This is a genomic window from Streptomyces sp. URMC 127, assembly GCF_051386535.1.
Taxonomy (GTDB): Bacteria; Actinomycetota; Actinomycetes; order Streptomycetales; family Streptomycetaceae; genus Streptomyces.
On the sequence record NZ_JBPQTW010000036.1, the window covers coordinates 1 to 44,493 of the forward strand.

Sequence of the window (44,493 nt, forward strand, 5' to 3'; positions counted from 1 at the left end):
GCCCCCGCCCCCACTGCCGCACCGGCGTCCCCCATCGCGTGGCAGCCGTGCGCCAATGCCCCTGCTGGACGCCCCGTCGAGTGCGGAACGGTACGCGTACCGCTCGACTGGGCGCATCCGTCCGGAGAACAGCTCGACGTCAAAGTCGCCCGCGTACCGGCCCGCGACCGGGAACACCGCATCGGCGCGCTGTTCTTCAACCCCGGCGGCCCCGGCGGGCAGGGAGCCTCCATGCTCTCCTACGGCTTCGCCGACGCGCTGTTCACAGGCCCGCTGAGGGACCGGTTCGACATCGTCAGCCTCGACCCGCGGGGCACCGGCGGCAGCCGTGCGCTCGATTGCGGACCCGTGCTCGACCCCGGCCAGGTCGTCCTGCCCCGCAGCGCCCGTGAGTTCGAGGAGATGAAGCGGAACAGCCGGGCCCGGGGCGAGCGCTGCCTGGCCCGCCACGGCGACCTCGTCCGCAACGTCGGCACCGCCTCCGTCGCCCGCGACATGGACGCCTTCCGGGCCGCGCTCGGCGAGCGGCGCCTCACCTACCTGGGCGTCTCGTACGGCACCTACCTCGGTGCGACCTACGCCCAGCTCTTCCCGCACCGCGTCCGGGCCATGGTGCTGGACGGCCCGCTCGACCACGCCTCGGGCCCCACCCGCCTGATGCTCGAAGAAGCCGCCGTCATGGAGGGCGAGTTCGACCGGTTCGCCGCCTGGTGCGCCCGGGACGCCGCGTGCGCCCTGCACGGCGAGGACGCGGGCAAGGTCTACGACCGGGTCGTGGCCCGCGCCGACCGCACCCCGATCCCGGCGCCCGGCGCGAAGGGGCAGCCCGCCGTCAACGGCGACTGGATCCGCATGGCCCTGCCCAGCCAGCTCGTGCGCGTCCGCCTGCTGGAGGACACCCTCGGCTACGACGCGTGGGCGAAGCTGGCCGAACGGCTGGCCGCCGCGGACCGGCGCAACGACGCCACGGGCCTCGTCGAAGGCGGCAGCTACGTCGGCAGCCAGGACAGCGCCTACACCGTCGTCTCCTGCCTGGACTTCCCGCCGCAGTTCACCGGCTACGCCGACGCGGCCGCGCGCCTTGCGCGGGCCCGTGAGACAGCCCCGCGCACGGGCGCGGCCACCGAGGCCTGGGTCATCTCCGCCAGCTGCGCGGACTGGCCCGTCAAGGCGACCAGCCCGTGGCAGCCGACCCCCGTGCGCGGGACGCCGCCCGTCCTGATCGCCGCCAACACCCACGACCCGTCCACGCCCCTGGCCGGCGGCCGCCGCCTCCAACGGCAGATCGCCGGCAGCAAGCTGCTGATCACCGACGTGAACGGCCACGTCTCCTACTACAACTCCGCCTGCGCCCGGGAACGCGAGACCGCGTACCTGCTCAGCACGAGGATCCCGGAGCGGCTCACCTGCCCGGCCGCGGGGACGGCGGCCGGCACCGGCGCCGGTTCGGGTTCCGGCACCGGTTCCGGCACGGGTTCCGGCGGGAGAGAATGAACGGATGTCCGACCACTGCTGTGAAACGATGACGCGCCAGGTGCACTGGCATTGCGACACCCATGCCGACCGGTACGCCTGTCCCGACGCGCTCGTGGTCTTCAGCGAGAAGTTCCGGGAGTACGGGCTCGTCATCCACGACGGCGGGACGGCGAGCTCGGGCATCGCGTACTGCCCGTGGTGCGGCGTGCGCCTTCCCGAGTCCCAGCGGGACCGGTGGTTCGAGGAGCTGGAAGCCCGCGGCATCGACCCCTGGGAGGACGAGGTTCCCGCGGAGTTCGAGGACGGCCGCTGGCTCGCGGCAACCTCCTGAAACCCCTGCGCAACGGCATCCGGCTCGTCAGTCGCCGAGGGCGAGCCGGACGCCGAAGGCGGCGATGACGGTGCCGGTGACCCGGTCGAGGACCCGGCGCGCCGAGGCCTTCTGCAGGGTGGTGCGGAGCGCCCGGGCGAAGGCGATCAGGACGGCCGCCCAGACCGTGGCGAAGACGATGTGTACGCAGGCGAGCAGGGTGCCGGTCGCCACGTGCGGGGCGCCCGCCGGGATGAACTGCGGCAGGACGGCCACGTAGAAGGCGCCCATCTTGGGGTTGAGCAGGTTGGTCACGAGGCCCCGGCGCCAGCCGGCCCGGAAGCCGCCGGTCTCCGGGGCGTCCTCCGGGGCGTCCGCGGAGCCGGACTCCGCACCGCCCCGCCGGCGCAGGGCCGGTATGAGGATCCGGCACCCCATCCACACCAGGTACGCGGCGCCCGCCCAGCGCAGGGCCGTGTAGGCGAGGTGGGAGGCGGTCAGCAGGGCCGTGATGCCCAGGGAACTGAGCACGCCCCAGACGAGGGTGCCGGTCTGTATCCCGGCCACCACGCCCCAGGCGCGCCGGCGGTGGCCGACGGCTGCGGTACGCAGGATGAGGGCAGTGTCGAGGCCGGGCGTGAGGGTGAGGAGCCCCACGATCAGTGCGAAGGACCCCAGGGCGGAGAGAGTGATCATGGATGGTCACTGTACCGCCGGAACCATCAACTCCCCATTTTCTGCCCGGATTCGGGCAGGGAGTGTGCAGTATCGTCCCTCGAATGACAGCAGTGATAGGAACGATCAGGATGATCTGGCGCTATCCGGTCAAATCCACCGGTGGTGAGCGGCTGGACTGCGCAGACGTCGGCGCTCGCGGTCTCGAAGGCGACCGCCTGTTCGCCGTGCGGGACGCCGGCGGCAAGCTCGGCTCGGGAAAGAACACCCGCCGCTTCCGCCGCATGCCCGGCCTGCTGCACCTGCGCTCTTGCTACCCGGACGGTCCCGCGGGCCCGCCCGCGCTGCTGGACCCGCACGGCGAGGCCGTACCGGACCCGGACGCGTACCTGCGGCGCTACCTCGGCCGGGCCGACGTCGCACTGGCCCGCGAGGAGACCGTCTCCCACTTCGACCAGCTGCCCCTCAGCGTCCTCACCACCGCCACCCTCGACTGGGTGCGCTCGGCCGTCCCCGGCGTCCCGGTCGACGAGCGGCGCTTCCGCCCGAACCTCGTCGTGCGCACCCCGCCGGGCACCCGCCCCTTCGCCGAGGACGACTGGCTCGGGCGCACCGCCCGGATCGGGGACACCCTGCGCGTCGCGTTCGTCCGCTCCAGCGAGCGCTGCGCCATGACCAACGAGGCCCAGCAGGACCTCCCGCACTCACCGCTGATCCTGCGAGCCGTCGCGCGGGCGCACGACACCCGGCTGGACGCGCTGGCCACGGTGGTGACGCCCGGGCGGGTGAGGCTGGGGGACAGCCTTCAGCTTCTCCGCTGACGAGACGGAGCCGCTCAGCAGGTGTGCGGGGCCTGCCCTCTTGAGGGCGGGGTTGTGCAGCCGGGACAGTCTGCCGGGGCGCTTCGGTGAGGTCACCGAGGGGCGCCCCCGGGCCGGCGCCGGGCCGGAGCGGGGGCGCTCGACGGCGCGGGGCCCCGCGGGGCCCGCCGGCCGGAGCGTTAGGACGCTATCGACCACTTCAGCGGCGCCGGTGCCGACGCCGGGCTGTCCGTGTACTTCGTCGTGTACGCGGGCGCCTTGCCGTAGTCGTCGCCCCCGCTGCCCAGGTACCAGCCGTTCCCCTCGTTCTTGATGAGCTTCGTGGCGGCGTCGTAGGACCACTTCAGCTGCGGGGGAGCGGCGGCCGGGTCGCCGGTGTACTTCGTCGTGTACGCGGGGGCCTTGTCGGACGACGCGTCGCCGCCGCTGCCGAGGTACCAGCCCTTGGCCTCGTTCTTGATGAGCTTGGTCGAGGCGTCGTAGGACCACTTCAGGTTGCCGGGCGCGGACGCCGGCTCGCCCGTGTACTTGGAGGTGTACGAGGGTGCCTTCGCGGCCGAGGTGTCGCCGCCGCTGTCGAGGTACCAGCCCTTCGCCTCGTTCTTGAGCGGCGCCGGGGACGGGGAATCGGCCCGGCCCGTGCCGGGGGCCAGGGCCACCAGGGTGGCGGCGGCCACGAGGATCGCGGACCGCCGGGCGAGCGGGAGCGGGTGCACTGGCATGGTCGTCCTGCCGTTTCTGCGCGTGGCGTCGGGGAGGCGAACGGTTCGCCCCTGAGAACCGCGCTGTCCGCACATGAGCATGGCCCGGAGGCCGTTCCACCCCCTACCGGAACCGCCCCCCACCACCGGTTCGTGCATGGGCATACGGCTCCGCCGCGTGCGCGGCGCCGGTGCCGCGCGTCCGGGGGCGCCCGGCGTACGGCGGGGTGCCGGTGCGGGCCGGAGGCGGTGCACCCGGAGGTTCCTGAGTGATTGTCAGCCGGACGTGGACAATGGGTTCGATGCTGTTCGGTGACGAGAAGGGACGTATGCCCGGTGACTTCGATCGCAGCGGACTCGGCCGGAGGCTCCATGAACCGGCGGACGGGCCCGGAACGGCCCTACGACCTCGTGCTCTTCGGCGCGACGGGGTTCGTCGGGCAGCTCACGGCCGCCTACCTGCTGGAGCACGCGCCCGAGGGCTTCCGGTGGGCGCTCGCCGGGCGCAGCCGGACGAAGCTGGAGGAGCTCCGCGCGCGGCTGGCCGCGCTCGACCCCGTACGGGCCGCCGAGCCGGCCCTCGTGACCGCGGACGCGGCTGATCCCGCGGACATGCGGGACCTCGCCCGGTCCGCGCACGTCGTCGCCTCCACCGTCGGCCCGTACATCCGCCACGGCCGCGAGCTGGTCGCGGCCTGCGCCGAAGCGGGCACGGACTACACCGACCTCACGGGCGAGCCGGAGTTCGTGGACCTCACGTACGTGCGCCACGACGCCGAGGCCCGCAGGACCGGCGCGCGCCTCGTGCACGCCTGCGGCTTCGACTCGGTGCCGCACGACCTCCTCGCGTACTTCACCGTCCAGCAGCTGCCGGAAGGGGTGCCGCTGACGGTCGACGGCTTCGTCCGGGCGTCGGGGCTCATCTCCGGCGGGACGCTGGCCACCTCGATGCTGATCGCCGCGCGGCAGCGCCAGGCGAAGGCCGCGGCGGAGGAGCGCAGCCGGTACGAGCCGCGCCCGGCCGGGCGCCGGGTCCGGGCCCCGCTGGGCGCGCCGCGCTTCAGCAAGGAGACGGGCACGTGGGCGCTGCCCCTGCCCACGCTCGACCCGCAGGTCGTGCGCCGGTCGGCCGCCGCCCTGGAGCGGTACGGCCCCGACTTCCGCTACCGGCACTACGCGTCGGTGAAGACGCTGCCCATGGCCCTGGCCGGGCCGGTGGCCCTGGGCGTGCTGGCGGCCGCCGCGCAGGCGGCCCCCGTCCGGTCCTGGATCTCCCGCCGCTACGAGCCGGGCAGGGGGCCGGACGAGGAGCAGCGGGCCCGCGCCTGGTTCCAGGTGCGTGCCGTGGGCGAAGGGGGCGGGCGGCGCGTCTTCACCGAGGTCACGGGCGGTGACCCGGGCTACGGCGAGACGGCGAAGATCCTCGCGGAGGCGTCGCTGTGCCTCGCCCTGGACGACCTGCCGAAGACGGCGGGACAGGTCACGCCCGCCACGGCGATGGGGGACGCGCTGATCGGCCGCTTGCAGGCGGCCGGCATCCGCTTCCGCGTCCGCCACAGGGGCTGACGCGCCGCGCCGCCCTCAGTGCCGGTGACTCAGCACTGAGGGCGCCTGCCGTGGTTGGCGGCCTTGCGGCGGGAGCGGGCCTTCTTCTTACGGCGTCGCTTCGAGGACATGCGGGGTCTCCTCTCGTGGACCTCCGCCAAATCTAACCCCTTACGAGAGGGTCTGCCCGTTCTGTTACCACCGGCCTGAGTTGTTCGCGAGGCCGCCTAGATAACTCCTATATCCTGAAAAGAACATTCTGGATCGCGGGAACTGCGGGATCTGGAGGAACGGAGCCTTTCTGCCATGCCCGGCCCTGACGTCACGGTCATCATCGCCGCCTACAACGCCATGCCGTACGTGACGCGCAGCGTCGGCTCCGTTCTCCGGCAGTCCCTGGGGGCGGAGCGGATCGAGCTCATAGCCGTCGACGACGGTTCCACCGACGGCACGGCCGCCGAGCTGGACCGCCTGGCGGAGCGGGCGCCGCTGATGCGCGTGATCCACCAGCCCAACTCCGGCGGGCCGGCCGGGCCGCGCAACCTCGGGCTGGACCGCGCGACCGGGCGCTACGTCTTCTTCCTCGACGCCGACGACCACCTCGGCCCCGAGGCCCTGGAGCGCATGGTCGCGGCCGCGGACGAGAACGGCTCCGACGTCGTCCTCGGGCGGATCGTGGGGGAGGGCGGCCGCCGCGCGCCCGGGTCGATGTTCCGGCGCAACCAGCCCCGTACGGACGTCTTCTCCTCTCGCGTCTACTGGACGCTCAACCCCATGAAGCTCTTCCGCCGCGAGCTGATCGACCGGCTCGGGCTCCGCTTCGATGCCGGCCTGTCCATCGGCGAGGACCAGCCGTTCGTCGCCACCGCCTACCTGGAGGCCGCCGCGATCTCCGTCGTCGCCGACTACGACTGCCTCTACTGGGTCGCGCGCGAGGACGGCAACAACATCACCGCGCAGGAGCACGGCGCGCGGATGCGCATCGGCCTCTTCCGGAAGATGACCGAGCTCGTCGCCGGGCACACCCCGGCCGGCCCCGGCCGCGACGCGCTCCTGCACCGGCACTACGCCGTCGAACTGCGCGACGCCGTCCTGCAGCTGAGCCGCGAACCGCAGCGCGAGACGCAGGAGAAGCTCCTCTGCGAACTGGCCGACCTGGTCGCACTGCACTGGAGCGAGGGCCTGGCAGCCCGGCTGCCCGCCGTGGTGCGCCTGCGGTGCCACCTCGTCCGCCACCGGCTCCTGGACGAACTCCTCACTCTCGTCCACTGGGAGCTCGACCGGGGCGCGGCAAGCTACGGCATAACCACCCTCGCCGCCACCGCCGCCGCGGGCCCGGAGATACAGGTCGAGGACGGCCGGGCCTACGCCCTCTACCCGTACTTCCGCGACTCCACGCTCAGCATCCCGGACGACTGCTACGACATCACCGCCGAGCTGCCCGTCCGCCACCGCGTCGAGGCCGCCGGCATCAACGCCACCGGCCTCCGTCTCGCCGGCCACGCCCGCATCCACCGCATATCCACGCGCGACGTCACCACCGAACTCGTCCTCCGCAAGCGCGGATCGGACACCGAGCGCCGCCTCCCCGTCCACCACACCCCGACCCCGGGCCTGGGCGCCGACGAGGACGGCGGGCGCTACGACTACGGCACGGCGGGGTTCGACGTGACGGTCGGCCTGGCGTCGCTGACGCCCGGCATCTGGGACCTCTCGCTCGCCGTGGGCGCCCAGGGCATCGTCAAGGAGGCCCGCCTCGGCAGCAGCCGCGCGGAGTCCGTGACCACGGCGACGACCACGCTCGTCACCGGCGCGGGCACGGCGGCCGCCCTCTTCACCACCAAGCCCTACGGCAACCTCAGCCTGGACGTCGGCGAGACCCGCCACCGCGTACGGCCGCACCTGCGCGTGACCGGCGCGGCCTGGTCCGCCGAGTCCCCCGGCACCCTGATCGTCAAGGGCCGCTGCAGCCTGGCGGACTGGCCCGCAGGTACGTTGACGATCACCGCCGAGGGCCCGGACGGCGCGCCGGAGCACACCCCGGTCGAACCCTCGCCCTCCGACGGCACGTTCACGGCGCGCATCCCTTGCACGACCCCCGGCGAACGGGAACTGACCCTCCGCCTCACCACGGCCACCGGAAAGTGGTCCGTCCCCGTACCGCCCCAGCCGTCCCTGAAGCCCGCCCGCTGGCGGCGCCTCGGCCTGCCCTGGTACGCCAAGCCCGTCCCGGGGCGGGAGGCACTGACCCTGCGGACCGGCCGCGTGGACCTGCTGAAGGCGGCACGCAGGCGGCTGACGCAGCGTTAGCCGCGTCGCTGTCGCTCAACGTCAGCCTTCGCGGGTCACCACGAGGCTCACGTTGTGCCCGCCGAAGCCGAACGAGTTCACCAGCCCCGCGGACCACTCCCCGGCACGGCTCTCGCCGTGGACCACGTCCAGGTCGATCCCCGGCCCGGGCACATCGAAGTTGCGGGTCGCGGGCAGGACGCCGTCCCGGAGGGTGAGGAGCGCGGCGACCGCCGCCACAGCCCCGGACGCGCCCAGCATGTGGCCGGTCATCGACTTCGTGGCCGTGACCGCGACGTGGCCGCCGAGCGCGCTCGCAATGGCCTGCGCCTCGGCCAGGTCCCCGGACTCCGTGGACGTGGCGTGCGCGTGGACGTTGTCGATGTCCCGCGCCGCGAGGCCCGCGTCGCGGAGGGCCGTGCGGATGGCGTGCACCTGGCCTTCCGTGTCCGAGGCGGTGATGTGGTGCGCGCTGGAGGACACGGCGGCCCCGGCCAGCCTCCCGTACGCACGCGCCGAGCGGGCCCGCGCGAAGCCGGCGCGCTCCAGGACGACCACGCCCGACCCCTCGGCCATGACGAAGCCGCTGCGGCCGGCGTCGAAGGGGCGGGAGACGGCCGCCGGGTCGCCGTCGTCCGTGGAGAGGGCCTTCATCTGGGCGAACGCGGCGATGCAGAACGGGTGCAGGGACGCCTCCACTCCGCCCGCGACCACCACGTCGGCGCGCCCGGCCCGTATCAGATCGAGACCCATGGCGATCGCCTCCGCGCCCGAGGCACAGGCGCTCACCGGCGTCCTCGCGCCGCCCCGCGCGCCCAGCTCCATGCTGACCCAGGCGGCCGGGCCGTTGGGCATGAGCATCGGCACGGCGTACGGGGAGAGCTTGCGGGCCCCCGAGCGCTCGTAGACGTCGTCCTGGCCGAGGGTGGTGAGGATGCCGCCGGTGCCCGTGCCGATGACGACGGCGAGCCGCTCCGGCTCCACACCGGGCTGCCCGGCGTCCTGCCACGCCTCACGCGCACCGATCATCGCGAGCTGCTCGCACCGGTCCCACTTGCGGGCCTCCACGCGCCCGAGCAGCGACAGCGGGTCCACGGGCAGCGCCCCCGCCACGCGGACCGGAAGGTCCGCCGGCCACTCCTCGCCCAGCCCCGTCACACCGGACTCGCCGGCGACCATGCCCTTCCACGACTGCGCCATGCCGGCGCCCAGCGGGGTGATCCCGCCGACGCCCGTCACGAGCACCTCGGTGTTGCTGCTCATCCTCGCCCCTCCGTGCACAAGTAGGAAATCAACAAGCCGCTGCGGTGTTTCGCGCGGCTGATCCGTACTGCATGAAGACGAGACTGCCAGCATGCCGGGGGTAACCCTGCTTGATCCGGTCCACCGAATCGGAGACAGGAATCTGTAAGGTGATCACAAGAGGGGGGTAGGCGGAATGCAGGCGGTCCTGGATGCGGTCCTGCACGCGCTGTCCATCGCCGGGTCCATGACGTGGGAGATCGCCTGGGCCCTGGTCCTGGGATTCGCCCTGTCCGCGGTGGTGCAGGCGGTGGTGCGCAGGGCGACCGTCGTCGCCCTGCTCGGCGACGCGCGCCCCCGTACGCTGGCGCTCGCCGCGGGGCTGGGCGCGGCCTCGTCGTCGTGCTCTTACGCGGCTGTGGCGCTGGCCCGCGCCCTGTTCCGCAAGGGGGCGGACTTCACGGCGGCGATGGCCTTCGAGATCGCCTCCACCAACCTGGTGGCCGAGCTCGGGGTGATCATGGCGCTGCTGCTGGGGTGGCAGTTCACGCTCGCGGAGTTCGTGGGCGGGCCCCTCATGATCATCGCGTTGGCGGTGCTCTTCCGGCTGTTCCTCCGGCCCGCGCTGCTGCGCGAGGCCCGTGCGCAGGCCGCGCGCGGCGTGGCCGGCTCCATGGAGGGCCACGCGGCCATGGACATGTCCGTACGGCGCGAGGGGACGTTCGCCCGGCGGCTGTTCTCCGGCGAGGGCTTCACGTTCACGGCGCACGTCTTCGTCATGGAGTGGGCCGCGGTCCTGCGCGACCTCGTGGCCGGCCTGCTGATCGCGGGGGCCGTCGCCGCGTGGGTCCCCGGCTCGTTCTGGCAGGCGTTCTTCCTCACCGACGACCCCGGGGCGGCGAAGTGGTGGGGCCCGTTCGTGGGACCGCTGGTCGCGATCGTCTCGTTCGTGTGCTCCATCGGGAACGTGCCGCTGGCCGTCGTCCTGTGGAAGGGCGGCATCAGCTTCGGCGGCGTGGTCGCGTTCGTCTTCGCCGACCTGCTGATCCTGCCGATCCTGAACATCTACCGGAAGTACTACGGCGCGCGGACGGCGCTCTTCCTGCTGGTCACCTTCTACGCGGCCACGGCCGCCGCCGGGTACGCCGTCGAACTCGCCTTCGGCGCCCTCGGACTCGTCCCCGGCCGCGCGTCCGCGACGATCCCCGACGAGGGGGTGACCTGGAACTACACGACCTGGCTCAACATCGCCTTCCTCGGCCTGGCCGCCGTACTCGTCCTGCGCTTCCTCCGGACGGGCGGGAGGGCCGTGCTGGGGACGATGGGCGGCGGCCCGCGCTGAGGACCGGAGGCCGGTCGGCCGACCGATCAGCCGGTCAGGGGAGCTGCACCGTCTTCTTGGCGAGTTCGTACGCCGGGAGCATCTCCTTGTGCTCGTCGCCGTCGAGCCCGCCGAGATGCACGACGGTCACGCCCTTCGGCGACGCCACCGCGAAGGCGTGCTCCTGCTTCGGCTCGTCCAGCAGAGGGCTCTTCCGCTCGTAGACGACCTCCGCGCCCGGGAGGTCACCGGCCTTGAAGTCGCCGAACTCCTTACCGGTGACGTTCTTCTCCTCGGACACGAACGTCTCCAGGGCCTGACGCGGCGACACGCCCGCCTGCTCCGCCGTCCACACGCGAATGTAGCCGATCATGCCCGCGGGCTTGGCGTCGATCTCGCAGGCGCCCTTGAACGACGGGTGGCCCAGCCACTTGCTGAGGAACTTCGCGCCCTCGGCGTCGAGCCCCTTCGGCTGCCACGCCTTCGCCACCTCGAACGACGCCGGGAACTCGCAGACCGCCCCGGGGCTGCCGACCCGTCCGCCGTCCTTCCACTCCGCGGCCTTGCCCGGCGTGCCCGCCTTGCCGGCCTTCTCCTCCGGCTTCCCGCTCCCGCTCGCCGGCGCGGCCGAAGCGGAGGCCGTGGTCTCCTCGGCGGCGTCACGGTCCTTCCCGGCGGCGGACGAGCAGCCGGTGAGCCCGGTGAGCAGGCCGATCGAGACGACGGCGGCCACCGCGCCCGGCATGAGCTTGTGCATGAAGTTTCTTTCCTCGCTAATCGAACTAACGAGGCGAAACCTAGCTCTGCGGGCGCGGTCCGCTCAAACCGAATACTGCCGGGACCTCACATACCGCCGTCACTCGCTGATGCGCGGGCCCAGCTCCTTCGCCAGGGCCAGGGCCAGCGCACGGAAGATCTGGACCTCGGGGTTGCGGTCCCCGGCGCGGACCGCCAGGTAGCTGCTCTCGCGCGGAGCGTCCAGGACGGGGACGAAGACCGCGCCGGGCCAGGCGTAGTAGCGGGCGAAGGACTTGAGGCCCGATCCGGCCAGGCGGCCCGTGACCACCCCGGTGAGCACCTCCTGCGGCGTCAGCGCGAAGTCCGTGCCGCGGCGCCGTGCCGCGCAGCCGAAGTACAGGTACTCGGTGAACGGCCGGGGCGTGTGGCCGGGCACGCGGAAGAACGGCAGGTCGGCGATGTCGGCGAGCCGGGCGCCGGTGTCACGGGCGTCCGCGAGGGCGAACGACTCGGGGACCACCACGATGCGCTGCTCCGTGGTCATGACGTCGGCGACGACACGGTCGTCCGCCGGCGTCGGGCGGACGAACGCGACGTCGACACGGTCCTCGACGAGCGCCGAGACGTGCTCCGTGAAGTCGAGCTGCCGCAGCTCGACGGCGACGTGCGGGCGGGCCCGGCGGAAGGCGTTGACCGAGGCCGGCGTCAGCTCCGCCGAGCCGTGGCCCATGATGCCGACGCGCAGGGGCCGGCCGGCGGCGGCCGGTGCCAGGTCGGCCTCGGCCACGTCGTCCAGCGCGGCGTTGGCGGCCGCGAGCAGGGTGCGGGCGTGGCGGGCCAGCCGTTCGCCGGCGGGGGTGGGCGACACGGGGTTGCGGTGGAGCAGGCGGGTGCCGAGGTCCGTCTCCAGCCGCCGCACGTGCTGGGTGACGGCGGGCGGGGAGAGGAACAGCCGTGCGGCGGCCCGCCCGAAGTGCCCTTCCTCGACGACCGCCAGGAAGGACGACAGCAGGCGCAGATCCATGACGGCCACGATAGACACGGCACCCGGGTCGTTCGTACGCGTATTCACAAGTCGTGAACGCGGGCGGCGGAGCGCGGCCCGCGGACCGTAGGACTGGGTGGCGTGAGTACCTCTGCGATATCCGAGACCGCCTCCGCACGTGAGCCCGCTTCCACACGCGAGACCGCCTCCGCATGCGAGACCTCTTCCCGCCCGCACCGGCCCGGCCCGCGCCCGGCCGGCGGGAACCGCCCCTGGCTGCGCACCGGCTGGATGATGACCGCTTCCGGCTGGAGCGCGAACCAGTTCTCCGCGCTCCTGGGCGCCTACCGGTCCGAGCTCGGGCTGTCCGAGTCCACCGTCACCGGCCTGTTCGCGGTGTACGTCGTGGGCCTGATCCCCGGCCTGCTGCTCGGCGGGCCGCTGGCCGACCGGCGCGGGCGCCGCCCGGTGGCGCTGACCGCCCTCGCCGTCAACCTCTTCTCGTCCTGCCTCCTCATCGCGGGTTCGGCCGCCACGGGATGGCTCCTGCCCGGCCGGTTCCTGACGGGCCTGAGCGCGGGCGCGCTCCTGGCCGCCGGCAGCGCCTGGGTCAAGGAGCTGTCCTGCCCGCCGTACGCGCCGGACGGGGCGGCGGGCACGGCCGCCCGGCGGCCCGGGCTGTTCGTCTCGGCGGGTTTCGCCTCCGGCGGCCTGGTGGCCGCGCTCATCGCCCAGTGGCTGCCGCACCCCATGGCGACCGCCTACCTCCCGCATGTGGCGCTGTCCGCGGTCGCCTGGGCGGTCGCGTACGGCGCGCCGGAGACGAGCGGCCGCGCGGGTGCGCACGCGGTGCGTCCTGCTACCGCCCCCGACTGGCGCCGCTTCCGCCGCGCCGTGCTGCCCCTGGCGCCGTGGGTCTTCGCCGCCCCGGCCATCGGCTTCGCGACCCTGCCCGGCCTCGTGGACGGCGGCCTGAGCGGGTGGCGCACCGTCTACGCCGGCATCGCGACCGCCGTCGTCCCCGGCAGCGGGCTGCTCGTGCAACCGCTGGCCCGGCGCCTGGCCGCCCGGCACCGCCTGGCCGGCGGCGCGGCGGGCCTCGGCGTGATAGCGGCCGGGCTGGCGCTCGCCGTGCCCGCGGCGGCGGGAGCCCGCCCGGGCCTCGCGCTGGCCGCGGCGGCCCTCCTGGGCGCCGGCTACGGCCTCGCCCTCAGCTTCGGTCTGACCGAGGCCGCCGCGGCGGCACCGCCGGAGCGGCTGGCCATGGTGACGTCCCTGTTCTGGACGGCGGCCTACCTGGGCATGCTCACGCCGTACGCGCTGGCCCTGCTGTCCCGCTGGTGGAGCATGCCCGTCATGCTCGGCGCGGCGGCGATCCTGGCGGTCCTGACCTGCGGCGCGCTCGCCGCCCTCCACCGCCCGGCGGAGGCGGACCGTACCCGGGCATGATCCTTTCGCGGCGCCCGGCCGGGACAGTCGTCACATGGCGATCAGCACGACGACATCAGCGACGGTGGACACGGGGACCGAGCGGCCCGTGCCGCTCTGGGCGGAGCGGACCGCGCGCCTCCTGCCCCTGCTCGGCCTGCCCGTGTGCCTATGGAGGCTGCCCATCGGGTTCGGATTCATGATGGGCATGGACATGGAGCCCGACCCGTGGCCGCGGTGGGCCGCGGTGGTCTACGTCATCTCGCTCAGCCTCCTGTCGGAGGCGGCCGCGTTGCTCTGCCGCGGCCTCGTGCGCCCGTGGGGCGAGGTCGTGCCGCGCCGGATCCCGCTGCTGGGCGGCCGCCGCGTCCCGCCGTTCGCGGCGATCGTGCCGGCGGCGCTCGGCGGTCTGTTCCTCACGGTCCTGCTGGCCGACTGGCTGCTCTGCGTGTTCGGCATCGCGGGGTTCTCCGACGTCGCCTACACCCATGCGGGGTGGAAGGTGCTGGCCGACGCGGTCAGCGGCCTGTTCGCCCTGTGGGGCCCGCTGGTGCTGGCCTTGACGTACGCGTACTACCGGCGCCGTTGCCGTGAGGGCCGCTCGGTCGGCTGACGGCGTACGCGAGGGCCCCGATGACGCCGGACGGTGCGGCTGACGCCCCTCAGCGCCGCGCCGGGCGCTGTCACGCTGACGGAGCAGCCGTCAGGTCGCGTTCCCCGTCGGGGTGGATCGTTCCGGCGGGCGGCCGGGACGTGCGCCGGGCCCACGGGAGGTAGAGCGCCGCGGTGAGGACCAGGCCGACGATCCAGGAGACGTCCGCGCCGCCGAGCCGCTCCGTCAGCGGGCCGGTGTACAGCTTCTGGGCCAGGAACGGGATCTGGGCGAGGACGCCGGCGGCGTAGCAGGTCAGCGCCGGGACGTTCCAGCGCCCGTAGCGGCCGTCCGGGTCGTACAGCGCCGGGATGTCGACGCGCTCGCGCGAGACCAGGTAGTAGTCGGTGAGGTTGATGGCGCTCCACGGCGTGAACACCATGAGCAGCAGCAGGACGAAGTTCTTGAAGTTGTCGAGGAAGTCCGCGCTGGCCGCGACGGCGACGGCCGTGGCCGCCGCCGTGAACGCGGTGATGTATGCCGCGCGGGCCGCCGGGCTGATGCGGGAGCGGCCGTCGAAGGCGGTCACGGTCGTCAGGACGGACATGAATCCGCCGTACGCGTTGAGGCAGTTGACGGTCAGCTTGCCCACCAGCACCACCAGGTAGACGAGGAGCGCGGCGGCCTCCGGCCCGGCCAGCCCGCCCACGAAGCCGACCTGGTCGGACAGGAAGCGCTTGCCGGCGACGGCGGCGATCAGGGCGCCCAGCGTCATGGCCCACTGGGCACCGGTGACGCTGCCGGCGAAGGTCGCCCAGAAGGCGGCCCGCGGGCTGGTGTTCCGCGGCAGGTAACGGGAGTAGTCGGCCACGTACGGACCGAAGGTGAGCTGCCAGCCGGCGCCGAGGGAGACGGCGAGCAGGAACGCGGCGGCGTCGAACGGCCGGTTGCCGACGTGGGCGCCGACGTCGTAGCGGGAGAACAGGGCGACGAGGAGGTAGCCGAGCCCGAGGCTGCCGGCCACGGTGGCCACCCGTCCCGCGAGGTGGATGAGGCGGTAGCCGGCGAGGGCGACCGCGGCGGTGAGCGCCCCGAAGACCAGGATGCCGGGCGTCGTGCCGGGCAGGTGGAGGAGCCGGCGGACGGCCTGGCCAGCCAGCACGCTGCCGGTCGCGGCGAACCCGAGGTACATGAGGATCACCATCACCAGCGGCACCACCGCACCGTGCACACCGAACTGCGCCCGGCTGGAAATCATCTGCGGCACCCCGAGCCGCGGGCCCTGGGCCGAGTGCAGCGCCATCACGACCCCGCCGAGCACGTTCCCGGCGAGCAGCGCGGGGACCGCCCACAGCGCGTCGGCGCCGGAGACGACGGCGAGGGCGCCGTCGACGACCGCGGTGATCTGCATGCTCGCCCCGAACCACAGCGTGAACTGGCTGTGCGGCGCCCCGTGCCGCTCGGCGTCCGGGATCACCTCGATGGTCCGGCGCTCGGCGGCGAGCGGGGACGGGGAGGGCGGCTCGGGCGACGGCATCGGTGTCACACTCCCTGGCTCGCGCGGTGGTGCGCAGAATCTGGCACGGTGCGAAAACCGGCGTCAATGGCACTGCTGCCGTCGTGTAATATTGTCTTCGTCGCCGGGGAAACCGGGCGGAAAGCAAAACAGCTGAACAAGGGGCTATAGCTCAGTTGGTAGAGCGCCTGCATGGCATGCAGGAGGTCAGGAGTTCAATTCTCCTTAGCTCCACACGTAAGAAGAAGGGGTCGTCCGTAACGGGCGGCCCCTTCTTCGTCATGCCTAGCCATGCCTCGTCGTGCGCCCCGCGCCGTCCCCCCTTGTGCCTCGTCCGGGTGACGGGTGTTTCTCCGATCATCGGACGGTGCAGATCTCGGGTGGCACCGCACGCTGCCCCCGTCCAGCCCTACCAGCCGCGGACTGGGCGGGGGCGAGGACGGGCGTGTCTCCCGTGACCGGGCATCTGACGGGCGATCTGCGAAGCTTGCCCCTATGAATGACCGGTTCCGCTTGCTTGCCGCACGCTGGCCCGCCCTGGTGCCGGTGCTCGCCGCCCTCGTGCTGGCCCTCACCTGGGGACGGTCGCTGTCCCCCGTAGTGGTGGCCCTGGTGAGCTGCTGCCTGGCCGGAGCGGTGCTCTCCGCGGTGCACCACGCGGAGGTGATCGCCCACCGGGTCGGCGAGCCGTTCGGCTCGCTCGTCCTCGCCGTCGCGGTGACGATCATCGAGGTGGCTCTCATCGTGACGCTGATGGCCGACGGCGGCGAGAAGGCCGGCTCGCTGGCGCGCGACACCGTCTTCGCCGCCGTCATGATCACCTGCAACGGCATCGTCGGCCTGTCCCTCCTGGTGGGCGCGCTCCGGCGGCGGGTCGCCGTCTTCAACGCGGAGGGCACCGGCGCCGCCTTCGGCACCGTGGCGACCCTGGCCGGGCTGAGCCTGGCCCTGCCCACCTTCACCACCAGCACGCCCGGCCCGCAGTTCTCCCCGGCCCAGCTCGTCTTCGCCGCGGCCGCCTCCCTCATCCTCTACGGCCTCTTCGTCGCGACGCAGACCGTGCGGCACCGCGACTACTTCCTGCCGGTGACCGCCGAGGGCGAGGTCATCGACGGCGACGACCACCACGCCGCACCACCCTCCGCCCGGACCGCCCTGACCAGTCTCGGCCTGCTCGGCGTCGCCCTGGTGTCGGTGGTCGGCCTCGCCAAGGGCGTGTCGCCGGCCATCGAGTCCGCCGTGGCCGCCGCCGGCCTGCCGGCCTCCGTCGTCGGCGTCGTCATCGCGCTGCTGGTCCTCCTCCCCGAGACCATCGCGGCCCTGCGCGCCGCCCGCCGCGACCGCGTCCAGACCAGCCTCAACCTCGGCCTCGGCTCGGCCATGGCCAGCATCGGCCTGACCATCCCCGCGGTCGCGGTCGCCTCCGTCTGGCTGGACGGCCCGCTCGTCCTCGGCCTCGGCGCCACGCACATGGTGCTCCTCGCCCTCACGGTCGCCGTCGGCACCCTGACGGTGATCCCGGGCCGCGCCACCCCGCTCCAGGGCGGGCTGCACCTCTCCCTCCTCGCGGCCTACGTCGTCCTGGCGGTCAGCCCCTGACACGCCCGCCGCCGCGTACGGCGCGGGGGCGCTACGCGGCGATCCAGGCAGCGGTGTGCCGGCCGACGGGAAGAGGCCGCTCCTCGTAGCGCGGCGAGACGAGGTGGTACTCGATGTTGCCGCTCATCCAGGAGCGCAGCCCCCGGGTCAGGTGGCCGATGCACTCCCGCTCAGCGGGGGTGGCACCGAGACCGGCGCACAGGTCGGGCAGCGCCCGCTCCAGGGCCAGGAAGGCGTGCATGCGCTGGTCGGCCATGGCGACGGCGTGCCGGACGGCCTCCTCCTGGGTGCACCGGTACTGCCGCTGGATGAGCGGGACGACATTGATGTGGTCGTTCCAGGCGGCCTCGCGGTGCAGGCTCGTGACATCGTTGACCAGGGCTATGTGGTCGGCCGTGGCGCGCTGCATGGCGTGCAGGACGGGGTGCGTGACGACGGCGTCGCCGTGCTCGCAGCGGTGTGCGAGGTCGTTGAAGCACATGTTGGCCAGGGCAGCCGTCGACCACATGCGGTTGTCCAGGTAGTGCTCGACCGAGGGCCAGAAGCCGTCCCGGCGGTAGGCCGCGTCGCGCAGGTAGGAGTCCAGGAAGCGGCTGAACCGGTCGGCGGTGCGGCGCTGCCAGCGCAGCGACATGCCCTGTTCCCGGGTGCGCCGCCAGAGATCGGAGAGGGCCACCGTGAACGGGCCGGCGTCGTCCTCCAGCGCGCCGGGGTCGTTGTGCTCGAAGATCTGGTTCAGCTCGTCGACGGCACCACGGATGAGGGCGGGGTCGTTGACCTCGAGGACGTCGTCGAGCATGACGCCCCACGTCCCCCAGTCGGTGACCAGGTCCAGCAGTTCCCCGGTGCAGTACCACCACACGCACGAGCTCCACAGGTCCAGGCGGTAGGTGTCCCAGAGTTCCGCGGCCCCTTCGGTCGGTGCCATTCCCATCTCCTGGCACCACGCCCTGGTATGGGCACGCGCCCTTTCGGCATCGGGGCTCATCCGCAGGGGAAACGGGCAGAAGAACCTGTTCGGTCGCCGCATCTCCGTTGCCTCCGTATCACCGGTGGGTCAGGGGGTCGTCTCGCTGTAGAACTGACCGGCCCAGCGGCGGTACTCCATGATGGGCCCGTCGCCCTTGGCCAGTTTGGGGTGCTCGACGAAGGTCTTGTGCTGCCAGATCGGGAAGTCCTTGGAGCCGTCGCGACCGATCAGCGGAGCACACGCCTTGCTGAGCAGCCGGGCCGCCCAGCGCGGCAGGGCGATTCCGCCCGCCTCCTCCACGTCCACGGCCAGCCGCAGTTCGATGCGCCGCGGGTCGACGGGAACCGGCAGGGTCCAGAAACGCATGCGGGTGCGCAGACCGGGGACGCACGCCCTGACGGCCAGCCACCCCAGGCCGTGCACCCGCAGGTCGTAGTGGACCTGGTTGGCCACCAGGTAGCCGTTGCCGCGGCCTTGGGCGGGCCGCGTCGACAGGTCGACCTCCATCACCGTTCCCGTGCAGCGCATGCGCCGGATTTCCGTGTCCATGCGGTGGACGGGCGGCCCGTGCCCCGTGTCGATGGCGTTCTCCATGACGTCCTGGGGATGGGCGACCACGGTCTGCACGACATGGCCGCCCGGGCTGAACGCCGCGGGCATCGAAGCAGGTATCTCCCAGGCCGGCGGCGTGCCACGGGCGTGGTGCCAGACGACGACGGCGCCGTCGACTTCGCGTACGTGCCGCAGCGTCAGCCTGGCCCGCGGCGGCGGTGCGCCGTAATCCGTACGCACACAGGTCCCGTCGGGGGAATAGGCGAAACGGTGGAACGGGCAGACGATGTTCTCTCCCTCGACCGTGCCGCCGTATCCCAGATGCGCCCCGAGGTGAGGGCAGAAGGGGCGCACCGCCCGCACCAGTCCGGAACGGGTCCGGTACAGCACGATGTCCTCTCCCATGAACCGTCGCGTCATGACGCGGCCCGCGGGGAGTTCCTCGCGAAATGCCACGGCGAACCAGCCGTCGGGATAAGGTAGCCGAGGAGTCGTCATAGCGGTGACCGTTCCCTGGAAAGGAACCAACTGCGGTCGGTCGGTGCGGTGCCGGGATCTGCAGAATGGCGGCGCCGCACCGGGCGGGCAACCGTGCGGTTCGCCCAGCGGACCACTTCCTTGAGCGGGAAGCGGGCGGGCGCGGAAGATGAACCATGACGTCAGCACCGGGCCGGCCGCCTGCTCGCCGTGTCCTGGACGCGGTGGACCGGCTCATGCAGCACCTCGGTGACACCGGCACCTGCTCGGACAGCTACAACACGGCGTTCCTGGCCCGTGTCCGGTCACCCGGCGGTTCGCCGCGCTATCCCCGCGCACTCGACTGGCTGCGCACGCGCCAGCACCCGGACGGTTCCTGGGGAGGGCGGATCGACCTGCCTGCCGACCGGCTCATGTCGACCCTGGCGGCCGTGCGGGCACTCGCCGACTACACCGACTACAACGGCGGCACCCACTACACCGGCGGCACCGACCACGCGGAGACCGCACCATCCGGCCCGTCCGGCTGGATGGCCGGAGCGCTGCAGCGAGGCGTCCGCTATCTGCGGTCGGCGGCGGCACGCGGCTTCCCGGGCGGGCCGCACGAACCGATCGGGCTCGAGTTCGTCGTGCCGGAACTGACCCGGCAGCTCCGCGCCCGCGGAGTGCCCCTCCCGCCGCGGGCATGGCCGGGCATCGACGCCCTGCGTCAGGAGAAGCTCGCCAGGATGGCCGCCTCCGCACCGGGCCCGGGCTCCCCGTCGGCGCGGTACTGCATGGAGGTCGCTCCACCGGCGATGCTTGCGGGCGCGACGACGGCGCTGCAGTCGCCCGGAGGCTCGGTCGGGTGCTCCCCGGCGGCCACGGTGGCCCTGTGGCAGAGCACGGGCTCCGCCCGGGCGCTGGCCTATCTCGACGAGCTGTCGCGCCGTTCCGCCGACGGCGGGGCGCCCGAGGTGCACCCCATGGAGGCCTTCGAGATCGGCTGGTCCCTGTACCACCTCGGCCGGGCCGGTCTGCTCCCCTCCCGTGCGAGGACCCGCCTCGGTGTGCTGACCGGCGAGCTCGACCGGCGCGGGTGGGTGGCGTTCAGCAGGGAGTTCCCCGTCCCCGAGGCCGACACCACGGCCATGACCATCAACCTGCTGCCCCACGCGGGCCGGGACGCCGCCCCCTGGCTCGGCCTCCTCCTGCGCTATGAGGAAGGCGACCACTTCTTCCACTATCCGGGCGAGCGCGGCGCGTCGGTCAGCGTGAACGCCCGCCTTCTGGAGGCGTTCAACCGCTCACCGGGCGGGTACGCACCGCAGCGCCGCAAGCTCACGGGTTTCCTCTCCGGCACCCGCACGGAGGACGGCTACTGGCTGGACAAGTGGCATGTGTCGCCGTATTACGCCACTGCCCACGTCAGCTTCGCGCTCAGCCGGTCCGCATCCGGTGCCTCCGGCCTGGCCGCCACCCACCGCTGGCTGGTCGGCAGTCAGCATGCCGACGGCTCCTGGGGGACCGGCGGCGGTCAGCCCGAGGAGACCGCCTACGCCGTCCTGGCCCTGGACGCCCTCGCCGGCTGCGGCTTGCCGCTGCCGCCCCGCACTGCGGCCGCTGCCCACCGGTACCTCACGCCCTTCCTCGACGCGGCGCCCCGCGACTTCGCCGAACTGTGGCTCGGCAAGTCCCTCTTCACGCCGGTGGCGGTCGTGCAGTCGGCCGTCATCGCCGCCGTCCATCTCTCCCGGCCTCGTCGGGACCCCGCCGCGGGTGGGTAGCGGCCGGGCCGCGGGACCTGGGAAGCGGGCCGGTGCGCGACCGGCGCAGGGCGACGGTGAGGGCGAACGCCGTGCGCCGCAGTTCGTCGGCAGCACGGTTCACGGCCATCCGGCCGGTGCTGTCACCGATCGTCAGTCCGGCGAGGACCCGGTGATCCGGGCCCAGGACGGGGGCGCTCACCGTCAGCATTCCGGATGCGCCCTCCTGGTGGCCGACGGCGATGCCGGTGTGCCGTATCACCGCGAGATCGGCTTCCAGCGCCTCGCAGCCCGGCCGGGCCGCCGGCAGCGCATCACGGTCGTAGGCGAGCAGCAGCTTGCCGATGGCGGTGGAGTGCACCGGCACCCTCTCGCCGGCGTCCGACACCAGGGACTGCAGCCGGCGGCCGTGGACGCGCTCCACGTAGCGCACCTGCCTGCCTTCCCGCACGGCCAGTCCCACGAAACCGCCCAGAGCGTCGTAGAGGTCGAGGAGGAACGGCATGGCCGTGGCCCGCAGCATGCTCAGCTGGTCGTGCTGCGCGCCGCGCCTGCAGGCGAGCTCGGCCAGCCGCTCGCCCGGCACGTACTTGCCGTCCCGGCGGGAGACCACGCCATGGGCACACAGCGCCGTCAGCATCCGGTAGGTCGTCGCCTTCGGCACGCCGGCCTCCCGGGCGATCTCGCTGAGCCCGCGCGGCCGGCCGCCGCGGCAGACCAGTTCGAGGACCCGCAGGGCACGGCTCACCGCGCTCCTTTCCTGCGCCCCTTCCGCGGCCGGCTCGATCGTGGTGGCACCACGCGGTTTCCCGCACTGCGTCATACCGGTCATCCCTACTGGTCAAGCGTGGCGGGCGGTGACGCGCATGCGCAGCCCCCGGGGGCTCAGCGTCGATTTCGCGGTGGGCCGCAGGGGCCGGTCGGTGAGGAGGACCAGGCGCCGGCGGGCGAGGAGGGTGACCAGCGCCAGGACGGCCTCGGCCACGGCGAAGCGGGCGCCTATGCATTTGCGGGCGCCGGAGCCGAAGGGGAGGTAGGCGGCGCGGTCGGGCTGGACCCCGCACCACCGGTCGGGGTCGAAGCGGTGCGGGGCCTCGTACAGGTCGGGCCGGCGGTGGATGAGGTAGGGGCTGAAGGCGATCGCGGATCCCGCGGGAAGGGCGATCCCGCCGAGCTCGGTGTCCTCGGCCACGATCCGGGTGACCAGCCAGGCGGGCGGGTACAGCCGCAGGGTCTCCATGACCACGTGCTGGGTCACTTCGAGGGCGGGCAGGTCCGCGAACGTTGCCGGCGCGCCCGCCAGCGCGTCGGCCTCCGCGCGGACACGGCACTCGGTCTCCGGGTGCCGGGCGAGGAGGTACAGGGCCCAGGCGAGCACGTTGGCGGTGGTTTCCGTGCCGGCGAAGAAGAACGTGAGGATCTGGTCGGTCAGTTCGGGGCCGGTGAGTCCCCCGTGGCCGGCCGGGCTTGCGGGGTCGCCGGCGGTTCCCTGCAGGGACGACAGCAGATCGCCGTGGTCGGCCGGGTCGCCGCGCCGGCCGGAGGTGACCGCGTCGATCGTGCGCCGGAGGTGGGCACGAGCCCGGTCGTACCGCTGGTTCGCCGTCCCCGGCAGCCGTTCGAGCCAGCCGGGCCTGATGGCCCGCCAGAGGAGCGTGTCCATCAGCTCGTTGATGTCGGTGATGACCAACTGCGCGGCGTGCGGGGAGAGGGCGGTGGTGAACATGGTCTCCACCGCGATCCGCGCGGTCAGGGCCATCATCTCCGCGGTGACGTCGATGACCTGGCCGTCGTGCCAGGACTGGGCGGAGGCTTCCGCCGACGCCGTGAAGGCCGGTGCGTAGCGGGCGAGCCGGTCGGGCTGGAACGCCGGCTGGCACAGGCGGCGCTGGCGCCGGTGCATGCTGTGCGGGCAGGAGACCAGGCCGTCGCCCACCAGCTCGCGTATGCGGTCGTACAGCGGCCCGCCCTTGTCGAATATGTGATCCTGCACGAGGGTCCGGCGGGTCAGGCCGGGGTCGCACACCATCACGACCGTCCGCGGCCCCATCCGCAGCCGCAGCAGCTCACCGTGGGCGGGCAGGGACTCCAGGAACGCCAGCGGGTCGCGGACGAGGGGCAGCGCGTGGCCCAGGAGCGGCAGGGACCCCGGTGCCAGCGGTACCGACACAGCCGTTTTCATGCCCACCCCTTCCAGGACGAGCTGCCGGGACGCAGGAACCACCACCATGCTGTCCGCCCAGCCCGGCCCGCCAATCCGTGGTCGTCCGGTGCACGGAAGCACGTCCGGCGGACGGGAACGGGCGGAGGTGCGCCGGGCAGTTCCCGGCGCGGCGGTGCGGCGAAGCGGAGGGGCGACGGGGACGCCGGTGGACACCGGCAGTTGCTGTGAACCGACTTGGTCCAGACCTATTGACGGCTGTGAGGGGCGGTTCTACGTTCGACTTCCTTCCAGCGTCCTTGTCGAGGGGGTCGGGCATGAGCGGTCGGACGGTGCGTCTGCTGGGAGCCGGGCTGCTCGCGGCCGTCGCCTTCCTCGGGCAGGCGCCGCAAGGCGTACAGGCGCAGGACGTACAGGCACGGGGCGGGCGGGCGCAGGCGCGCACGCCTGCCGCCGACACCTGTCCCGTGCAGCCCAGGCCCGCGGGCAAGGTGCTCCAGGGCTACTGGGAGAACTGGGACGGCGCGGCCAACGGCGTGCACCCGCCCTTCGGCTGGGTGCCGGTCACCGACGCCCGGATCCGCGAGCACGGCTACAACGTGCTCAACACGGCCTTCCCGGTCATCCACCCGGACGGCACGGTGCTGTGGGAGGACGGGATGGACGCGACGGTGAAGGTACCCACCCCGGCCGAGATGTGCCGGGCCAAGGCCGCGGGGGCCACGATCCTGATGTCGATCGGCGGCGCGGCGGCCGGCATCGACCTCGGCTCCAGCGCCGTCGCCGACCGGTTCGTGGAGACGGTGGTGCCGATCCTCAAGGCGTACAACTTCGACGGGATCGACATCGACATCGAGACCGGCCTGGCCGGCAGCGGCAGCATCACCACGCTCTCCACCTCGCAGGCCAACCTCATCCGCATCATCGACGGGGTGCTCGCCCGGATGCCCGCGGGCTTCGGGCTGACGATGGCGCCGGAGACGGCGTACGTGACCGGTGGCAGCGTGACGTACGGCTCGATCTGGGGCGCGTACCTGCCGATCGTGAAGAAGTACGCCGACAACGGTCGCCTGTGGTGGCTGAACATGCAGTACTACAACGGCAGCATGTACGGCTGCTCCGGCGACTCGTACTCCGCCGGGACCGTGCAGGGCTTCACCGCGCAGACCGATTGCCTGAACAAGGGCCTGGTCGTCCAGGGCACGACGATCCGCGTGCCGTACGACAAGCAGGTGCCGGGGCTGCCGGCCCAGCCCGGCGCCGGGGGCGGGTACATGCCGCCCGCTCTGGTCGCACAGGCGTGGAACACCTACCGCGGCGCCCTCAAGGGGCTCATGACCTGGTCGCTCAACTGGGACGGGTCCAAGGGCTGGAGCTTCGGCGACAACGCGAAGGCGCTGCAAGGGCGGTGAACTCCACCGGCGCCGGGCGCGGATGCTGCCCGCCCGGCCCGTGAACGCAAGCGGAAGAGCCAACCCCGCATTACGCCTATGGTTGTCGGATTCGCCGATGTTCGAATCTTGCACAGCGGAAGGGCGGTCATGCGGTGGTGCACACGCGTGTCGAGTTCAAGGTGCTGGGGCCCCTCGCGGCCGTCGCGGACGGCCGGGACCTCCCGCTGGGAGGGCCGAAGCAGCGGACCCTGCTCGCCATGCTGCTCGTCAACGCCAACACCGCCGTCTCCGGGGAGCGGCTGTGCGACGCCGTGTGGGGCGCGGCCCCGCCGGCCTCGGCGCAGGCCAACATCCGCAGCTACGCCGCCGCCCTGCGCAAGGTCCTCAGCCCCGGCGCCGGAGCCGGTCCCGGCCAGGGCCCCGGAGAGGACCGGCTGAGCCAGGGCAACGGCGGCTACCGCCTGCAGGTCTTCCCCGGCGAGGTCGACCTGCACCGCTTCGAGGTGCTCGCCGCACGCGGCCGCACCGCCCTGGCCGCCGGCGAGCACCGGGCCGCGGCCGACGCCCTCAAGGAGGCGCTGGACCTGTGGCGCGGCGGCCCCTTCGAAGGCGTGGCGCACCACGACGCCCTGCTCGGCGAGGTCGCCCGCCTGGAGGAGGCGCGGCTCGCGGCCTTCGAGGACCACGCCGAGGCCCGCCTCGCCCTCGGCGAACCCCGCGAACTCGTCGGCCCGCTCCGCGCGGAGACGGCCCGCTACCCGCTGCGCGAATCGCTGTGGGCCAAGCTGATGACCGCGCAGTACCGCAGCCACCAGCCGGGCGACGCGCTGCAGTCCTACGCCCTCGCCCGCGCCGCCCTCCGCGACGAGCTCGGCATCGACCCCGGCGACGAACTGCGCAGGCTGCACCACGCGATCCTCACCAGGGACCCGGAGCTGGGCGCACCGCCCGCCCCGGCGCAGCCCGCCCGGCTCGCGGACGCCTGGCAGCCCACCGTCCAAGTGCCCTCCGACGACTCCGACTTCACCGGACGCGGCCGCCTGCTGGAGCGCGTCGCCGCCCTGATCGGGCCCTCCGTGGGACGCCCCGGCAGCACCACGCCCTGCGCCGTGCCCGTCGTGATCCTCACCGGCCTCCCCGGCGTCGGCAAGACCGCCCTGGCCACCCGGCTCGCCCACCACCTGCGGGGCGACTTCCCCGACGGCCGGCTCTTCCTGCACCTGGACGGCACCCGCGGCCCCCAGCGCACGCCCGGCGCGATCCTCGCCAACCTGCTGCTCAGCCTGGGCGTCCCCGGCCCGTCCATCCCCGAGGCCACCGAGGAACGGGCCGCGCTCTACCGCTCCCTGCTCGCCGACCGCAAGGTGCTCGTCCTCCTCGACGACGCGCGCGACGAGGCCCAGATCCGGATGCTGCTCCCCGGCACCCCGGGCAGCGCCGCCCTCGTCACCAGCAGGGCCCGGCTCGCCGGCCTCACGGACGCGCACCTCATCGACGTCGACCCCTTCGACGACGAAGAGGCACAGGACCTGCTGCGGCGCATCGTCGGCCCGCAGCGGCTCGCCGCCGAGCCGGAGGCGACCGGGCGGATCCTGGCCGCCTGCGCCGGCCTGCCCCTGGCGCTGCGCGTCGCCGCGGCGCGGCTCGCCAGCCGCCCCGACTGGCAGGTCCGCCGCCTGGCCGACCGCCTCGCCGACGAGCGCGGAGTGCTCGCGGAGCTCACCGTCGGGGATCTCGCCGTCCGCGCGTGCGTCGCCGCCGGCTACCACGGCCTGAGCCCCGACGCGGCCCGCGCCTTCCGGGCCATCGGGCTGCTCCCCGCACCGCAGTTCCCCGGCTGGGCCCTCTCCGCCGCCCTGCTCGACCCCGCCGCGGGCGCGGGCCACGAACGCGCCGCGGACCGTGCCACCGACGCGCTCATCGACGCCAACCTCGTACAGGTCGAGTCGCTCGGCGGACAGGGGCAGCCGCGCTACCGCATGCACGACCTGCTGCACGCCTACGCCGCCGAGCGCGCCCACGCCGAGGAGCCGGAGTCCTGGCGGCGGGCCGCGGTCGCCCGCGTCCTGGACGGCTGGCTCGCCCGCGTCCGCGCGGCGGGCGACCAGCTCATCCGAAGAGGCACCGGCGGGCACGCCCCCGGCGCCGCGGGCGACCTCGTCGGATGGCTGGAGAGCGAGCGCACGAGCCTGGTCACCGCGGTCGGCTTCGCCGCGGGCGGGGGCTACGGACCGCAGACGGCCGGGCTCGCGGCCGCTCTGGAGGACGTCTGCCACCTGCGTAACTGGTGGGACGAGTGGGAGCAGGTCGCGCGCGCCGCGCTCGACCGCGCCGCGGCCGACGGCGATCCCGTCGCCGTCGCGGTCGCCCAGGGCTCCCTGGCCCGGGCCCGCGCCGTCCGCGGGCGCGTGGACGACGCCCTGACCCGCTACGCCGGCGCCATCGCCCAGCTGGACGCGCTGGGCGAGGAGCACCACGCGGCCCGCCTGCGCATCCACCGCAGCTTCGCGATCGCCGACCGGGGCATGGCGGAGCTCGCCCACGACGACGCCGTCTCCGCGGCCGCCGTCACCAACCGGCTGGGCGACAAGCACGGCCACGTGATGGCCCTGCGCAGCCTCGGCTTCGCGCTCTCGTGCCAGGGGCGCGACGCCGAGGCCGTCGCCGCGCTCGAACCGGCCGTCGCGACGGCCGAGCGCCTCGGCCACCCCCTCGCCCTCGCCGACGTCCTGCAGCTCCTGGCCTGGGCCGAGACCGGCCGCGGCCGCGCCGAGCGGGCCGCCCGCCACCTCCACCGGGCCCTGGCCGAATACCGGGCCCTGCGGCACCGGCCCGGCGAGGCGTACGCCCTGCTGGCCCTCGGCCGCATGCACGCCGAACCCGGCGACCCCGGACAGGCCGCGTGGGCCCTCGCCCCGCTCGGCGAGGCCGCGGCGATCTTCACCGAGCTCGGCGAGCGGCGGGGCGAGGCGCTCACCGCCCTCTGGCTGGGCATCACGCACGCCGCCCTCGGCGCCACGGGGCGGGCCGCGAGCGAGCTCACGGCCGCGCTGAGCGGTTTCCGCAGCCTGCGCATGCCGTTCTGGGCGGGACGCGCCCGGCGGGAACTCGACGGTCTCCGGCGGTCCGCCGGGCGGTGACGCGCACCGCCTCCTGAAGCGGCGAGCGGCACACGCACGAGCCGGCCCGGCACGACGCGCCACCGTCCCACCGGGCCGGCAGCTCCGTACGGGCTGCCGGACGCGGCCACCGGCCGGGGTCCGCCTTGTGCCGCTGCACCGCAAGGACACCGGCCCCGGCCCGCCCGGGAGTCGGCTTCTCGCCCTGCGTAAGGGCCCGGCGCTGCCGGTCCGCAGGCGCTTGTGCGCTTCCAAGGACACCTGCCCCGGCCTGCGCGGGGGCCGGGCGCTGCCGGGTCGCAGGCGCTTGTGCGCTTCTCATGCGCTTCTCATGCGCCCGCCGAGCACCGTGGTGCGCAGTCCACGAAGGGAGGCGCGGTGTCCGAACCAGCCGCACCCGATATCGACCCGGCCGCCGCAGAAGTCGTCCGGGAAGTCCTGTCCCACCAGCGCAGGATGCGCGACGGCGGATGCGCCGGGCGCGTCTGCCTGCGCTGCGTCCGCCACCACCTGGACGCGGTGCACGGCGCCATGAAGGACGGCCGGCGGATCGACTTCGTCCTGCCGGCCTTCCCCACGAAGTCCCCGAACCCGGCCAAGGTCCTCGGCCCCCTGCCCGACCTGGCCGAGGAGCTGGCTCTGCGGTTCCTGAACGACCTGTGCGAGCGCATCAGCGAGGTGTACGCGCCCGGAGCGGCCATCATGATCTGCTCCGACGGCCGGGTCTTCAACGACCTCCTCGGCGTGAGCGACGACGACGTCACCGCCTACGCCCGCGCCCTCGACGCCATGATCACCAGGATCGGCGCCCGCAGGCTCGGACAGTTCAGCCTGGACGACGTCTACCGCGGCGCCGGCCACGAGGACATGCGCACCATGCTCGCCGCCGGCCACGCCCCGTCGCTGGAGGAGCTGCGCGAGGAAGTACGCGGCGGCGGCGCGCCCCTCGCCATGTACCGGGGCATCACCCGCTTCATGCTGGAGGACCTGTCCGGCCCCGCCTGGACCGGCACCCGCTCCGCCCTCCAGCGCAGGTGCCGCGACCTCGCCTACCGCGTCATCCAGCGCAGCCGGGCCTGGGGGAACCTGCTGGACCGGCTCTTCCCCACCGCCGTCCGCCTGTCCATCCACCCCCAGCCCTGCAGCACCGGCAAGATCGGCATCCTGCTCGCCGGCACGCCGGACGCCTGGCTGACGCCCTGGCACAGCGTCGCCGTCGAGACCGCCGGCGGCTACACGCTCATGAAGCGCGCGGAGGCCGAAGAAGCCGGCGCCGAACTGGTCTTCGCCGGCGGGCGCCCCAGCCACTACGTCCTGGAACAGGCCGGTGCCGCCCACGGCCCGCTGCAGCGCGCCTGCGCCTGACCACCGGGCGCACCCGCCCCCCGTCCCCCCACGAGAGAGGCACCCATGACCGCAGAACACGCATCCGCGGACGCAGCCCTCGGCATCCTCACCGGGCTCCGCTGTGACGTCGCCCCCATCACCCCCTTCGGGCTCGCCGTCCGCGCCCCGGAACCCGGCGCGCGCGCCGAGGACATCCCCGTCGCACCGCTGCGCTCGCTCGTCCGCGAGCACCACGTCCTGCTGCTCCGCGGCTTCGGCTCCTTCGACGGGCCCGAGGCGCTGTCCGCCTACTGCGCGCGCTGGGGGCAGCCGAGCGTCTGGCCCTTCGGAACGGTGCTCGAACTCGTCGAGCAGGAAAAGCCCGAGGACCACATCTTCGACTCCAGCTACATGCCCATGCACTGGGACGGCATGTACCGCGAGCAGATCCCCGAGTTCCAGATATTCCAGTGCGTGCGCGCCCCCGGCGAGGGCAACGGCGGCGAGACGACGTTCTCCCACACCACCGCCGTCCTCAAGCGCACCGACCCGCGGACCGTCGCCCGCTGGGCGCAGGTCACCGGCACCTACCACCGTGCGATGGAGTTCTACGACAGCGTCACCGTCTCGCCGGTCGTGACCGCCCACCCCGTCCACGGCGCGCCAGTCATCCGCTACAACGAGCCCACCGCCGCGGACGACGACGGCTTCGTCAACCACCCCGACCTGCGCTTCACCGGCCTGCCCGGGGACGAGCTCGCCGAGGTCCACCGCAGCCTGCGCGCCGCGCTCTACGACCCGGCGCACCTGTACGCCCACGCCTGGCAGACCGGCGACCTGGTCGTCACCGACAACTACACGCTGCTGCACGGCCGCAACGCCTTCACCAGCGGCGCCCCCCGCCACCTGCGCCGCGTCCAGGTGCTCGGCACACCGCCGCTCGACAACCCGGGGCTGGTCCGATGACCCACGACAACCACCTCATGACGGGCGACGAGTACCTGGAGAGCCTGCGCGACGGGCGGCAGGTGTACCTCGGCGGCGAGCGCGTCAAGGACGTCACCCGCCACCCCGCCTTCCGTAACTCCGCGCTGTCCGTGGCCCGTCTCTACGACGCCCTGCACGATCCGGCGACCGCCGGTGTGCTGACCGGCACCGACGAGCCGACGGGCATCCTCACGCACAAGTTCTTCAAGCCCAGCCGGTCGGCGGCCGACCTCGTCGAGGCCCGCGAGGCCATCGCCGCCTGGGCGCGGACGAGCTACGGATTCCTCGGCCGCACCCCCGAGTACAAGGCGTCCTTCATGGCCGGCCTCGGCGCGAACGCGGACTACTACGGCCCGTACGCCGCCAACGCCACCGCCTGGTACGAGGAGTTCGCCCGCAAGGCCCTGTACCTCAACCACGTCATCATCAACCCGCCCGTGGACCGCAAGCGCGCGATCCACGACATGGAGGACGTGTACGTGCACGCCGTGCGCGAGACCGACGCCGGCGTGGTGGTCAGCGGCGCGAAGATGCTGGCGACGGGGTCGGCGATCACCAACGCCGGGTTCGTCGCCCCGGTCGGCTCGGCGGCCCTCGCCCCCGGCAAGGCCGAGGCCTTCGCCCTGGTCTTCTTCGTCCGCATGGACAACCCGGGTGTGAAGCTCGTCTGCCGCACACCCTACGCGCAGCACGCGGCGAGCCCCTTCGACGCCCCGCTCAGCAGCCGCTTCGACGAGAACGACGCCGTCCTGCTGCTCGACGAGGCGCTGATCCCCTGGGAGGACGTCCTCGTCCACCGCGACATCGAGCGGGCCACCGGCTTCTACGCCGGCTCCGGCTTCCCGAACCTCTACAACTTCCAGTCCGGCATCCGCCTGAGCGTGAAGCTCGAACTCATGGCCGGGCTCCTCTCCCGGGGCACCAAGGCGGGCGGCACCGACGCCTTCCGCGGCGTCCAGGCCGCCGTCGGCGAGGTCATCACCATGCGCGACATGGTGTGGGCGCTCACCACGGCCATGGCGTACGACCCCGAGCCGGGCAGCGGCGGCACCGTCGTACCGCGCCTGGAGCACGCCTCCGCCATGCGCATGTACAACGCCCAGGTGTGGGACCGCGTCCACGAGCTGTTCGAGACCACCCTCGGCGGAGCACCGCTCGCCGTGCCCGCGAGCGCCCGCGACCTGGCCGATCCCGAGCTGCGGCCGCTCATCGACCGCTTCTACCGCGGCGCGGACGGCTCCGCCCACGACCGGATCAAGCTGCTCAAACTCGTCTGGGACGCCATCGGCACCGAGTTCGGCGGCCGGCACGAGCTCTACGAGCGCAACTACTCGGGCAACGGCGAACAGGTCCGGCTCGACGCGCTGCGCTGGGCGGCGGGGCGCGGCAGCCTCGCCCGCTACGAGGCGCTCGTGCAGGAGTGCCTCGACGACTACGACCTCGACGGCTGGCGCCGGGGCCCCTGGACCGGAAGCGAGGACGCGTGACATGTGCGGCATCACCGGATGGGCCGGCTTCACCCGCGACCTGACCACCGAGCACCGGGCCGTCACCGCCATGACCGGCACCCTGGCCGCCCGCGGGCCCGACGCGGAGGGCGTCTGGCTGGACCGCCACGCCGCGCTGGGCCACCGCCGGCTCTCCGTCATCGACCTGGAACACGGCGCCCAGCCGATGCTCACCCCCGAGCGCGGCCCCGGCGGCCGGCCCCGCGCCGTCATCTCCTACGGCGGCGAGATCTACAACTTCCGCGAGCTGCGCGAGGAACTCGCCCTCCTCGGCCACCGGTTCGCCACCCGCAGCGACACCGAGGTGGCGCTCCGCGCCTACCTGCAGTGGGGCACCGGCTTCGTCCACCGGCTCAACGGCATGTACGCGATCGCCCTCTGGGACACCGCCCGCGAGGAACTCCTCCTCGTCCGCGACCGGCTGGGCGTCAAGCCGCTGTTCTACTACCCGACGGACGACGGGGTCCTCTTCGGCTCCGAGCCCAAGGCGATCCTCGCCAACCCCCTGGCGCGCGCCGAGGCGGGCGCCGAGGAACTGTGCGACGCCCTGCTCTTCCTGCGCACCCCCGGCCGGGTGCCCTTCCGCGGCATGCGCGAGGTCAAGCCCGGCCACCTCGTGCGCGCCGGCCGCGACGGCATCAAGGAGGAGCGCTACTGGGCGCTGGAAGCCCGCCCGCACACCGACGACCTGCCCACCACCGTCGCCCGCGTCCGCGAGCTCCTCGACGACATCGTCCCCCGGCAGATGACCGCCGACGTGCCGCTCGTCGCGCTGCTGTCGGGAGGGCTCGACTCCAGCACGGTCACCGCGCTGGCCGCCCGGGCCCGCGCCGCCGGCGGCGAACGCCTCGCGACCTTCTCCGTCGACTTCACCGGCCACACCGAGAACTTCCGCGCCGACGCCATCCGGCCCACGCCGGACGGCCCGTACGCCCTCGAAGTCGCCCGGCACGCCGGCACCGACCACCACGCCGTCGTCCTCGACCGCGCCCGGCTCCTCGACCCGGCCGTGCGCCGCACCGTCCTGGGCGCCTGGGACCTGCCGTTCAACTTCGCCGACCTCGACGTCTCGCTGTACCTGCTCTTCGCCGCCGTCCGGCAGCACGCCACCGTCGCCCTGTCCGGCGAGGGCGCCGACGAGGTCTTCGGCGGCTACCTGTGGTTCTCCGACCCCGAGGCGCGGAGCGCCGGGACCTTCCCCTGGCTGGGGCTGGGCGCCCACCGCGGCCTCGACCCGCGGTCGCTGTTCCACCCGTGGTTCGTGGACGGCATCGGCCTCGCGGAGTACGAGGCCGACCTCTACCGGACGGCACTGGCCGAAGTGCCGCGCCTGGAGGGCGAGAGCCCCGAGGAGCGGCGGACCCGTGAGCTCAGCCATCTCACCCTCACCCGCTGGCTGCCCGTCCTCCTCGACAAGAAGGACCGCATGGGCATGGCGAACGGCCTGGAGGGCCGGGTGCCCTTCTGCGACCACCGCCTCGTCGAGTACGTCTTCAACGTCCCCTGGGAGATGAAGACCTTCGACGGCCGGGAGAAGGCACTGCTGCGCGCGGCAGCGGCCGGCCTCCTGCCGGAGCCGGTGCTGCGCCGCAAGAAGGCCGCCTACCCGTCCATCCAGGACCCCGCCTACGACCGGGCCCTCATCGCCGGCCTCGCCGCCGCGGCGGACGACGGCGGCGCACCGCTCCGCCCGTTCCTCGACGCCGGCGCGGTGCGGCGGATGACCGCCCGGACGGCGACCGGAAGCCTGTCCGAGTTCGAGCGGATCCTCGTGGAGTCCACGGTCCGGCTCGACGACTGGCTGCGCACGTACGGCGTCGGACTCGCCGACGTGAAGGGAGCGCACTGATGCACGCGATCGAGATCCGGGAGACCGGCGGCCCCGAGGTCCAGCTCTACGTCGAGAAGCCCGGACCCGGGCAGCCCGGCGAAGGTGAGATCCTCGTGGAACTCGCCGCGGCCGGCGTGAACTTCATCGATCTCTACCGGCGCGAGGGGCGCTACCCGCTGCCCGTCCCCTGCGTGCCCGGCGAGGAGGGGTCCGGCGTCGTCCTCGCCACCGGTCCCGGCGTCACCCGCTTCGCTCCGGGCGACCGGGTCGCCTGGACGACCGTGCTCGGCAGCTACGCGGAACGGGTGCTCGTGCCCGAGGACAAGGCCGTCGCCGTGCCCGGCGCCATCGACCTGCGCACGGCCGGCGGGGTCCTCGTCCACGGGATGACCGCCCACTTCCTCGCCCACGACTCCTACCCGGCCCGCCCGGGCGAGACCGTCCTCGTGCACGCCGCCGCCGGCGGGGTGGGCCTCCTGCTCACCCAGATGCTGGCGCGGCGCGGCGTGCGCGTCATCGGCACCGTCTCCACCGAGGCGAAGGAGCGCACCGCCCGCGCCAACGGCTGCGACGAGGTCGTCCGCTGCACCGAGAGCGGCGACCTGGCGGCGGAGATACGCGCACTCACCGGCGGGGAAGGCGTCCACGCGGTCTACGACGGCGTGGGCGCGGCCACCTTCGACGCGAGCCTGGCCTCGCTGCGCACGCGCGGCACGCTCGTCCTCTTCGGCGGGGCCAGCGGCGCGGTGCCGCCCGTCGACGTGATGCGGCTGCTGTGGGGCGGCTCGCTCACCCTGACCCGGCCCTACCTGGAGCACTTCCGGGCCACCGTGGAGGAGTTCGAGATGCGGGCGGGCGAGGTGTTCCGCGGTCTCCTCGACGGCACGCTCAGGTTCACCGTCGCCGGGACGTATCCCCTCGCCGAGGCACATCGCGCGCACGCCGACCTGGCCTCCCGCGCCACGTCCGGAAAGCTCCTCCTCGTCCCGTAAAGGAGATCCGCCATGGGCGACATCGCCGGTGCGGGCCTGCTCTCGCACGCGCCCGTCATCATGTTCCCCGAGCCCGCCCGCACCGCGGCGAACGGGGGCCGCGACTTCACGCTCGCGACCGGTCTGGAGAGACTCCGGCGCGAGGTGACGGAGCCGGCCGCGTACGACACGGTCGTGGTGTTCGACTCCCACTGGGCCACCACGACCGAAGCGGTCATCACGGCCCATCCGCGCCGTCAGGGCCTGTTCACCTCCGACGAGATGCCGTCGGCGATCAGCCGGCTGCCGTACGACCTGCCCGGCGACCCCGGGCTGGCCCACGCGGTCGCCGGGCTGGCGGCCGAGCGGAAGGTGTGGATCGAGGTCAACGACGACCCGTACCTGCCGGTGCACTACGCGACGCTCAACCTCTGGACGTACCTCGGGCGGGCCGGCACGCCGTGGGTGTCGGTCTCGGTGTGCCGGACGGCGACCACGGAGGACTTCCTCAGGATCGGGGAGGTCGTGGGGGAGGCGATCGCCGGGCTCGGCGGGCGGCGCGTGCTGCTGATCGCCTCGGGCGGCCTGTCCCACCGCTTCCGGCCGCTGGCCGAACTCCGTGACCGCATGGCCGCCGACCCGGCCCACATCGTCACCCCCGGGGCCCGGGCGGCGGACGAGCAGCGGATCGCCTGGCTGGAGGCCGGCCGGCACGACGAGGTGATCCGGTCCATGCCCGGCTACCTGCGCTTCGCTCCCGAGGCCCGCTTCGGGCACTACCTCATGCTGGCGGGCGCGCTGGGCGGGGAGGCGTGCCGGGCGCGGGGCCGGCGGTTCAGCGCGTACGAGAACGGGATCGGGACCGGCCAGGTGCACCTGTGGTTCGGCCTGCCGGCCGGCGGCGGGGGGTGAGGGGTCGCTGACCGGGCGGCCGCGCGGGGCCCCAGGGCAGGCACATCGTCAGACCGCCGCTAGAATGCGGCGTTTGTTCGATTCGAATGATGTGACGAGCCGTGGGGGGACCACATGAAGGCGAGACTGAGAGAGACCGCGGAGGAGCTGGCCGGGCTGCTGTGGCGCGAGTACATCGTCTACCGCGACCGGGCCGGGGAAGTGGTCATCCGGGGCGAGCACGTGCAGCGCTGGATCAGTCTCGCCCCCGCGGGCGGCAGCGACGATGTCCTCGTCCGCGCGGGCCGCATCCTGGACGGCGGCACCACCGCCCCGGCGCGCTCCGAGGTCGTCGTGCCGCTGTCGGCGGGCATGGGCGACCTTGCCGCGGCCTGCCGGCGCCTCCTCGCCGACACCGCCGCCGCCCCCGCACCGCGCACCCCGGAACCGCTCGGCCGACCTGCGAGGGCGCACCGCGCCCGCAAGAGCCGCCACACGGGCCTCGGTTCCTGGGTGGTGATCCTCAGCGTCCTCGGCGTGGTGGGCCTGTGCGTCTACCGGATCGTGGCCAACGGGGGCTGAGAGCGGCCGGCGGTCCGCCGCGCCACCGGGGTCACGTACGCGCTCTGGCGTCGCACCTGGCCCCGGCCCTACCGTGGCCCCGGTAGGCACACCCGCACAGCATGGCTTGTCATGGACCTGACGGTCCACACGCACCCACTTCTGAGAGGTGAGCCGTGTTCCTGCGCCTCAGACGCGTCCGCCGGCTGCGCCGGTTCGGTGTCGTCGCCCTGCTCCTCGGCGTCGTGGCCGCCGTCGCCGCCGGGCCCGCCCGGGCGACGCCCGACCCCGCCGCCCGGGGCCCGCTGCCCCTCGTCCGGCCGATCGACCCGCAGCACTGGCGCAACCCCGACGACATGACCTGGGCCGAGTACCGCTCCGTGCCCGGCACGGACTGGGCGAACCCCGGTCGCCAGCCCACGCAGCGCAAGTTCAAGGGCGCGCTCGTGCTGCTCGACTATCCCGACGAGGAGTTCTCGGTCAGCAAGCCCGCGGGGGCCGCCCGGTTCGGCAACCCGCTGCCCGGCGCGTCCAACATCCCGCGCGCCCGTGTGCCGCAGTTCTACGAGGACTTCCTCAACAAGCCCGGCGCGCTCAACCACGGCCACACCATCAACGAGTACTGGATGGAGGACTCCGGCGGCCGCTTCGGCGTCGCCCTGACCTCCTTCGGCGTCTACCGCATGCCGGGGAAGTCCTACCAGTACGGCATCGAGCCCGGCATGAACCCCGGCGCCTGCCCCGTGGGCGACACCTGCGGCAAGGACATCCGCGCCGACGGCAAGCGGGCCTGGACCGCCGACGTGGGAGCGGACCGGACGCGCGAGTTCGACTTCGTCTTCTACCTCACCGCCGGCGTGGACGAGTCCTCGGCCTGGCAGGAGTTCGGGCAGATGAAGTTCCGCTCGGAGAAGGACGTGCCGGCCGCCTGGGGACCGCCCTCGCCCCTCGCCTCGGGCCTCAACTCCGCGCGCACCCGCTACGTGCCCTGGACGTCCTGGCAGGCCGCCGCCCGCATCTGGCCCAACGCCGCGAACGGCTCCTCCACGCAGGCCGAGAGCTCCGGCATGGCCACCTTCGCCCACGAGCTCAGCCACATCCTGGGCATCGGCGACAACTACAACAACCCCTACGGCACACCGCTCAGCCGCTCCTACACCGGCATCTGGGGCATGCTCTCGCGCGGCTCGTTCAACGGCCCCGGCGGGCCGCACACCCGCTGGCAGATACCCGCCACCGCCGGCGGGTCCATGGGCGCCCAGCACGTCCTGCGGGACAAGCTCAAGCTCGGCATCGTCGGCGAGGAGAACGTCCTGCGCCTCGACCGCGACGCCCTCAAGGGCTCCGGCCTCGTCGTCGCCCGCGTCACCGCGCGCTCCGCCCCGCCCGGCGAGAAGGGGCTGACCGGCGTCAACATCACCATGGGCCGCGACCTGTCCCCGGCCTGCGACCGCACCACCGACCCGCTGTGCGACGGCGGCGGCTACGACAACTACACCGTCGAGGTCGTCGACCGCATGGGCGCGGACTCGTTCACGCCCGACAGCGGCGTCCTGCTGAGCAAGACCAAGAACGCCGACCGGGCCCCCTTCGCCTGGGTGATCGACGCGCACCCCGAGGACATCGGCCTGACCGACTTCACCCGCCCCGACGGCACCCCGCAGAAGATCACCATGGGCGACTACCGGCAGCTCAGCGACGCCCTCTTCCACGCGGGAGCCGACTCGGGCAGCTCGTACGAGTACACCGACGAGGCCAACCGGCTGCACTTCTACGTCCTGAACGTGCAGCGCGACGCCGCCGGCGTCCTCTCGTACGACATCGGCGTCAAGTCCCTGGACGGCGCGGGACCGCAGGCCCGCGGGGTCGCCCTGGGCAAGGGCACGGTGCGGGGGGCTCCCGACCGGGGCCGGGCCGTGTGCACCTTCGACCTCGCCAACACCGGGCAGGCCTCGCCGCAGCGGGACCCGCGGCTGTCCTCCGACATCTACCGGCTGTCCGCCACGGCCTCCGGGCGCGGCTGGAACGCCTGGCTCCCCAACCGCCTCACCGCCGCCGCCTCCGGCACCGCCGTCCCGGTCGACGTCGCCGTCACCGCGGGCCCCGGCGCCGACCGCAAGGGCACCGTCACCCTCACCGCACGCTCGGAGAGCGATCCCACCAAGACCGCGCGGGCGACATGTGCGCTGCCGCGGCCGGGGAGGTGATCGTCCGGACCCCGAACGCGCCCGCTCCTGCCCAGGCGCGGAACGCGCGGTTCTGACCCGGCCGGGGCCCTGAAGTCCAGGTGGCGTCACTCGTCCGTGTGGCGGGGCCCTGCGGGCCCTGCCCCGGGGGCGGCCGCGGACGGACAGTGGCCGTAAGGAGCGTTCTTCCCCCGCGCACCATGGAGGCCCTGTGTCCGGCGTGATCACCGTTGGCGTGGACGGCAGCGAGCACGGCAGTGCCGCGGCCGACTGGGCGGCCGCCGAGGCGGCGCGCCGGGGCACGGAGCTGCGCCTGGTCCACGCCTGGGCCCAGCAGCCCCTGGACCTGCCGGTCACGGTGGACACCGAGGCGCAGCAGCGCTGGGCCGGGAGCCTGCTGCGGGAGACCCGGACCCGGCTGACCGGACGTCACCCGCAGTTGCGGGTGACGGCCCGGCTGCTGGCCGCCGACCCGGTCCCCGCGCTCGTGGCCGAGTCCGCCGAGACGGGCATGCTCGTCCTCGGGTCGCGCGGCCACGGAGCGCTGGTCGGCTATCTCATCGGTTCCGTCGCCCTGCACGTGCTGCGGCAGGCCAAGGGGCCGGTCGTCCTCGTGCGCAGCCCCGAGCGGGAGGCGGCGGAGGGCGCGGCAGGAGCGGAGGGGCCCGGCGAGGTGCTGGCCGGCGTGGGCGAGGAGCCGGAGGACGTCCTGGGGTTCGCCTACGCGGCCGCCGCCGCGCGCGGGGCGGTGCTGCGGGCCGTGCGCGCCTGGTCGCTGCCCCCGGTCACCGACTGGGGCCCCGGCTCCATGCGGCTGGCCGACGAGAGCGGCGGGCTCGCCGCGCTCGAACGCAAGCGGCTGGCCGGTGCCCTGGAGCCGTGGCGCGCACGCCACCCGCAGGTGGAGGTGGCCGCACAGGTGGAGCTGGGGAGCGCGGCGCAGGTGCTGCTGTCCTCCTGCGGGCGGGCCGGCCTCGTGGTCGTCGGGCGCCATGCCTCCGGCCCGCACGGCCTGCAGCGCATCGGTCACGTGGCCCACGCGGTGCTGCACCACGCGCCGTGTCCCGTGGCGGTGGTGCCGCACCCGTGAGCGGCCGGGGGCCTTGGTGTCAGCCGAGCACCGACGCCAGGAGCTTCGCCGTCTCGGCGACCAGGTCGTTGTCCCCCTCCGCCGCGGCGCCGTGCTTGGTCGTGAGGACGGACATGACGATCGGTGCCCCCTTCGGGGACCAGGTGACGGCCACGTCGTTGTTGGTGCCGTACGAGCCGGCGCCGGTCTTGTCCGCGACGGTCCAGCCCGCCGGGACGAGGTGTTTGCGGAGCCTGTCCTTGCTGGTGGTGTTGGCGAGCAGCCAGCCGGTCAGCCGCTTGCGGTCCGCGGGCTCCAGCACGTTGCCGAGGACGAGGCGCGCGTAGGTGCGGCCTATGGCGCGCGGGGTGGTGGTGTCGGTCGTGCGGTCCGGCTCCGCCGAGTTCAGCGCGGGCTCCCAGCGGTCGAGCCGGGTGATGCCGTCGCCGGCCGAGCGGCAGAAGCGGGTGACGGCGGTGGGGCCGCCCAGCTCGCGCAGCAGGAGGTTCGCCGCGCCGTTGTCGCTGTAGGAGACGGCGGCGGCGCACAGCTCCTCGACGGTCATGCCGTTCGCGACGTTCTCGTCCAGGCCGGTGATCTTGTCGTAGCCGGAGTCCTCGACCTCCTTCTTGGTGTAGTGGATGCGCTTGGCGAGGAACTCGCCGTCGCGGTCGAGGTCCCGCAGGACGGCGGCGACGGCGATCGTCTTGAACGTCGAGCACATCGGGAAGACTTCGTCGTCGCGGTGGGCCACCGTCCTGCCGGTGACCGTGTTGTGGGCGAACACCCCGAGCCGGGCGGAGTGCTCCTGCTCCAGCTCGCGCAGCCGCCGGCAGGTCCGGTCCCCGCCGGGCGCGGCCGCGTACGCCGACCCTCCGGAGGTCACGGCGGCGGCCAGGGCCGTGCCGGCGCCGAGGGTCAGCAGCGTGCGGCGGGAGGGGCGTGCACCTGTGCGCTCCAAGATCGTATTCTCCTCGTGTCTCTCGTGATGCGGTCGTTATGCACTACGCCTCCAGTGAGATGAATGGTTCCACTTTCATGTGATTCAGCATCATTTGTTTCCCCGTACGATCATCCGGTGACCCTCCGGACCCGCCGCTTACGCGCCCTGACCGTCGCCGTGGTGCGGAGTTCACGGCGCAGTGGGGCACGCCGGCCGTGTTTCTGCGCTGCGGCGTGCCGCGCCCCGAAGCGCTCACGGTCGGCGCCGAGGGCTTCGACCGCTACGGCTCCGCGTGGGCCATCGGCGGCCTCGCCTGGTACCCGGAACAGCAGGACGACGGCAGCGTCCGCTTCCTGGCCACGCACCGCGCCGCCTGGGTCGAGGTCACCCTGCCGAAGGAGTACGCGGGCGGCGGCAGCGACGGGCCCGTCGTCCTCGCCGAGCTCGCCGCCCGCATCACGCGGACGATCCCCGAGGGCTACGTGTGACGACGGTGCCCAGGACGCGGTCCAGCGGGAAGTAACCGACGTCCCGGGAGTCGAAGCTGACCCTCCCGTTGTCCCCGAGGAGGACCACCTTCCCCGGCGGCACGTACCGCTCCGGCGCCGCGCCCAGCGAGCGCACCCGGTCACGGGGAACGGGGTCGCCGGGGAGCGCGGCGACGCGCTTGATGAGCCAGTCGCGGCCGCGGACGCCGGCCGCGCCCGCCCCGGGGCGCACCGGCGGGCCCGGCCAGGTGCCGCCGCCCGCCGGCCGTTCGGCCACCACCACCTGCCCCACGGCCGGGCACGGGCCGCGCCGTACGAGCACGCGGTCGCCGTCGCGGAAGGCCGGCGCCATGCTCGTGCCGCGGACCGTGACCACGACCAGGCCGCGCGTCAGCGCCACGGCTCCGCCCAGCGCCAGGCCGGCCGCGACCGCCGCCGCGCGGCGCACCAGCCGCCCGGGCGCGGGCCCGGCCGTCACCGCGGCTCTCCGGTGAACGCGGGCGCGCCCGCGGCCCCGCCCGCCCGGTAGCCCGCCGCCTGGAGGGCGAACAGGCGGGCGTAGCGGCCGCCGGTGCCGATGAGCTCGGCGTGCGGGCCCTGTTCGACGACGCGGCCGTCCTCCAGGACGGCGATGACGTCCGCCTCGCGGACCGCGCCCAGGCGGTGGGAGATGAGGAGGCTGGTCCGCTCGCCGCGGTGGTGCCGCAGCGCGGTGTGGATCTCGTGCTCGGCCTCGGCGTCGAGCCCGGCCGACGGCTCGTCGAGGATCATCAGGTCACGCCGGTCCCGCAGGAACGCGCGGGCGAGCGCGAGCCGCTGCCGCTGCCCGCCGGAGAGGACCACGCCGGTCTCCGGGTTGTCCTTGTCGGACTCCATGAAGAACCTCCGCGACAGCAGCGTGTCGTAGCCGTGCGGCAGGGCCGCGACCGTTGAGTGGATGCCGGCGCGCTCCGCCGCCGCCTCGATGCGCGGGCGGTCGTCCAGCGCGCCGAGGTCGCCGAGGGCGATGTTCTCCGCGGCCGTCATGTCGTAGTGCATGTAGTCCTGGAACACCGCGCCGACGCGCCGCCGCAGCTCGGCGACGTCGACGGTGCGGATGTCCACGCCGTCCCACAGGATCGCGCCGCGCTCGGGGTCGTAGAAGCGGCACAGCAGCTTCACCAGGGTGGACTTGCCGGCGCCGTTCAGCCCGACCAGGGCCGTCGACCGGCCGTGGTGCAGGCGCAGGCAGGCACCGCGCAGCACCCAGGGATGCCCGGGGGAGTAGCGGAACCACACGTCGCGCAGTTCGATGCCGCGGGCCAGCGGCGGCAGCGCGGCGGGCACGGCGGGCACCGGCAGGTCCGGACCGGCGCCCGCGACCACCAGGTAGTGGTCGAACATCAGCAGGGCCTGGTGCGCGCGGGCCACCTCGCTCGCCAGCGTGGCCAGCGCGCCCTGGATGCCCGCGACCGCGGCCACGAACATGACGACGTCGCCGGCCGAGAGGGCACCGGCGTGCGCGGCGCCGACCGCCCACAGCAGGCCCCCGCCGGAGACGAGCGCGGCCAGCAGCCCCAGCCCCGACTGGACGAGGGCCTCCCGCCGGTCGACCGTGCGCTTCGCCGCATCAGCCGTGCGCCGGTCGGCGAGCATCCGGCCGCGCAGGAACGCGCCGGTGCCGAACAGCCGTATCTCCTTGGCCGCTTCGACGCTCGACAGCAGCTCGCTGTAGAACATCTGGCGCCGCTCCACGGGGCCGATGTCCCACAGCGTGCGCGCCTTGCGGCGCGCCATGGCCACCTCGGACGCCAGCGACGGCACGGCGGCGCCGAGCACCAGCGCGGTCATCCACGGGCTGAGCAGCGACAGGGAGCCGAGGAAGCCGCCGATGGTGAGGGCGCTGCGGGCGATGCCGACGGCGCCGTCGACGGCCTGGTTGGGCATGCCGCCGCCGGATCCCTGGGCGAGCCGGAGCCGGTCGAGGAAGCGCGGGTCCTCGAAGCGCCCCAGGCCGGCGAAGCCCTCGACTGCCCTGAACAGCCGGTCGTCGGCGAGCAGCCCGACCTTGCGGTCCAGTTCACGCCGCAGGTACTGGCTGCTGTGGGGCACCACGGAGATGACGACCCCGGCCGCGGCGAGGCCGGCGGCAAGGGCGGCGAGCGCCGCGAAGGAGGCGCCCGAGCCCAGCCCGTCGAGCAGCAGCTTGGTCAGCCAGGCCGTCACCACGGGGAGGGCCCCGGCCATCAGGGTCAGTGCCAGGTAGCAGCCGAGCGCCGCGGGCGCCGCGCTCGCCACCAGCGCGGCGGCCGCGGCGGTCCGCCGGGCCGCGGCCAGGGGACCGGTGGCCGGGGAGGGCACGGGAGCGGCCACGGCTGCGGGCCCGCCCGGGCCCGGCCCGGCCGGCGGCCCGCCGGGGCCCGGCGCGGAAGGCGCTCCGGCCGCCCGCGCGGCGCGGTCCCGCCCGCTCATGCCGCCACGACGGGCGCATCCAGGTTCACGCTGTTGCGCGCGATGACGGGGACGCCCGCGTCGCCGGAGGTGACCTGAAGCAGCGTCGGGAAGCCGAAGACCTGGAACGCGTCGGTCAGGGCCGTGTCGGTGTCCTGCACCACCACGCGGGCGACGGAGGCCAGCCCCGCGACCTGCCCCTCGGCCCGGCCCGGCGTGCCGACCACCACGGCCAGCACCTGCTCGCGGCCGCCGGGCACCGTCCGCGCGTACTCCGCGAACTTCGGCAGCATCTCGTGGCACGGGCCGCAGCTGGGGGAGAAGAACGCCACCAGGGTGTCGCCGGACAGCGACGCGCGGGTCAGCACCTCGCCGTCGACGGTGACGGCGCTGAACTCGCCGACCTCCTCGCCCACCTTGATGACGGGCGGCCTGCCGGGCGGCGAGGTCTCGGCCATCTTGGACATCAGCGCGGTGTGCTCCCGCAACCGTTTGATCACCCCGAGGGTGAGGATCAGGTCCAGCGTGCAGAGCAGTCCCACCAGGACCACCGCCGCGATCAGGACGGGCATGGGAGTTGTCTCCTCCGGGTTCGCACGAGGCTCGGGTTCGCTTGGGGTCCGTTCAGATTCCGTTCATGTTCCGTACGGGTGCGGGCGCGCCTCGACGGGCCGGAACAGGTCGAGGATGTCGTCGAGCGCGGTGACCAGCCCGCCCAGCAGCAGGCCGCCGAGCGCGGCGACGGCCGCCCCGGCCGGGGCGGCCGTGCCTCCCGCGGTCACGGCCGCGGCGCCGGTGACCGCCGCGGCCATGAGCGCGAGGTTGCGGACGATGTGCCTCGGCCCGAGCGGGCTCGCGGAGGAGCCGAAGCACCGGCACGGCGTCCGCACGCCGCGCCGCAGGGAGAGGGCGATGCCGGCGGTGAAGACCGCCAGCAGGCCCGCCGCGATCGCGAGCCCCACGACCGTGGCGGCGGGCACGGGCACGGCGAGGCACACCCACACCGCGCCTTCGGCCGCCACCACGGCCACCGCCACCGGCCGGGCCGAGCGGAAGGGCACGACCTGCATGCCCGCCACCGAGGACACGAACCTGCCGAAGGCTCTTCGCCCGGCCACCTTCCCGGCGGACGAGGCGAGGAACACCACGCCGATCAGGCACTGGATTCCGATGGCCAGGCAGCCCATCCGGTTCTCCTCCTCCAGCGGTTGTCGTGACGTCCTCGGTCGGGCCCGGTCGGGGCGTTCGTTACGCAGTGGCGGCCGCTAGCACTGACAGACGATCGTCGGGCAGCCGTTGGAGTTGCAGCAGGCCCAGCAGGGGGCGTTGTAGCCGCACTTCCCGCTGCACTGCCAGCAGGCGGGGTAGTTGCCGCAGGCCAGGAGCTCGGCGGCGGCCGCGTCGATCTCGGGTACGAACTTCCCGAGAAGACGGCTGCCCAGCTCCGCGAACTTCGCGTACATCGGCACTCTCCTCACGTGGTCGGAACGGGTGCGGGACGGAGAACCGGGCCGGCATCCGGTGCTCACGCCGGACGAGTCTCACGGGGCCGCGGCGGCCCGGATAGTGCAGTTTCCGGTCGGGAGGGCGGACGGGCGGGGGAGCCGGTGCCGGTCCGCGGGTGGCGGGAAGCGGCCCTTGCGGGG

General features: G+C 73.7%; 38 protein-coding genes and 1 tRNA gene. 23 read left to right on the forward strand and 16 right to left on the reverse strand.

All coding sequences use genetic code 11. The features are described 5' to 3' along the window. Both ACSNOH_RS11395 and ACSNOH_RS11400 read left to right on the forward strand, forming a co-directional pair. A partial coding sequence (locus ACSNOH_RS11395; protein ID WP_436721128.1) for an alpha/beta hydrolase occupies positions 1–1,494 on the forward strand: 1,494 nt, incomplete at its 5' end. A gap of 4 nt (positions 1,495–1,498) precedes the next feature. Then, positions 1,499–1,807, forward strand: coding sequence for a DUF6980 family protein (locus ACSNOH_RS11400; protein ID WP_436721129.1), 309 nt, complete (start codon positions 1,499–1,501; stop codon positions 1,805–1,807). A 27-nt stretch (positions 1,808–1,834) separates the two neighbouring features. Here the strand turns inward: ACSNOH_RS11400 and ACSNOH_RS11405 are convergent, their stop codons facing one another. After that, positions 1,835–2,482, reverse strand: a complete 648-nt coding sequence (locus tag ACSNOH_RS11405; protein WP_436721130.1) for a LysE family translocator — start codon at positions 2,480–2,482, stop codon at positions 1,835–1,837. An 83-nt stretch (positions 2,483–2,565) separates the two neighbouring features. Here ACSNOH_RS11405 and ACSNOH_RS11410 point away from each other — a divergent pair, with 83 nt between their 5' ends. Continuing rightward, the gene (locus ACSNOH_RS11410; protein WP_436721131.1) at positions 2,566–3,282 is read left to right on the forward strand and encodes an MOSC domain-containing protein; all 717 of its coding nucleotides are present in this window, start codon (positions 2,566–2,568) and stop codon (positions 3,280–3,282) included. Positions 3,283–3,461: 179 nt separating this feature from the next. Here ACSNOH_RS11410 and ACSNOH_RS11415 read toward each other — a convergent pair whose 3' ends face one another. After that, complete coding sequence (locus ACSNOH_RS11415; protein ID WP_436721132.1) at positions 3,462–4,004, reverse strand: hypothetical protein; 543 nt, start codon at positions 4,002–4,004, stop codon at positions 3,462–3,464. A 351-nt stretch (positions 4,005–4,355) separates the two neighbouring features. On the opposite strand from ACSNOH_RS11415, the gene ACSNOH_RS11420 reads away from it, so the two are divergent. After that, positions 4,356–5,549, forward strand: a complete 1,194-nt coding sequence (locus ACSNOH_RS11420; RefSeq protein ID WP_436721166.1) for a saccharopine dehydrogenase family protein — start codon at positions 4,356–4,358, stop codon at positions 5,547–5,549. A 285-nt stretch (positions 5,550–5,834) separates the two neighbouring features. Further along, positions 5,835–7,838 carry a glycosyltransferase family 2 protein gene (locus ACSNOH_RS11425; protein WP_436721133.1) on the forward strand — a complete coding sequence of 668 codons (2,004 nt, stop codon included), beginning with the start codon at positions 5,835–5,837 and terminating at the stop codon, positions 7,836–7,838. 21 nt (positions 7,839–7,859) lie between these two features. Here ACSNOH_RS11425 and ACSNOH_RS11430 read toward each other — a convergent pair whose 3' ends face one another. After that, positions 7,860–9,080 carry a beta-ketoacyl-[acyl-carrier-protein] synthase family protein gene (locus tag ACSNOH_RS11430; protein ID WP_436721134.1) on the reverse strand — a complete coding sequence of 407 codons (1,221 nt, stop codon included), beginning with the start codon at positions 9,078–9,080 and terminating at the stop codon, positions 7,860–7,862. A gap of 187 nt (positions 9,081–9,267) precedes the next feature. Between ACSNOH_RS11430 and ACSNOH_RS11435 the strand changes: the two genes are divergently transcribed. Beyond that, a complete protein-coding gene (locus ACSNOH_RS11435) occupies positions 9,268–10,401 on the forward strand; it encodes a permease (protein ID WP_436721167.1) in 1,134 nt (377 codons plus the stop codon). Between the two features lie 34 nt (positions 10,402–10,435). On the opposite strand, the gene ACSNOH_RS11440 is transcribed toward ACSNOH_RS11435, so the two are convergent. After that, entirely contained in the window at positions 10,436–11,137 is a 702-nt protein-coding gene (locus ACSNOH_RS11440; RefSeq protein ID WP_436721135.1) for a lipoprotein, read from the reverse strand. A gap of 99 nt (positions 11,138–11,236) precedes the next feature. After that, positions 11,237–12,142: a LysR family transcriptional regulator gene (locus tag ACSNOH_RS11445; RefSeq protein WP_436721136.1), complete on the reverse strand. Its 906-nt coding sequence runs from the start codon at positions 12,140–12,142 to the stop codon at positions 11,237–11,239. Positions 12,143–12,244: 102 nt separating this feature from the next. Between ACSNOH_RS11445 and ACSNOH_RS11450 the strand changes: the two genes are divergently transcribed. Together ACSNOH_RS11450 and ACSNOH_RS11455 are read left to right on the forward strand one after the other, a co-directional pair. Then, entirely contained in the window at positions 12,245–13,552 is a 1,308-nt protein-coding gene (locus ACSNOH_RS11450) for an MFS transporter (protein WP_436721137.1), read from the forward strand. 34 nt (positions 13,553–13,586) lie between these two features. Next, positions 13,587–14,144: a hypothetical protein gene (locus ACSNOH_RS11455; RefSeq protein ID WP_436721138.1), complete on the forward strand. Its 558-nt coding sequence runs from the start codon at positions 13,587–13,589 to the stop codon at positions 14,142–14,144. Between the two features lie 70 nt (positions 14,145–14,214). Here ACSNOH_RS11455 and ACSNOH_RS11460 read toward each other — a convergent pair whose 3' ends face one another. Then, on the reverse strand, positions 14,215–15,660 hold the full coding sequence (locus tag ACSNOH_RS11460; RefSeq protein WP_436721139.1) for a purine-cytosine permease family protein: 1,446 nt from the start codon (positions 15,658–15,660) through the stop codon (positions 14,215–14,217). Between the two features lie 140 nt (positions 15,661–15,800). Here ACSNOH_RS11460 and ACSNOH_RS11465 point away from each other — a divergent pair. Together ACSNOH_RS11465 and ACSNOH_RS11470 are read left to right on the forward strand one after the other, a co-directional pair. Next, positions 15,801–15,873 (forward strand) — tRNA-Ala (locus ACSNOH_RS11465). A 261-nt stretch (positions 15,874–16,134) separates the two neighbouring features. Beyond that, the gene (locus ACSNOH_RS11470; protein ID WP_436721140.1) at positions 16,135–17,238 is read left to right on the forward strand and encodes a calcium:proton antiporter; all 1,104 of its coding nucleotides are present in this window, start codon (positions 16,135–16,137) and stop codon (positions 17,236–17,238) included. 31 nt (positions 17,239–17,269) lie between these two features. Here ACSNOH_RS11470 and ACSNOH_RS11475 read toward each other — a convergent pair whose 3' ends face one another. Next, positions 17,270–18,166, reverse strand: a complete 897-nt coding sequence (locus ACSNOH_RS11475; RefSeq protein ID WP_436721141.1) for a terpene synthase family protein — start codon at positions 18,164–18,166, stop codon at positions 17,270–17,272. A 129-nt stretch (positions 18,167–18,295) separates the two neighbouring features. Then, positions 18,296–19,258 (reverse strand): Rieske 2Fe-2S domain-containing protein, encoded by a 963-nt coding sequence (locus ACSNOH_RS11480; protein WP_436721143.1) that lies wholly within the window; start codon positions 19,256–19,258, stop codon positions 18,296–18,298. 155 nt (positions 19,259–19,413) lie between these two features. Here ACSNOH_RS11480 and ACSNOH_RS11485 point away from each other — a divergent pair, with 155 nt between their 5' ends. Next, the gene (locus ACSNOH_RS11485; protein ID WP_436721144.1) at positions 19,414–21,003 is read left to right on the forward strand and encodes a hypothetical protein; all 1,590 of its coding nucleotides are present in this window, start codon (positions 19,414–19,416) and stop codon (positions 21,001–21,003) included. On the opposite strand, the gene ACSNOH_RS11490 is transcribed toward ACSNOH_RS11485, so the two are convergent. Then, a complete protein-coding gene (locus tag ACSNOH_RS11490; RefSeq protein WP_436721145.1) occupies positions 20,948–21,730 on the reverse strand; it encodes an IclR family transcriptional regulator in 783 nt (260 codons plus the stop codon). The two genes, ACSNOH_RS11485 and ACSNOH_RS11490, sit on opposite strands and share 56 nt — an antisense overlap. A 93-nt stretch (positions 21,731–21,823) precedes the next feature. Then, positions 21,824–23,164, reverse strand: a complete 1,341-nt coding sequence (locus tag ACSNOH_RS11495) for a cytochrome P450 (protein ID WP_436721146.1) — start codon at positions 23,162–23,164, stop codon at positions 21,824–21,826. A 296-nt stretch (positions 23,165–23,460) separates the two neighbouring features. On the opposite strand from ACSNOH_RS11495, the gene ACSNOH_RS11500 reads away from it, so the two are divergent. The 11 genes from ACSNOH_RS11500 to ACSNOH_RS11550 all read left to right on the forward strand — a co-directional run bounded on the left by ACSNOH_RS11500 (position 23,461) and on the right by ACSNOH_RS11550 (position 39,007). Then, a complete protein-coding gene (locus ACSNOH_RS11500; protein ID WP_436721147.1) occupies positions 23,461–24,555 on the forward strand; it encodes a chitinase in 1,095 nt (364 codons plus the stop codon). A gap of 134 nt (positions 24,556–24,689) precedes the next feature. Next, complete coding sequence (locus ACSNOH_RS11505; RefSeq protein ID WP_436721148.1) at positions 24,690–27,677, forward strand: AfsR/SARP family transcriptional regulator; 2,988 nt, start codon at positions 24,690–24,692, stop codon at positions 27,675–27,677. A 357-nt stretch (positions 27,678–28,034) separates the two neighbouring features. Then, positions 28,035–29,021 (forward strand): L-tyrosine/L-tryptophan isonitrile synthase family protein, encoded by a 987-nt coding sequence (locus tag ACSNOH_RS11510; RefSeq protein WP_436721149.1) that lies wholly within the window; start codon positions 28,035–28,037, stop codon positions 29,019–29,021. A gap of 45 nt (positions 29,022–29,066) precedes the next feature. Beyond that, positions 29,067–29,948: a TauD/TfdA dioxygenase family protein gene (locus tag ACSNOH_RS11515; RefSeq protein ID WP_436721150.1), complete on the forward strand. Its 882-nt coding sequence runs from the start codon at positions 29,067–29,069 to the stop codon at positions 29,946–29,948. After that, positions 29,945–31,456 carry a 4-hydroxyphenylacetate 3-hydroxylase family protein gene (locus ACSNOH_RS11520; RefSeq protein WP_436721151.1) on the forward strand — a complete coding sequence of 504 codons (1,512 nt, stop codon included), beginning with the start codon at positions 29,945–29,947 and terminating at the stop codon, positions 31,454–31,456. Before ACSNOH_RS11515 ends, ACSNOH_RS11520 begins: the two co-directional genes overlap by 4 nt. A gap of 1 nt (position 31,457) precedes the next feature. After that, complete coding sequence (gene asnB / locus ACSNOH_RS11525; RefSeq protein ID WP_436721152.1) at positions 31,458–33,326, forward strand: asparagine synthase (glutamine-hydrolyzing); 1,869 nt, start codon at positions 31,458–31,460, stop codon at positions 33,324–33,326. Continuing rightward, the gene (locus ACSNOH_RS11530) at positions 33,326–34,300 is read left to right on the forward strand and encodes a quinone oxidoreductase family protein (RefSeq protein WP_436721153.1); all 975 of its coding nucleotides are present in this window, start codon (positions 33,326–33,328) and stop codon (positions 34,298–34,300) included. Before asnB ends, ACSNOH_RS11530 begins: the two co-directional genes overlap by 1 nt. Positions 34,301–34,312: 12 nt before the next feature. Continuing rightward, positions 34,313–35,191: a catechol 1,2-dioxygenase gene (locus ACSNOH_RS11535; RefSeq protein WP_436721154.1), complete on the forward strand. Its 879-nt coding sequence runs from the start codon at positions 34,313–34,315 to the stop codon at positions 35,189–35,191. A 114-nt stretch (positions 35,192–35,305) separates the two neighbouring features. Continuing rightward, complete coding sequence (locus ACSNOH_RS11540) at positions 35,306–35,752, forward strand: hypothetical protein (protein WP_436721155.1); 447 nt, start codon at positions 35,306–35,308, stop codon at positions 35,750–35,752. Between the two features lie 155 nt (positions 35,753–35,907). After that, the gene (locus tag ACSNOH_RS11545) at positions 35,908–37,938 is read left to right on the forward strand and encodes a M6 family metalloprotease domain-containing protein (protein ID WP_436721156.1); all 2,031 of its coding nucleotides are present in this window, start codon (positions 35,908–35,910) and stop codon (positions 37,936–37,938) included. A 190-nt stretch (positions 37,939–38,128) separates the two neighbouring features. Beyond that, positions 38,129–39,007, forward strand: coding sequence for a universal stress protein (locus ACSNOH_RS11550; protein ID WP_436721157.1), 879 nt, complete (start codon positions 38,129–38,131; stop codon positions 39,005–39,007). A 19-nt stretch (positions 39,008–39,026) separates the two neighbouring features. On the opposite strand, the gene bla is transcribed toward ACSNOH_RS11550, so the two are convergent. Beyond that, positions 39,027–39,947, reverse strand: a complete 921-nt coding sequence (gene bla, locus ACSNOH_RS11555) for a class A beta-lactamase (protein ID WP_436721158.1) — start codon at positions 39,945–39,947, stop codon at positions 39,027–39,029. A gap of 215 nt (positions 39,948–40,162) precedes the next feature. Between bla and ACSNOH_RS11560 the strand changes: the two genes are divergently transcribed. Continuing rightward, the gene (locus ACSNOH_RS11560) at positions 40,163–40,417 is read left to right on the forward strand and encodes a hypothetical protein (RefSeq protein WP_436721159.1); all 255 of its coding nucleotides are present in this window, start codon (positions 40,163–40,165) and stop codon (positions 40,415–40,417) included. Here the strand turns inward: ACSNOH_RS11560 and ACSNOH_RS11565 are convergent. From ACSNOH_RS11565 to ACSNOH_RS11585, 5 genes are all read right to left on the reverse strand, one after another. Continuing rightward, positions 40,386–40,895, reverse strand: coding sequence for a S26 family signal peptidase (locus tag ACSNOH_RS11565; RefSeq protein ID WP_436721161.1), 510 nt, complete (start codon positions 40,893–40,895; stop codon positions 40,386–40,388). The genes ACSNOH_RS11560 and ACSNOH_RS11565 overlap by 32 nt on opposite strands. Continuing rightward, positions 40,892–42,868: an ABC transporter ATP-binding protein gene (locus tag ACSNOH_RS11570; protein ID WP_436721162.1), complete on the reverse strand. Its 1,977-nt coding sequence runs from the start codon at positions 42,866–42,868 to the stop codon at positions 40,892–40,894. Before ACSNOH_RS11570 ends, ACSNOH_RS11565 begins: the two co-directional genes overlap by 4 nt. Further along, entirely contained in the window at positions 42,865–43,419 is a 555-nt protein-coding gene (locus ACSNOH_RS11575; RefSeq protein WP_436721163.1) for a TlpA family protein disulfide reductase, read from the reverse strand. The genes ACSNOH_RS11570 and ACSNOH_RS11575 overlap by 4 nt, the downstream gene beginning before the upstream one ends. 63 nt (positions 43,420–43,482) lie before the next feature. Next, a complete protein-coding gene (locus ACSNOH_RS11580; protein ID WP_436721164.1) occupies positions 43,483–44,034 on the reverse strand; it encodes a MauE/DoxX family redox-associated membrane protein in 552 nt (183 codons plus the stop codon). 78 nt (positions 44,035–44,112) lie between these two features. Beyond that, positions 44,113–44,310, reverse strand: coding sequence for a hypothetical protein (locus ACSNOH_RS11585; RefSeq protein ID WP_436721165.1), 198 nt, complete (start codon positions 44,308–44,310; stop codon positions 44,113–44,115). Positions 44,311–44,493 lie beyond the last annotated feature (183 nt).

Coding starts and splice junctions, on each gene's coding strand:
- ACSNOH_RS11495 (WP_436721146.1), bottom strand. CDS start 23,164: ATGAAAACGGCTGTGTCGGTACCGCTGGCACCGGGGTCCCTGCCGCTC.
- ACSNOH_RS11430 (WP_436721134.1), bottom strand. CDS start 9,080: ATGAGCAGCAACACCGAGGTGCTCGTGACGGGCGTCGGCGGGATCACC.
- ACSNOH_RS11415 (WP_436721132.1), bottom strand. CDS start 4,004: ATGCCAGTGCACCCGCTCCCGCTCGCCCGGCGGTCCGCGATCCTCGTG.
- ACSNOH_RS11460 (WP_436721139.1), bottom strand. CDS start 15,660: ATGCCGTCGCCCGAGCCGCCCTCCCCGTCCCCGCTCGCCGCCGAGCGC.
- ACSNOH_RS11500 (WP_436721147.1), top strand. CDS start 23,461: ATGAGCGGTCGGACGGTGCGTCTGCTGGGAGCCGGGCTGCTCGCGGCC.
- ACSNOH_RS11530 (WP_436721153.1), top strand. CDS start 33,326: ATGCACGCGATCGAGATCCGGGAGACCGGCGGCCCCGAGGTCCAGCTC.
- ACSNOH_RS11480 (WP_436721143.1), bottom strand. CDS start 19,258: ATGACGACTCCTCGGCTACCTTATCCCGACGGCTGGTTCGCCGTGGCA.
- ACSNOH_RS11410 (WP_436721131.1), top strand. CDS start 2,566: ATGACAGCAGTGATAGGAACGATCAGGATGATCTGGCGCTATCCGGTC.
- ACSNOH_RS11420 (WP_436721166.1), top strand. CDS start 4,356: ATGAACCGGCGGACGGGCCCGGAACGGCCCTACGACCTCGTGCTCTTC.
- ACSNOH_RS11585 (WP_436721165.1), bottom strand. CDS start 44,310: ATGTACGCGAAGTTCGCGGAGCTGGGCAGCCGTCTTCTCGGGAAGTTC.
- ACSNOH_RS11455 (WP_436721138.1), top strand. CDS start 13,587: ATGGCGATCAGCACGACGACATCAGCGACGGTGGACACGGGGACCGAG.
- ACSNOH_RS11535 (WP_436721154.1), top strand. CDS start 34,313: ATGGGCGACATCGCCGGTGCGGGCCTGCTCTCGCACGCGCCCGTCATC.
- ACSNOH_RS11580 (WP_436721164.1), bottom strand. CDS start 44,034: ATGGGCTGCCTGGCCATCGGAATCCAGTGCCTGATCGGCGTGGTGTTC.
- ACSNOH_RS11540 (WP_436721155.1), top strand. CDS start 35,306: ATGAAGGCGAGACTGAGAGAGACCGCGGAGGAGCTGGCCGGGCTGCTG.
- ACSNOH_RS11570 (WP_436721162.1), bottom strand. CDS start 42,868: ATGAGCGGGCGGGACCGCGCCGCGCGGGCGGCCGGAGCGCCTTCCGCG.
- ACSNOH_RS11475 (WP_436721141.1), bottom strand. CDS start 18,166: ATGGCACCGACCGAAGGGGCCGCGGAACTCTGGGACACCTACCGCCTG.
- asnB (WP_436721152.1), top strand. CDS start 31,458: ATGTGCGGCATCACCGGATGGGCCGGCTTCACCCGCGACCTGACCACC.
- ACSNOH_RS11425 (WP_436721133.1), top strand. CDS start 5,835: ATGCCCGGCCCTGACGTCACGGTCATCATCGCCGCCTACAACGCCATG.
- ACSNOH_RS11470 (WP_436721140.1), top strand. CDS start 16,135: ATGAATGACCGGTTCCGCTTGCTTGCCGCACGCTGGCCCGCCCTGGTG.
- ACSNOH_RS11575 (WP_436721163.1), bottom strand. CDS start 43,419: ATGCCCGTCCTGATCGCGGCGGTGGTCCTGGTGGGACTGCTCTGCACG.
- ACSNOH_RS11405 (WP_436721130.1), bottom strand. CDS start 2,482: ATGATCACTCTCTCCGCCCTGGGGTCCTTCGCACTGATCGTGGGGCTC.
- ACSNOH_RS11400 (WP_436721129.1), top strand. CDS start 1,499: ATGTCCGACCACTGCTGTGAAACGATGACGCGCCAGGTGCACTGGCAT.
- ACSNOH_RS11440 (WP_436721135.1), bottom strand. CDS start 11,137: ATGCACAAGCTCATGCCGGGCGCGGTGGCCGCCGTCGTCTCGATCGGC.
- ACSNOH_RS11445 (WP_436721136.1), bottom strand. CDS start 12,142: ATGGATCTGCGCCTGCTGTCGTCCTTCCTGGCGGTCGTCGAGGAAGGG.
- ACSNOH_RS11515 (WP_436721150.1), top strand. CDS start 29,067: ATGACCGCAGAACACGCATCCGCGGACGCAGCCCTCGGCATCCTCACC.
- ACSNOH_RS11485 (WP_436721144.1), top strand. CDS start 19,414: ATGACGTCAGCACCGGGCCGGCCGCCTGCTCGCCGTGTCCTGGACGCG.
- ACSNOH_RS11520 (WP_436721151.1), top strand. CDS start 29,945: ATGACCCACGACAACCACCTCATGACGGGCGACGAGTACCTGGAGAGC.